We start from the raw sequence: 57,192 nt of genomic DNA, 5'->3' as shown, positions 1-57,192 counted from the left end.
CGGGTGTAGTCGATGACGTCGTCGGCGCCGATCGATCGGACCAGGTCCGCCTTGGTCGTGCCGCACACGCCGGTGACCTCCGCGCCGAACGCCTTGGCCAGCTGCACCGCGAACGTCCCCACGCCTCCCCCCGCACCGATGATCAGGACCTTCTGCCCCGGCTGCACCCTCCCCGCCTCGCGAAGACCCTTCAGGGCGGTGCAGGCCGAGACCGGAACGGCCGCCGCCTGCTCGAAGGTGAGGTTCGCCGGCTTCGGCGCGAAGCTGTCCTGCCGGGCGGAGGCGTACTCGGCGAAGGCTCCGTCGCAGGTGCCGAACACCTCGTCACCCGGTTTGAACCGGGTCACGTTCCCGCCGACCGCCTCGACGCGCCCCGCGACGTCCATCCCCCGGACCCGGACCTTGGGCCTGCGGAACCCGAAGCCCATGACGCGCGCCAGATACGGCAGACCTGTCATGAGATGCCAGACGCCCGGATCGACGGCGGCCGCGTGCACCCGTACGAGCAGGTCGTCGTCCCCCATCACCGGCCTGTCGATCTCCCTGAGTTCCAGGACGTCGGGGGAGCCGTACCTGTCCTGGACGATTGCCTTCACCGTGTCTCTCCTTCACTGTCCGCGTACTGGAAGACATCGTCGAGCGAGACGTCGAACACCCGGGCGATCTGAAAGGCCATCTCCAGCGAAGGCGAGTAGCGGGCCTGCTCGATGGCGATGACGGTCTGGCGGGTCACGCCGATGCAGTCCGCCAGCTCCGCCTGCGTCATCTCTCCGTGCGCGAACCGGAGGGCGCGGATCGTGTTGGTGACCCTGGTCGGCTTCACCACGGCCAGAAGCCCCGGCGGTAGGCGAAGATCTTCGCGATGGATCCGACGACCGCGGACAGGACGAACATCAGATAGACGACGTTGGCGATCCAGAAGTGGTCCAGCTCGGCCAGCGACACGCCGAGCGCCGCCACCCCGCCGATGACGACGAACGACTGGCCGGTGTACTCGCCGAATCTGTAGATCTCCCGGTCACGCTGGTCCTTCTTGCCGGCGTCCTTGGGTGAGGCGATCGCGACCGCGATGCGCAGCACGATCGACACCACGATCGCGGCACCGATGCTCCACAGCATCGTCGACACGTACGGGACCTCGGTGAGCGGGACACCGTCCGCTCGCCCCAGAACGAGGACGAGGTAGGCCGCGTACCCGCACACCGCGACCACGCCCATGATCCAGGCGCTCTTCTCTTCGGATGACATGCCTCGAATGTAAGGCAAAGCCAACATCGTGTCTAGTTTTCTTAACATCACTCCGCGGCGGCCACCCCGAGGACACGAACGCCGTGCCCTCGTCCGGGCGCAGCAGCCCGCCGGCCATGGCCGGCGCGGTCGTCTTCCCCGCTCCGTTCGGGCCGACGCTCGACCGGAGGCGGCGGGAGATCAGCGGTTGCGGCTCGCCAGGAAGCGGCGCCACTGCGGCGAGGTCCGGGCGAGCAGGCGCAGGGAGGCCGGGACCGTGGGCTGCGGGTCGTTGTCGCCGAGACGGAGGGTGGTCAGCGCGGTGAGGTCCGGGAACCATTCGGGGACCTCCGCCAGCCGGTTGCCGCGCAGATCGAGCTCGGTCAGCGCGGTGAGGTTCCGCAGCGGCTCGGGAAGCTCGGTCAGCCGGTTGTCGTGCAGGTCGAGCTTGGTCAGGCCGGTGAGGTCGCCCAGCGACCCGGGGAGCTCGGCCAGTTCGTTGCCCCACAGGTAGAGCCAGGGGATACCAGTGAGGTTACCGATCGACTTCGGCAGGCTCGTCAGCCGGTTGTCCCACAGGCCGATCCTGGTGAGCGCGGTGAGGTCGCCCAGCCACTCGGGAAGCTCGGTCAGCCGGTTGTCCTGCAGTTCGAGCCTGGTAAGCGCGGTGAGGGCGCGCATCGACTCCGGCAGGCTGGTCAGCCGGTTGGTTTGCAGTTCCAGCTCGGTGAGCGCGGTGAGGTTGCCGAGCCAGTCGGGAACCTCCTCCATGTGGTTGTAACCGAGGCGGAGCTCGGTGAGCGCGGTGAGATTGCCCAGTGACTCGGGAAGGCCGACGGGCGGCCGGCAGTGCGTCACGCCGAACGAGGTGAGCGCGGTGAGGTCGCCCACCCAGTCGGGAATGTCGAACGGCTCCCAGCCGCCGCTCAGGGAGAGCCTGGTGAGAGCGGTGAGCTTTCGCAAGGAGTCGGGAAGCCCGGTCAGCCGGAGGCCGAACAGGGAGAGGCCGGTGAGAGAGGTCAACTCGCCGAGCCACTCGGGAATCCGAGCCAGCTTGTTGTGGCCGAGGTCGAGTTCGGTGAGGGCGGTCAGGTTCACCAGCCGTTCGGGGAGCCCGGCGAGGTTGTTGTAGGACAGGCGGAGCCGGGTGAGACCGGTGAGGTCGCCCAGCCACTCGGGAAGCTCGGTCAGCTCGTTGAAGGTCAGGTCGAGCTCGCGCAGCTGCGTCAGGTCCCTCATCCGCTCGGGCAGCTCCGTCAGCTTCAGCCCGCTCAGGCTGAGCACGGACGCCCCTTCCCGCCCGCACCTGTTGATCCGGGTCAGGGCGGCCTTCGAACCGTTCTTGACCGCCATTGAGAGATCCCCTTTCCGAGGCGAACGAAATGATCGGGGTGACCTGGGCGGCTCACCGGCGAGAAGCCTAGGGACGGGCACTTGCGGATGGCTTGTGTCCATCTCTCCGAGCCGCACCGAACCCTTCGTGCTCCGCGCGACCAGGCTCGGGTCGCGTCCGACCGGCGCCTCTTCACACCGCGCCTGCCACTAGCGGGTATGTCTCACCTCGGGGAAACGCCTGGAGGGACCGTCCAGCAGATGACCGCGGTGGCGCAGGTGCAGGTCGAAGAAGGCCCGGGGATAGGCGCGCTGGAAGGCCAACGCTCTCGCGGCCGGAATGGTGCCCACCAGTTCCCGGAGCTCCTGGTTGGACAGTTTCAGCAGTGGCGCGACCAGGGGCAGGATGAGCGCGTCATCGCCGAAGGAGTTGTGCGCGGCTCCGTTCAGGGTCAGGTTGAGCCGCCAGCCGCGCAGGTTCGACCAGAATTTCCGCAACTGGGGGTTGGTGGCCATGCCGCCCTTTCCTGGCGTGTCCACGACGAGGTACGGCCGGTTCAGCCCGCCGTCGACGACCGGCCCCAGCGCGGCTCCGTCCAGGCCCATCCCGGCTTTGATGCGCTGGTCGGCGTACATGGCGGACGAGGTGGCCGCTCCGCCCAGAGAGTGGCCGAACATGCCGATCCGCCGCAGGTCGAGGGCACCGCGCAGCCCCGTGGGGAGCTTCCTGCGGTCCGCGTCGGGATTACCGCCGGCCTGGAGCGCGGCCAGCTGGTTCAGCACGAACCGGGCGTCGTCGGCGCGTACCTTCGCGGCCTTGTCGAAGTCGGTGATCTCCCCGTCGGGGTTCACGGTGACCCGGCCACCGGGGAACTCCACCACGGCCGCGTCATAGGTGTGGTCTATCGTGACCACCGCATACCCGTGGCTGGCCAGGTCCTCCACCACACCGGTGCCGAAGGACCGTGAGGCGTTGGCGCCCGGGGAGTACAGCACGACCGGCAGCCGGCCGAGACGCCGGTCGACGGGTGCCCCCTCGTGGCCGCTGGTCCGGCCGAACGTCACGCTGCCGGGTGCCAGTCCCAGGGAGCCGAGGTAGCGGTCGGTGGCGGCGCGTGGCATCCACGGGGCGAGGGGGCGCTTGCGCACGTCGCGTGCCGGATACCACAGGCTGACCATCAGCTCGCGCTTTTGCAGGGCGCCCACCCACGGCTCCGTCCTCGACTCGTCGACCAGATGCAACGAGACCGTGCCGATCTTGTACGGTCCGGAGGGTTTCGGCAGGGTGAATCTCACCGGTTCGGTGTCGGCCGCCACGGAGGCGCCTGCGGTCGCGGTTACAGAAAGCGTGAGCAGCGCGGCGACGAAGACCGCGACTCTTGTTCTGATCATGCTTCTACGGTTCCGTACGGCTTGGTCCCTGACCTCGGCCCGCGGCATGGACTTCGGGTCAGCCCGAGACAGGACGGCGGTGCTCGGCCATCGGGAGAGATCAGCCCGCAGCACTACGTCCTTGGTCGGAGCAGTGGGGCGAGGTCCGCGCATCCCGCAGTGGTCAGCGGCCGCTCGATGCACTGACCAGCCCGCTCTCGTACGCGGCGATGACGAGGTGGGCACGGTCGTGGGCGTCGAGTTTGGCCATCAGGCGGCGGATGTGCGTTTTGACCGTGGCCAGGCCGACGCCCAGCCGTACGGCGATCTCGGTGTTGGTGAGACCACGGGCGATCAGCAACAGCACCTCGCGCTCGCGATCGGTGATCCGGCCGAGGTCGACGTTCGGCGCCCCGGGGTCGCCGGGCGTATGGCGGGAGAACTCGGCGATCAACCGCCTGGTCACCGTGGGCGCCAGCAGTGCCTCACCGGCGGCGATCACGCGCAGGGCGGCGAGCAGATCGCCCGGACGGGTGTCCTTGAGCAGGAAGCCGCTGGCTCCGGCGCGGAGCGCGGCGTAGACGTACTCGTCGAGGTCGAAGGTGGTGAGGATGAGGACCTTCACGTCGGCGGTGACGGGGTCGGTGCGGATCCTCCTGGTCGCCTCCAGGCCGTCGAGGTCGGGCATGCGCACGTCCATCAGGACGATGTCCGGCCGTAGCCGCCTGGCCAGGTCGACGGCGTCGCGCCCGGTGCCCGCCTCACCGACCACCGCCAGGTCCGGGGCGCTCTCGATGAGCAGCCGGAACCCGGTGCGAAGCAGATGCTGGTCGTCGGCCACGAGCACTCTGGACGCTCCGCCGCCGGATCGTGCGCCTTCGTTCGTGATCGCGCCCATCAGGTGATCTCCTCCTGCTCAAGGTGCCGGGACGGGCAGACGCGCCTCCACGACGAACCCGTACCCTGGTCGCGGACCGGCCGACAGCGTCCCGCCGTACAGGGCGGCCCTTTCCCGCATCCCGGCCAGGCCCTGACCGCCACTCCCACCGGGCGGTGCCAGGGGGCGAGGGCCGGACGGGCCCTCGTCACTGACCACGACCATCACCTCGCCGGGCTCTCCGGGCGCGACCGTGACCTGGCAGCGCGTCGGGGCGGCGTGCTTGATCACATTGGTCAGCGCCTCCTGAACGATCCGGTAAACCGCCGGCCCCACGCCTTCGGAGACGGTCGGCTCCAGGTCGACGCGGAGGTCGACCGCGACTCCGGCCGCCCGCGCTCCGGCGGCCAGGGCCGGGATGCCGGCCAGCCCCGGAGCGGAACCGATCCCGCCGGTTCCCCCGTCGCGATGGGTGGAGGCGGGGGCGGGGCGCAGCGTGCCGAGCACGAGGCGCATGTCGGCGAGGGCGGCGTGGCCGGTCTCCTCGACCAGGGCGAGCGCGCGCCGCGCCTCCTCGGGATGAGTCTCCGCGACGTGGTTGGCGATGGCCGCTCTGACGGTGATCACGCTCAGGCTGTGCGCGACGACGTCGTGCAGCTCGCGGGCGATCCGCAACCGCTCGTCCGTCACGGCCTGGCGTGCCGATTGCCGGATCGCGCGAGCGGCGTGCGCCCGCTGCTCGCGTACGGCCATGCCCACGGTCCAGGACAGGCCGAGCAGCAGCCACGCGAACGCGGTCAGCGACAACGCCTGTGCCCATGACGATTGCCGGGAGCCCACGGCCGCCACTACCAGCAGGGAGACGACGAGCGCGACGACCGCGGGCCGCCGAGGTTCCGAGAGCGCCACCATGTGCAGCGCCACCGCCACGACCAGGTACGACTCGCTCTCACCTGCGAGCCCGGCGAGTGTCGCGGCGGCGAGCACCCAATAGAACACGGGACCGGGCCACCTCCTGCGCACGGCGAGAGGCAGCCAGGAGGCGAGGAGCAACGGCACCGTCACGACCCTGCCCTGTAACAGCGCCGCGGCGGAAAAGCCCGCGCCGAGCAGCACCGCGGCGGCGGCGTCCAGGGCCACCCAGTGGCCGGGACGCAGCCGCCGAGCGATCAGCGGACGCGGCTCGGACACGGAGCAACGCTATAGGCGCAGCTCATCGAAGGGATCGTCCCGAAGTACGTCATCTCCTGGGCGGAGTTCATCCGCCGGGATGAGCCGTGCCGTACGGTCCTGGGCTGACCCGGTGTCAACATCCGCGCTTCCGGCTCCAGGTTCTTACAACCGCCGGCTCCGGGTACGCCGGGCCGGTCACACCGCCGCCGTCGAGTGGGAAGGCGCGCCGCCGACCCATCGGGGTGCGCCGGGCCGGGACCATGCCCGTTGGATGGTCCGGTGGTCGATCACGGCGATGCCCTCTCGCTGAAGGAGTTCGCGGGCCTTTGGCGACGTGTCGCAGTTGACGATGAGCACCCGGGCATCGGGCGGGAAACCCGGCAGCTCACTCGACCGAACCGAGAACATGGCGGGCTCGAAGGCAGGTTTGTCCATTGACGACCCCGGGGCCCAGGATCGATCTCACCGTTAATGGCTGTACCGCCGCTACCTGACCTCGGTAGCATCCCGACCGGCGCTGCCCCGGCGCTTCGCAACGTGAGGGAGCGAGAACGGTCATGGGCTTCGGTGAAATCCGCGAAGCGAGCTTCCAGTCGACGTCGACAGGCACCCGCGTCGACTACCGCGTTCTCACGCCGCCGTCCTGGCGAGACGGCGAGCGGCTGCCACTGATTCTGCACCTGCACGGCGCGATGTCATCCTCCGCGTCGCTCGATATGGCCAAGCCGCTCTACGACGACGGCTGGACACGCGACGAGCTGCCTCGGGCCGTCGTCGCCTGCCCGAGCACGCCGACCCACGGCGGCTTCTACATCGACCATCCCGACGGTCCGTCCTGGGAAACACTCGTCGCCGACGAGTTCCCGCAGCACCTCGCGAAGGAGCACGGTCCTCTCGCCCCGGAGACGGCGGTCATCGGCGCCTCGATGGGCGGGTACGGCGCCCTCAAACTGGGCTTCCGGCACCCTGAACGCTACCGGGCCGTCGCCGCGCTCTCACCGGCGATCTTCCCTGGCGAACGGATGGACAAGGTGCCCGACGAGAACCTTCCCGGCGTGTTGCGCGACCTGCACCTGACCATGGGCGCGGGAGCGAACGACCCGGCCGCCTACGCGCACAACAGTGTCTACGGCCGGCTCCGCGCCAATGTCGACGATCTGCGTCGCCACCGGCCTGCCATCCTGGTCGACTGCGGCGGCGCCGACGAGTTCCGGCTGCAGGACGGATCCGAATACCTGCACCGATTGCTGTGGGACCTCGATGTGGCCCACGACTATCGGGTGATGGCGAACGCGGGCCATGTCGGACCGGCCGCGGTCCTCAGACAGGCGGACGCGCTGCGCTTCATCGGCCGCGCGTTGAGCAGTCCGCCGACGCATTGACCGAATGCCTTCACCGTCTACACCTATGACCGTCGCGGCCGGGGCGAGAGCTCCGACACCATGCCGCACGCGGTCGCCCGCGAGGTCGAGGACCTCCAAGCCCTCATCACGCGGGCCGGTGGCGAGGCATACGTCCATGCTGTCTGCTCCGGTGCGGCTCTCACCCTGGCGACCGCGGCGGCCGGCCCCGGCATCACCAGGCCGGCGTTCTACGAACCGCCGTTCATGGCCGAGGTCGGAGACGGCACTCGGACCAGACCCACGACGTGGCCCCGGACGCGATCGTCCCCGTACTCGTCGAGTTCTTCGGCGCCTGACCGTGCGGTCCCCGGCCCAGGGCTCCCCGGCGGCGATCGGGAATCCGCGCTACAGCGGCACCGTCGCCCCGGCCTACCCCTCGGCGACCGGCCGGTAGGTGCACACGTGCACGCCCTTGTCGCTGATGACCGTGGAGGCCAGTTCGAACGTGCGCGACGCGCCGTCGTCGGGGAAGATCGTCTTTCCGCCACCGAGAAGCACCGGCGTGATCATGAGTCGGAGCTCGTCGACCAGGCCCTCGCTCAGCAGGGTGCGCGCGAGCGTGGGGCTCCCCATCACCACCAGATCGCCGCCGTCGCTCTCGTGCAGCTTCCTGATGTCGGCGACGGCCTCGTCGCCGGGGATGCGGGTGGTGTTGTTCCAGGTCAGCTCGTCGTCGCCCAGCGTCTTGGACACGACGTACTTCGGAATGGAGTTCATCCGGTCGGCGAACGGGTCGCCGGCCCGCTCGGGCCACGCCGCGGCCATCGTCTGCCAGGTGCGGCGCCCGAACAGCAGTGCCCCGGCCTTGGCCACCGCGTCGTCGAAGGCGCCGCCCATCACTTCAGCATCGAAGAACGGGTGCGACCAGCCGCCGTGGGCGAAGCCACCGTCGGTGTCCTCGTCGGGTCCGCCCGGCGCCTGCACGACGCCGTCCAAGCTCATGAACTCAATGATCACGATGCGCATGGGACTGGCTCCTCTGGGGTTGCGTTGCTGGTTTCCGGCGCCGCTGATCTGGTCGCGGCGCGAGGGATGAAGGTGTTACCTGACGGGCTGACCGGGACCGGCCGGTCAGCCGAAGTGCTCGGCCATCCAGGTGTCCCACGCGGACTGCTCGTCACGGCCCGCGAAGTTCTGGTGACCGAGCACGAGGGCGTCGCCGCGGTCGGTACCGGAGTGGATGAACCGGTACAGGCCCTCGTCCGTCCGAACGCCCAGGTTGACGGGCAGGTTCGCGTAGTAGACGACCCCGGCGGAGCCGTCCGGGAGACGGACGTCGTCGCCCTCGGCGACGTCCTGCGTGACGCCCAGTTCCTGGGTGACGGTCTTCCAGACGGCGTCCGGGCCGCCCACTCCGGGCCGGAAGGCCGTGGTGACCGATGGGGTGCGGCCGATGAAGTGCGCGAGGTACTGCTTGAGGGTCTCCTGGTAGATGGGCCAGCCGGCCTGCATCGCCTCGAACTCGGTCTCCCAGTCGTCGCCGAGCATGCCACTCTGCACGATCCGCAGCACGGTCGTGCCGCCGCCACGCCCCTCGATGAGGTATTCGAGCGCCATGAACCGGCCGTCGGGGGCCGGCGCGCCGCGGGTCGCCAGGCGGGCGCCCGGCTCGTAGGCGGTGATCGTGGCCTGCTCGGTGTGGCCCAGCATGGTCAGGTTCGCCGGGCCGCCCTCGGCGGTGCCTATCTCGGTGCGTCCCATGAACCAGGAGTCGACGCCCGGCCCGGTCGCGATCGCGTCCCAGACCTGCTCGGGCGTGGCGCTGAGCTCGATCTCCTGGCTCAGCTCGAACGGGTGCGTCATCGGGTTTCCTTCATGCTCGGGTGGACGGCGACGACGATCCGGTGGTCGCGGCCGTGCTCGGCGGACTGGTCGTGGTACTTGGACACCAGGGTCGTGACGGCCCCGGCAAGCTCCTGGGCGAACGCGGCCCGGTCGGCGGCCGAGGCGAAGCGCACCTCGGTGTCGATCGCGAAGGTCGCGACGCGTTTGCGCGCCTTGGCGGCGCCGGCGATGAGCGCCCCGACGTCGCGGACCAGCCGGGCCGCGACGGCCAGCAGCCAGCCGGCCGACAGCTGGTCGGGAGAGCGGGCCGGGTCGGGCTCGACGGACGCCAGCGCGACCGGGGAGATCACGTAGGAGGCCGCGGTCGCGCGCATGATGCGCTCGTTGACGTTGCCCTTGCGCCGCTCCTCGATCATCTCGACGAGCCCGTGCGCCTCAAGCGTCTTGAGGTGGTAGTTGACCTTCTGCCGGGGCAGGCCGACCTTGGTGGCCAGCATGGTCGCGGAGGCGGGCTCGCTCAGCTCGGCCAGCAGCCGGGCCCGGATGGGGTCCAGCGAGACCTCGGCGGCGGCCGGATCCTCGATCACGGCGATGTCCTGCATGACCACAGGCTATGACCGACAAATTAACTTGTCAAGGAAGTCTTATTTATCGGTACACCGGCCTTGCCGGGCTCGGGTCCCGGCGAGCCCCCTACCGAGGTCAGGGCAGGACCGCGCCGGGCCCTCTCCCGGAACCCGCCGGCTCCGTACGCGCCGAAGGTTGGATCGCACCTACCCGACCCCGCCCGCGAGAGGCGACAGGCGGCCAAAAATGCGCCGGTTCCGGTTCTGGTATTCGCCATGCCGATGTACGTGCCACGGTGAGCCTTCGGGTGCGAGATAGCCTGACGTGGTGGGCGTCACCTCTGGTAGCTACACGTTGGGCCCCGAGTCCGGCCGGCTCATCGTCAATACGACCCGTACCGGGCTGGGCGCGAAGGCCGGCCATGACCTCACCATCGAGGTCACCCGTTGGCACGGCGATGCCACGATCGACGTCGCCGATCCGGCCGGCTCCTCGGTGACCGTCGAAGTCGACGCAGGGTCGTTCGAGGTCCGGGAGGGAACCGGTGGCATCAAGCCGCTCACGGACTCCGATCGTCGGGAGATCAAGAAGAACCTTCAGGAGAAGGTCCTGCACGTTGAGCGTCACCCGGCGATCACGTTCCGATCGACACGGATCAGCGGAACAGCGGAGTCGTTTCGCGTCGAGGGCGATCTCACCATCGTCGGCGTCACCCGGCCCGTCACGCTCCAGGGCCTGCTGACCGAGGACCGCGTACGCGGCTCGGCGACCATCGTGCAGACCCGGTGGGGCATCCGGCCCTATTCAGCGTTCTTCGGCACACTCAAACTCAGCGACGACGTCGAGGTACGGTTCGACGCCGGTCTCTCCCCGGGGCGATGACTCCGAGCATGCGAGCCCGATGGCCCGGTCTTCAGCCCTTGATCGAGATCGTCCACGGGTGCCGGTGAGGCCTCACCCCGACGCCGACTTCCCGGGTTCGGGCCTGGGCGAGCCGGTGGGAATCGCTGCCGGTCTCGATACCGGGCCGGACGGTCAGGACGCGGCGCTCAAGGTGTGCGGAACCAGGAGACAGTGACAGCCGGGGTCAAGATGCCGCGGTAGGTGACGGCGCACCTGTCTTACTTTATGGCGAGAAGATGAATGAAAGCTGAATTGTCAGCGCATCATGGATGCCTCACTTCGCCCTGTCGTCATATCTCACATAATTCAATATAGAACGCTGTTTTATCGCTATATGGGGCAAGCCTTCGAGGGATCACATGAAGCGTTGGATCGGCGTCGGGCTGGCGCTGCTCCTCGGCGCCGCCGTAGTGGCGGCGATCGTGGTGGGCAACCGTGGCGGCGGCGCGGAGACGCGGGAGCTCACCCTGGTCCGCGGGGTGATCGGATCGGAGAAGAAACCGTTCTTCGACGATCGGCGGGTGCGGGCGGTCTTCGCCGGACACGGCCTCCGGGTGGAGGTCGACACCGCCGGATCACGCCAGATCGCCGCCTCGGTGGATCTCAAGAAGTACGATTTCGCGTTCCCGTCCAGCGCTCCGGCGGCCGAGAAGATCAAACGTGACCAGGGCGCCACCCGCACGTTCGCGCCGTTCTCCTCCCCCATGGCGATCGCCACCTTCAAGCCGATCGAGGACGTGCTCGCCAAGGCGGGCGTCGTGCGGAACTCCGGCCTGGGCTACCCGGTGTTCGATATCAAGAAATATCTGGATCTGGTGGCCAAGGGCACCCGGTGGGACAGGCTGCCGGGCAACACCGCCTACCCGGCGCGTAAGCGCGTCCTGCTCACCACCACCGACATCCGCACCTCCAACTCCGCGGCGATGTACCTCTCGATCGCCGGCTACGTGGCCAACGGCGACGACGTGATCACCTCGAACGCGCAGGGCTCCAAGGTCGCCGGAGCCGTCGCCCCCCTCTTCCTCGACCAGGGATACTCCGAGACCTCCACCGAGGCTCCGTTCGAGGACTACCTGGCTCTGGGGATGGGGAAGACACCCATGGTCATGATCTACGAGGCGCAGTACGCCTCGCGCCTCTTCGCGGGGGACGGCTTGATCCGCCCCGACATGCGGCTGCTCTACCCCTCGCCCACGGTCCTCAGCAAGCACACGCTCGTACCGTTCGGCGCGCAGGGCACCGAGGTCGGCCGGCTCCTGCAGGAGGACCCGGAACTCGGGCGCCTCGCGGCCCTGTACGGCTTCCGCACCGCCGACGCCAAGGCGTTCGACGACCTGGTGGCGAAGGCAGGGGCTCCGCTGCCGGCCGGCCTGATCGACGTGGTGGAGCCGCCCGACTACGAACGGCTGGAGGGCATGATCACCGCGATCGACAGGCTCTACCGATCCGGCGTGGTTCCCTCCCCCACCCCCTGACCTCGCCTTCCCACCGTTTCGAGGAGAGACCACCGTGAGCGATCTCGTGCTCAGCCCGCCGGAACCCGTGGCCAAGGTGCCCGTGGAGAAGGCGGCCACCATGCTGCCGGTACCGGAGGAGCGAGGCGCCGAACTGGCGGAGAAGGCAGGTGACTTCGCCGAGGAGCTGAGCGGCCTGGACCCGCGGTCGCCGGAGTTCACCCGCAAGGTGCACGACATCACCTCCATGGGTGACTCGGAGATCCGGGCCTCCTCCCAGGTGGCGAACCGCATGCTGAAGCGTCCGGTGGCCGCACTGACGTCCGCCAGGGGCGAGGGCAGGGACGCGCAGGCGGCGGTGGCCGGGCAGCTGACCGCGCTGCGCCGGACGATCGTCGACCTCGACCCCAAGCAGGCGTCCACCCCGGCCAAGAAGCTGCTGGGACTGATCCCGTTCGGCGATAAACTGCGCGACTATTTCGCGAAGTACCAGTCGGCGCAGCGGCACATCGACGACATCATCCGCGCCCTCAAATCTGGGCAGGACGAGCTGCGCAAGGACAACGCGGCCATCGAGGGCGAGAAGGCCAACCTGTGGGAGTCGATGAAGCGCCTGCAGGAGTACGCCCTGCTCGCCGCCGCCCTCGACTCCGCGGTGGAAGACAAGATCATGCATGTCGAGGCGGCCGACCCGGAGAAGGCCACCGCCCTCCGCTCGGACGCGTTGTTCGGCATCCGGCAGAAGCACCAGGACCTGCTGACCCAGCTCGCGGTGTCCGCCCAGGGTTACCTCGCGCTGGATCTGATCCGCAAGAACAACCTTGAACTGATCAAGGGCGTGGACCGGGCGACCACGACGACGATCGCGGCGCTGCGCACGGCCGTGACCGTGGCGCAGGCTCTCGCCAACCAGAAGCTCGTGCTCGACCAGATCACGGCGCTGAACACCACCACCTCCGACCTGATCGTGGCGACCAGCGAGATGCTGCGTACCCAGGCGGCCGACATCCAGACCCAGGCGGCGTCCACCACGGTCGACATGGACGCGCTACGCAAGGCGTTCGACAACATCTACACCACCATGGACATGATCGACACGTTCAAGGCCAAGGCCGTGGAGAACATGGCGATCACCGTGGACAGCCTGACCGTCGAACTCGACCACGCGCGCACCTACCTGGAACGCTCTCGGCACGGCGACGAACAGGCGCTCCCGCGATGAGAGCACGAACGGGTTCTCGCCCGATCAGGCGGGCGCTCGCCGCGCTGACCCTGCTGGTGGCCTCGGCCGCGTGCGGCGGGGCCGACACGCCGGCCACCCCCGTGGACGGTCCCGACGTGCTCCGCGTCCTCGCGGGAAGCGAGATCGGCGACCTGGAACCGCTGCTCAAGCGGGCCCGGGACGCGATCGGCGTGCGGGTCGCGCTGTCGTACGCCGGAACGCTCGACGGAGCCGACCAGGTGGCGAGCGGTGGCGCGGACGGGCAGTACGACGCGACGTGGTTCTCCTCCAACCGCTACCTGTCACTGATCGACGGGGCGACCGCGCGGCTCTCGACCCAGACCAAGGTCATGGTCTCGCCCGTACTGCTCGGGCTGAAGGCCTCCAAGGCCCGCGAGCTCGGCTGGGACCGCAAACCCGTTACCTGGAACGACATCGCCTCAGCCGCGCGCGCCCGCGAGTTCACCTTCGGCATGACCAGCCCCGCGGCGTCCAACTCCGGGTTCTCCGCGCTGGTCGGTGTGACGGCGGCGCTCTCCGACGCCGGGGAGGCGCTGGACAAGGCCCAGATCGACGCGGCGACGCCCAGGCTGAAGGAGTTCTTCTCGGCGCAGACGCTCACCTCCGGCTCCTCCGGCTGGCTCGCGGACGCGTACGCCAGGCAGGGCGAGGTGGACGGGCTCGTCAACTACGAGTCCGTGCTGCTGGGCCTCAACGCCTCCGGCAGGCTCTCCGAGCCGCTCACGCTGATCTACCCGAGCGACGGGGTGGTGACGGCCGACTACCCGCTCACGCTGCTGAGCTCCGCGACACCGGACAAGAAGGAGCTGTACGGGAAGCTCGCCGCCTGGCTGCGCACCCCGGAGATCCAGCGGGAGGTCATGACCACGACCCACCGCCGGCCGATCGTCCCCGAGGTCGGGCCGGACCGGCGTTTCGGGTCCGCGTCACTGGTGGAGCTGCCCTTCCCCAACCGGCGCGACGCGGCCGACGAGCTGATCGGCGTCTACCTCAACCAGGTGCGCAGGCCGTCGCGGACGCTGTTCGTGCTGGACACCTCCGGTTCGATGGAGGGCGAACGGATCGACGCGCTCAAGCAGGCGCTGACCGCCCTGTCCGGCGCCGACACCTCCGTCAGCGGATCGTTCTCGCGCTTCCGCGACCGCGAGACGGTCACGATGATCCCGTTCAACACGACCCCCGGCATCCCGCAGACCTTCACGCTGCCCGACCGGAACCCCGAACCGGTGCTCCAGCGGATCCGCTCGTACAGCGAGGCGCTGCGGGCGCACGACGGCACGGCGATCTTCGACAGCCTGCGGGCCGCCTACGAGGAGGCCGGGTCGTCGGCATCGGAGGACTTCACCTCGATCGTGCTGATGACGGACGGCGACAACACCGACGGCAGCTCATACCACGACTTCGCCGGCTACTACGCGTCACTGCCCGCGAAGTTCCCGACCTTCGTCGTGCTCTTCGGCGACAGCGACGTCAACGAGATGAGACAGATCGCCCAGCTCACCGGTGGGGCGACCTTCGACGCCCGGAAGGGGTCGCTGGCCGCGGCTTTCAAGGAGATCCGTGGCTACCAGTAGTCCTGGCGGCCGTATCCTCGCCTACGCCGGGTCGACCAGGAACATCGCCGGATGCGCCCTGGCACTCGTCGGGGTGGCCCTGGTCTTCCTCGACCTCGCCGGGACGTTCTGGCCCGTCGTGGTCGCCGGGTTGTACGGCGTCGGGGCGCTGCTGGCCCCGGCGGACCGGGTACGTCTCACGATCTCGCACGCGGAGGTGGAGTCCCGGCGGCTCCACGCCGACCTGGACACCCTGCTGGCCAAGATCGGCGGGAACCGGTTCCCCGACGACGTGGTGGCGAGAGTCGGCGTGCTCGCCGAGGTGGTGCGCGACATCCTCCGGCGGGCGGACGCGCTCACCTCCGCACCCGACCACCTGCACATCGTGTCGCAGACGATCAGGGACTACCTGCCGTCCAGCCTGGAGACGTACGCGAACCTGCCCCGCTCGTACGCGCTCACCCGGCGCGGCGAGCGGGAGCGCAGCGCCCACGAGGAGCTGCTCGCCCAGCTCGACCTGCTGGACACCCAGCTGCGCAAGGTGGCCGAGTCGGTCTACCGAGGCGACGAGCAGGCCCTGCGCGACCAGGGCAGGTTCCTCCAGGACCGGTTCGGCGGCTCCGGCCTGGACCTCTGACCGCCTGACGTCTCCGGCGACAGCTGCGGATCCGGCAGGTGCGGGCGTCGTACGAGGTCCGGTCAGGCCGGGCGCGGATATGTCGTGTCGATGAGGTCGCGCAGGAAGGCGTCGAGGTCGTCAAGCCCGTAGGCCTTGAGCACCTGCGGCGGTTGGGTGAGCAGGTAGGTCAGCGCGGTGCTGACGCACATGGTCACGATGGCGGCGCCGCGTGGGGTCGCCGCCAGCCCGGCGGCCTGCTGAACTCGCAGGTGCAGCGCGAGGTCCGCCTGGTTGAGCTCGGCGAGAGTGGCCTGCACCTGCGGCCTGCGCGCGGCCTCGGCGTGCAGTTCCAGGTAGGCCAGGACCCGTGACCGGTTGACGGTGACCGCACGGTCGAGCAGTTCGCGAAGCAGGCCGACCAGCTGCTCGCGCCCCTGGATGCCCGCCGTACCGGCCTGCTCCAGGTCGGCCCAGTAGCGCTGCACGCAGCGCTCGGCGGCAGCCTGCAGCAGGGCGTCACGGGTGGCGAAGTAGTTCTTGGCCGTGCCCTCGGGCAGGGTGGCCTCGTGATCCACCGCCCGATGGGTCAGGCCCCTGCCGCCTTCGCGGGCCAGTACCTCGATGGCCGCGTCTCGCAGCCGGTCGCGACGCTCGCGGTTCTGCACCATGCCGTTCATTATCCGGGCTTGCCTGAATCACCACACTAGTGGTACCACAATTGTGGTGAATCGGATGGAGGGGAATCAGAGCATGAAAGCGACCGCCGTCATCGTCGGTGCCGGGATCGGCGGACTGGCGACCGCCATCGGGCTGCGCATGGCCGGATGGGAGGTGACCGTGCTCGAACGCTGGCCGCGAATCGTCTCGGCGGGCACCGCCCTGGGTATCCGCCCCGATGCCCAGGCCGCGCTCGACCGGCTCGGCCTGGGCGAGGAGCTGCGCCGCCGTACGGTGCCCTACCGAGACGCCCTCATCCGCGCGCCACACGGACGCCACCTGGCCGACCTGCCGCTGAGGCGCATCGAGCGCCGGGGCGGCTCACCGGTGCTGATGATCTCGCGGGTCTCACTGATGGAGATGCTGCTGCGGGCTGTGGGCGAGACGACGATCAGAACAGGAACGCAGATCACCGATCCGGTGACGCTGCACGAGGAGCACGCCCTGGTGGTCGGGGCGGACGGGCTGCGCAGCGCGGTGCGCGCCGCCTACTTCGACGCCGCCCCCCGGCCCCGCTACAGCGGGATCGTGGCCTGGCGCGGCGTGACCGGCTTCGAGCCGCCCAGCTTCGGGGAGACCTGGGGGCCGGGCCAGGTCTTCGGCATCACGCCCCAGGAGCCCGGCTCCACCAACTGGTACGCCGCGGTGGCCACGCCGCAAGGGCGAAGGGAGAGCCTCGACGAGTTGCGCGCCCGCTTCGCCGGCTGGCACGACCCGATCCCGCGCGTCCTCGCCGAGGCCGGAGAGGAGACGGTACTGCGGCACGAGATCCATGACCTGTCCCCACGCCTGAGATCCTTCGTCACCGGCAACGTCGCCCTGGTCGGCGACGCCGCGCACGCGATGACCCCCTCCCTCGGCCAGGGCGCCTGCCAGGCCCTGCTGGACGCCGCCGCCCTCGCCGACCTCCTGGCCGCCCCAAGGACCCCGGCGGACGTGGCGATCGCGCTGCGCGCCTACGACGCCCGGCGTCGCCGGCCCGCCCAGCGCCTGGTGACCATGTCGCGCTGGATGACCCGCCTGGCCGGCACCGGCCGCCTGTCCGGCGCTCGCAACGCGCTGCTACGGGTTCTGCCCGGCTGAACGCGGGCATCGCCGCGGGGCTCGACCGCGTGCGACCGGCCGCGACGACACTTCGGCAGGAGTCGTGACCGAGTCGATCATCGCAGTCTCACGCCACCACGACATCGGGCACCATCGATCCGCTACCGCACCCGTTCGGCCAGGAAGTCCTCCCAGGTCCGCTTGCCCACAGTGGCCCCCTCAAGAGACAGGTTCTCGCCGGCCCGGTACGCGCGGCCCACCTTCCCCGGCATCCGGACCGGCATCATCAACCGGCGCCTGCCGCACGCCCGCAGGTATCCGCGGCTCAGCTCGGCCATCCCGTACACCTTCGGCCCGGCCAGGTCGGGCACCCGACCGGCCGGGCCGCCGAGCGTCAGCTCCACCAGCCGGGCCGCCACCTCGCGCGGATCGACCGGCTGGAACCGGAGCCCACCCGGAACCGGTATCACCGGCAGCTTCGCCATCGCCTGCACCACTTTCAAGGCCAGGTCATGGAACTGGGCGGCACGCAACGTCGTCCAGGGCAGGCCGGAGTCGGCCACGGCCCGCTCCGCGGCCAACTGGGTCCTGAAGTATCCCAACGGCATCCGGTCCGCCCCGATGACCGAGATGTACACCAGGTGCCGCACCTCGGCCCGGGAGGCGGCCCGCACCAGGTTCCGGGTAGCCTCGTCATCGCCCTTGGGGCCGCCCGCGAGGTGCAGGACGGTCTCGGCCCCGTCCACCGCGGACTCGACCCCCTCGCCCTTGAGCAGGTCGCCGGTCACGTACTCGATGCCGTCCCCGGGCTCGTGGCCGCGCCGGCTGAGCACCCGTACCTCGCAGCCGGCGTCCCGCAGGAGCGGTACGACGAGGCGTCCCAGCGTGCCCGTGCCGCCAGTGAGCAGGATGGGTGACGTCATGGCTTCTCCAAACTCGTTCGGTCCGGGAGTCGATCTCCCGGTCACATCGGCCAGCTTTCGCGGGTCTACCGCTGTGACACCTCATATGGAAGGAATGTGACTCGATGGACGAGCGCGAATGGCTGACGGAGCGTTTCGAGGAACACCGGACTCATCTGCGGGCGGTGGCCTACCGGATGCTCGGCTCGGTGAGCGAGGCCGATGACGCCGTTCAGGACGCCTGGCTGCGGCTCAGTCGCGCCGACACCGGCAGCGTGGAGAACCTCGGTGGATGGCTGACCACGGTGGTGGCGCGCGTGTGCCTGAACACGTTGCGCTCGCGCGAACGGCGCCGCGAGGACCCCCTCGACCTGCGCGTACCCGACCCGATCATCAGCCGTGAGAACGGGGTCGACCCCGAGCACGAGGCGCTGCTGGCCGACTCGGTCGGGCTGGCGCTCCTGGTGGTGCTTGAGACCCTGACACCGGCCGAGCGGCTCGCGTTCGTGTTGCACGACATGTTCGCCGTACCGTTCGAGGAGATCGCCCCGATGATCGAGCGGTCCCCGGCCGCGGCGAGGCAACTCGCGAGCCGCGGGCGCCGCCGGGTGCGGGGGCAGGCCCCGGCACCCGACCCCGACCTCACCCGCCAACGTGAGATCGTCGACGCGTTCTTCGCCGCCGCCCGCGACGGCGACTTCGACGCGCTCGTCGCCGTGCTCCATCCCGACGTCGTGCTGCGCTCCGACGGCGGCGTCGCGCGTGCCCGCCACACCGTGGTGATCTCCGGTGCGCGGACCGTGGCCGAACAGGCGCTCACCTTCGGGCGGCTCTCCCCGTTCGCACGCCCGGCGCTGATCAACGGATCCGCCGGAGTCGTGGTCGCCGCCCAGGGCCGGCCGCTGTCCGTCATGGCCTTCACCGTCACGGACGGAAAGATCGTCTCGATCGAGGTACTGGCCGACCCCGAACGCCTCCACGAGCTCGACCTGACGGTCCTCGACGACTGAACCATCCGGTACGGAGGCGTCATCGCGATCTACTCGGCCCGGGACTCCCGGTTCCCTACAGGCCACCAACCCAAGTTGTCATCCGAGACGTCGGCATCACGCCCCAGGAGCCCGGCTCCACCAACTGGTACGCCGCAAGGGCGAAGGGAGAGCCTCGCTGAACGCGAACGTCGCCGCGGGGCTCGACCGCGTGCGAGCGGCGGACAGGCTGTCACGGGCACCTCATGAGAGATCTTCGTGCGGGTTCAGCGGCCGCGGAGCAGGCTCTCGGTGTAGGCGGCCAGGCGGGCGGCAGCGTCGGGGTCGAGGGTCTTCAGGGACTTCTCGACCGGCTTGCCCCGGTCGATCGCGCAAAGCGGATCCGCCGGCGGTCGATCGATCCACTGGACGATCGGCTGGACCGCGTCGGCCACCGGGCGGGCGAAGAATTTCGCGAGCAGTTTGAGCGATCCCCGGACCACCGGATTCGGGTGGCCGTCGACCCCGCTACGGGTGAATCCAGGGTGATAGAGAACGTAGCGCGCCTTACTCCCGGCCTGGTCGGCGAACATGACACCCAGCAGGTCGTTCGCCCGGCCGGCTTGAAGCTGGGCACGCACCTGACCATAGCGGCGCGTCAATTGGGGATCGTCCCAGTAGATCTGGCCCGCGGTGTTTCCGACACCGGCGACGTTGATGATCACTGGGTCGGGGCTGGCATCGAGCAGCGGGCGCAATCGGTAGCTGAGCAGATAGCGGCTCAGGTAGTACAGGGCGAAGGTGGACTCCAAGCCATCCGCGGTCTCCCTGCGCTTCGGGTTCACCCGGTTGGCGAACAGCGCCAGCGCATCGACGGTGTCGTGTTCCTCGCCGATATGAGCGATCACCCGCTCGGTCTCAGCGATCGAGGACAGGTCCGCCCGCAAAAACCGCAGGTTCGGATGCCCGGCCTGATCGAGCAGAGCACGTCCCTTGGCCTCGTTGCTGCCGATCACGGTGACGTGGTCACCCCTCGAAAGCCGTTCCAGGGCGGTCGCGCGGCCCATACCGTCGGTGCCACCACTGATGATCACGGTCTTCGATGGTTGGCTCGGCACGGGGTCCTCCATAGGCTCGACAGCAACTGGTCCATCGTGAGCCGTCCCGCCGCAGACCGAAAGAAGGCAGTTTCATGTCCGGTACGAACACCGGTGTTCCCTCGGTACTCGCCCACGAGCTGCCTCGCCCGGTGCCGGCCGACGAGCTCGCCGCGTGCCCGGTCGGTGATGTGTTCCGGCGCATGGGCGACAAGTGGAGCATGCTGCTGGTGGTCCTGCTCGGGAGGCGCCCGCACCGGTACAACGAGTTGCACCGTGCCATTGAAGGCATCAGCCAGCGCATGCTGACCCGCACGCTGCGCAGTCTGGAAACCGACGGGCTGGTGCGGCGCGAGGTGCACCCGACCGTGCCGCCCAGCGTCGAGTACAGCCTGACCCCACTGGGGCACACCCTGCTCCAACCGCTGTCGGCACTGGCGGACTGGGCGGTGCTCCACGAGGCGGAGGTCAACGAGGTCCGATCCCGCCACCTCGGCACCTAGGACCTGCTTGAGCTCACGTTCGAGGTCGAACTCCTGAACGGCGGCACAACACCCCGGGCCCCTCGCCAGGGCCCGGGGGTGCTCTGACCGATCCGAACGAGACGGCCCAGGTCACCCGGGAGTCCCGGCACGCGACGACATCGCGCGCCCCGTCAGCTCCGCTTCGGAGGGCGCGTGTGCGTGGGCGCCGCGATGCGGTTCAACAGGTTGATCTGCGCCACCTGGGCGACCAGGTACCCTGCCTCCTCCGGCTTGAACGCGGCGGCCACCGCCTCCCAGACCTCGTCCGACACGCCGTCGGGCCGCTCCGTGGCGGCCTCGGCGTAGGCCAGCGCGGCCCGCTCGGCATCGGTGTACAGCTCCGACTCCCGCCAGGCGGACAGCTGGTAGATCCGATCCTGCTTCTCGCCGAGTCGCAGCGCCTCGTGGACGTGCATGTCGATGCAGAGGAGACAGCCGTTGATCTGCGAGCTACGGATCTTGACGAGCTCGCGGATCGTGGCGTCCAGCGGCCCCTTCAGCATCGCCTGCTCAGCCTGGATGAACGCCTTGTAGATCTCGGGCGCCACCTCGGCGACGTTCAAACGTGACATCGTACTTCCGCCTTTCTCGATCTCTTCTCCGGTTCTCACCAGGGAGACGAGATGGCACCCGCCGATGTGACGACCTTTGCCAGAAAAAGTCAGCGCACCGGAGCGATGTGCATAAGCTTGTCCGGATTGAGCACCCGCCGGATCGCCAGGATCCGGCCGTCGGCCGCGACGTCGAAGGTATCGACCAGGACGATCCGCTTGTCTCGGTACGCCACCAGCGCGAGCTCCCCACCCACCTCGCGGGGAACGAGCGGGAAGAGCCCCCACCGCCCGGCCACCCGGGACAGCACCATGGCGATCCGCTCACCACCGGAAATGACCTTGCGCGCGGCGGAGGCCTTGCCGCCGCCGTCGGTGACGTACACCGCGTCGGGATGCAGGAGCTCGACCAGGGCCTTCAGGTCACTCGCCTCGTACGCGGCGCGGAACGCCGTGAGCACCCGCTCGCGCTCCGGGCGACTCGCGCGTGGCTGCTGCTTCGTCGCGGCCACCCGGCGCCGCGCCCGTGAGGCGAGTTGGCGGCCGGCCGCGGGAGTGACGCCGAGCACCCGGGCGATGCGATCGAAGGGCACCTCGAAGACGTCGTGCAGCACGAACGCGACTCGCTCGGGCGGCGTGAGCCGATCCATCACGACGAGCATCGCCATGCTCACCGACTCGTCGACGAGCACCGGCTCGGCGGCGTCCGGACCGGTCAGCAACGGCTCGGGCAGCCACGGGCCGACGTACGTCTCACGCCGCACCCGTGCCGACCGGAGGATGTCGTAGGACCTGCGGGCGGCGACCGTCACCAGCCAGGCCCGCAGATCCTCGACCCCGGACAGGTCGGCACCGGCCGCGCGCAGCCAGACGTCCTGCGCCACGTCCTCGGCGTCGCCGGCACTACCGAGCAGTCGATAAGCCGCCCCGAACACCGCCGGCCGGTGCTCGGCCCACTCTTCCTCGGTCACACGCAGACGCTACAAGCAGCGCCGCCGCCCTGCGCATCCGTTGCCCAGGCCCCGAGACAGTCGCCCGGAGTGGTTCATCTGCGGCCTCGTCGGGTGAGCGCGTTGCCGGCCGCGCCTATCGCGAAGCCGAGGGCGATCATCAAGGCGTAGCTGTAGATCTCGTAGCCCTCGGGGGCGAGGAACCGGAGGAAGCCCATGAAATGGATCCAGCCGAACCACTCGTGCAGAAGGCCGCTCCCGCCGCCGGCGACGAGGATGAAGCAGAGCAGACCCGCCAGGGACGCCAGCGGGGACTTCGGGTTGGTGGAGGTCATGACCCCACGGTAGGCAGATGACGCCCGGCGCGGAATCGGGCTTAGGACGGTCGTGCGGTAACCAAAGTTGGCCGCCGACGATCGAGGGGGTGTACTTAAGTATCCGGTCGCACGGATTCCTGCTCGCGGGGCATGCGCCGTATCCACCGCACCCCCGGTACTGGGACGGTCGAGCGGCGGGCAGGGGTGACCGGCCCGGCGATGCGGGGATGTGACCGGCTTATCGCGTGACTCGCTAGCCTAAGGCTCGATGAACCGTTTCACGACGTCGAGAGGTGAGTTCGAGCTCACCCGCTTCCCCGAGGATCCCCGCGACCCGTTTCGCGCCTGGGACGCCGCCGACGAATACCTGCTGCGGCACCTCGACGACGAACAGGCGGACCTGTCGGGCACCGTGGTCGTGCTGGGCGACCGGTGGGGCGCCCTGGTCACCGCGCTCGCCGATCACCATCCCGTGCAGATCACCGACTCCTTCCTCGGCAGGCAGGCGACCCTGGCGAACCTGGAGCGCAACAAGGTCGCCGGGAACGTCGCCGGGAACACGGTAGGGCTCCGCACGACCAGGGACGCGCCTCCGGACCGGATCGACGTGCTGCTCATCCGAGTGCCCAAGAGCCTCGCACTCCTTGAGGACCAGCTGCACCGCCTCGCACCGCACCTACACTCCGGCACGGTGGTCGTCGGCGCCGGGATGGTCACCGAGATCCACACCTCGACGCTGCACCTGTTCGAACGGATCCTCGGGCCGACCAGGACGTCGCTGGCGGCGAAGAAGGCACGGCTCATCTTCTGCGCACCGGACCCCGGGCTTCCCCGGAGCGACAACCCGTGGCCGCGAAGCTACCCGCTGCCCACCGGTGTCGGAGCCGTCTCGGGTCTGACCGTCACCAACCACGCGGGCATCTTCTGCGCCGACCGCCTGGACGTCGGCACCCGCTTCTTCCTGAAGAATCTGCCGCAGCGCCGTGGGCGCGAACATGTCGTGGACCTGGGCTGCGGCAACGGGGTGGTCGGGCTCGCCGCCGCACTGGGCAACAGCGAAGCCCAGGTGACGTTCATCGACGAGTCCTATCAGGCGCTGGCCTCGGCGGAGGCCACCTTCCGGGCGAACATGGCGGCGGGCACCACCGCGGAGTTCCTGGCGGCCGACGGCCTGTCAGGCGTACCCGCCGGGACGGTGGACCTGGTGCTGAACAACCCACCGTTCCACACGCACCGCGCGACGACCGACGCGACGGCCTGGCGCATGTTCAACGGCTCCCGCGCCGCGCTGCGCCGCGGCGGCGAGCTGTGGGTGGTCGGCAACCGGCACCTCGGCTACCACGCGAAGCTCCGCCGGCTCTTCGGCAACTGCGAGGTCGCCGCGAGCGACCCCAGGTTCGTCGTGCTGCGAGCCGTCAAGCGCTGACCGCACACCCACCGTCCCCCACGCCGACATGCTCACCGGAAGGCTGCGGCGCTGCGCTCGGCCCAGGCGGCGAAGGTGCCCGGCGTCCGGCCCAGGACACGTTCGACATCGGGGCTCACCCGCTGCTCGCCCTCGGTCGGTTCGCCCAGGATGGCCAGAGTGCCCTCGACCACGGGCAGCGGCATGAACCGCGCCATCAGCCTGTGGGCCTCCTCACGGGTCTGTTCGGTGAAGTGGACCGGTTCGCCCAGCGCGGCCGCGATCGCCGCCGCCCGCTCGCGCGGGGTGGTCGGTGCGGGACCGGTCAGGGTGTAGACGGCGCTCAGGTGAGCGTCCTGGCCCAGGACGGCGGCGGCGACCGCGGCCACATCGTCGGGATCGATGAAGGGCAGGCCGACATCACCGAACGGCGCTGCGACCTCCCGCCGGGTGCGGATCGACTCGGCCCAGGCGAAGGCGTTGGTGGCCATCCCGCCCGACCGCAGGACCGTCCAGCCGAGCCCGGACTCCCGCACGGCCGCCTCGAACAGGCCTGGGTGCCGGTACGCCTCCGGGCGGGTCCCCGCGCCCTGCGAGGACAGCAGCACCACCTTGCGGATCCCCGCGGTCTTCGCCACCTCCAGGATGCCGTGCGGGTTCTCACCCGCCACCAGCAGGAACAGCGCCTCCGCCCCGTCGAACGCGACCCGCAGACCGGCCGGCTCGGCCAGGTCGGCGGCCACCGCCCGCACCCCCGGCGGCACGTCGGCGTCGGTGATGTGCCGGGCTACGGCCGTCACCGGCACCTGAGCCTCGGTGAGCATCCGCACCAGCGCCCGCCCGACGTTCCCGGTCGCACCCGTTACCACGATCATGTCGATCTCCCCGGCTCAGAAATCAGTTAGTTAGCTGACTAACTTTGTCGAGTGAGACGTTAGCACAGCCCGGCCATCGGCTGTCTATAGTTAGTCGGGTGGCTAACTCAATGAATTCTCAGCACCCTCGGGCGAAGGCCGCCGGTAAGCGGCAGCGACTGATGGCGGCCACCGCCCGGGTGCTGCATGAGCAGGGCGTGGAACGCACGACCATCGCCGACATCGCCCGCGCCGCCGATGTCCCGGCGGGCAACGTGTACTACTACTTCAAGACCAAGGACGAACTGGTCGAGGCCGCCCTCTCCGAGCACGCCAGACATCTGGAAGCCCTCACCGGCCGGCTCGACCAGCTCCCCGACCCGCGCGAACGCCTCAAGGGCCTCGTGGACACGTGGGTCGGTCAGCGCGACACCGCGGCCCGCTACGGCTGCCCCACCGGCACCCTTGCCGTCGAACTCGACAAGCGAACCGAGAGTGGCCTCGACGTCGCGGCGGGCCATGTCATCCGCCGGCTGCTGGACTGGGTGGAACAGCAGTACCGCCAGCTGGGCGTGGCCGATCCCGAGGGCCTCGCACTGACGCTCGTCGGTGCCTACCAGGGCATGTCCCTGCTCTCCAATGCGCTGCGCGACCCGGAGATCATGACCCGAGAGGGAGCCCGCCTCGTTCGCGAGCTCGACAGCCTGGCGTGACGCACACCGCCCCAAGGCCGAACTCCACGTCAGTGTCCGCTGGTGTAGCGGCCGGCGAGCTCGGCGCCGATCCGGGCCAGCTCGGCCTGGACGGAGTGCGGTTCGACCACCTCGATCATCGCGCCCCAGCCGGCCAGGTTCCGGGCGATGTCCAGCGGGGTCGGCGCGGCGAGGCGGACCCGGACACGCCCGTGGTCGAGCTCGGCGTCGATGTGGCAGTGCCGGCCGAAGTGCGTTCGCAGTACCGGCACGAACCTGGCCTCGATGAGCACGGTCGCCCAGGTGCGTGAACGCCGCTGCTCGACCTCGCCGACGACCTGCTGCCACGCGGTGGCGAGCGTGAAGTCCTCCGGGCGCTCGGCGGGCTGGTCTGTCGGCTCTGCCCCGGTGATCCGGTCGACCCGGAAGGTTCGCCGTCCTTGTTCGGTCCCGGCGAGCAGGTACCAGATGTCGTCCTTGCCGACCAGGCCCCACGGGTCGACCAGCCGTTCGGTCCGCTCCCGGGCGCTGTTGGTGTAGGTCAGACGGATTTTTCGCCTGCGGATCACGGCGGTCTGCAGCAGGTCGACCAGCTCGGGCCGGTGGCGATCACGCTCACCCCACCGGGTGGGGTCGATCATCGTGGCGTCGGCGGCGGCCTCGGCGTCGGCCCGGAAGGTCTGCGGCAGCGCCCGCACGAGTTTGCGCAGCGCCGCCTTGGCCTCACCCGAGACGGCCGCGGCCGGGCCGACGAGCAGGAACAGTGCCTGCGCCTCGGTTGCCGACAGGCCGCTGAGATCGGTGCGGGCGCCGCCGACGAGCGACCAGCCGCCGCCGCGTCCTGGCTGCGGGTACACCGGGATGCCGGCCGCGGACAGCGCCTCCAGGTCGCGGCGAGCGGTGGCGACGGACACCTCCAGCTCGGCGGCCAGCTCGGCGGCGGTCACCCGGCCACGGGCCTGCATGAGCAGGAGGGTGGCGACGAGACGATCAGCACGCATGCCCCCAGTTTCTCCAACAAAGTGCTCAATTGGTGAGCACTTTGAGGTGGAGCATGGTGACTGTCACCGATCGAAAGAGGGAACCGCCGATGTTGCGAGGACTGGCCACCGTCAGCTTCTGGGCCGACGACCTGGAGGCGGCCAAGAAGTGGTACGTCGAACTGCTGGACGTCGAGCCGTACTTCGAGCGCCCGGGCAACGGGCAACCTGCCGCCTACTACGAGTTCAGGATCGGCGACTACCAGGCCGAACTCGGCCTCATCGACCGGCGTTACGCCCCGCCGGGCGCGCCCGCCGCCCCAGGAGGCGCGATCGTCCACTGGCACGTCGACGACGTGCGAGCCACCCTGGACCGGCTGCTGTCCCTGGGGGCCACGCCGCACACACCACTCACCGAGTACGGCCCCGGTTTCGTCACCGCGTCCGTGGTCGACCCGTTCGGCAACGTGCTGGGCATCATGTACAACCGGCACTACCTGGAGGTCCTGGGCCGATGATGCACTTCGCGGACGCCGGCCGGTGGGAGTCGTGGCTGGCCGAGCATCACGGGTCCGAGGGCGGTGTCTGGCTGAAGATCGCCAAGAAGGGATCGACCGAAGCGTTGATCACGATCGAGCAGGCGCTGGAGGTCGCGCTGTGCTATGGCTGGATCGACAGCCACCGCAGGTCCTATGACAGGCACTGCTTCCTGCAACGGTACTCGCGCCGCCGCAAGGGCAGCCACTGGTCGCGAGTGAACGTCGAGCACGTGGAGGCGTTGGCCGCCGCCGGGCGGATGCGGCCGCCCGGCCTGGCGGAGGTCGCCGCCGCCCAGGCGGACGGCCGGGGGGCGACGGCCTAGGGAGAAATCTGACCTGACGCCGGGTGCCACGCGGCTGAAACCGACTGCAAAGTCGCCTGGTCGCGAGTTATGGAGCTACGAAAGGCGGCCTAGCCCCTGGTGTGCGGCAGCCATATCGGCAAGGCATCCAACAGGGCGTCCCACCCCTCCGCCAGTGTCCACCACGCGCCCGCTGCGAGTGCGGCGCTCAGCAGGAGCACCATCACGACCAGCTTCACCAGAGCGCGCCCGGGGGACCTGGTGGAGTGCTGGAAAGTCATCACGGCGCCAGTAAAGCAGGCTGACGGGTGGCATACCAGTCCCGACGACACCCGCCACAACGAGATGCTGGTGGCGCCTTCCGGCATGAACTGTCGAGGTTGCATACATGATGTCGGACTGCGGGGGATCGCTTCCAGTCCTTGTGGCACCACGAATGTATACGGCACGCGCAGGACGGTGGTTCACCCCTGCGAAACAGCAGCGCCTTAAGCGACTTCGGCTATGCGCGGTAGAACCGACTCGGTCATTGGACGCCAACGGTCACAGACGGCCTTGGCCCGAAGGAGCCGGGGTGTTGGGCTCGCCTGGGAGGTGGCCGGGAAGGTCGGGTTCCTCCCCCAGCCACCACAGGGCTGACTCCTGCGGCCGACGATCATCCTCGGGTTCACGCCCTCGCCGGAGGTCCGAAAGACGGCGAAGCACAGGATAAAGACCACCCATGATTACCGTGGCGGTCACGACAATGAGCAAGCCGACGAGGAGCACCAGGCCGACGAGTATGAGCACTGCGTACACGAATTCGTAGGCGATCCAGAAGAGCACCTCTCCATAGGTGAAGTCGAGGGAAAGCTCATCCGCTCCATCAGGAAGCAAAGCCGCTCCTCATCATGCGCGCCGCAGGTGCACGGTGAGGGTATATCGGCTATGGGGGAAATGTCTTCCGGGTGCGGTAACGCGGCCCCGGTACGGCGAGGGCAGCGAGCGTGCCGACTACAGCCGCCGTTCGGAACCGGTGCGTCCGGACGGCGGGCTGTCGGATGGAGGGTGAAAGTCCCCCGTCAGGGGCGCGGAGGGAGCGGGAAGCGGAGGGCCGCGGCTGTGACGTGGTCTTTCAGTTGGGTGTCGACGGCGACGTGTTCGACGGAGCCGCCTTCGTTGATGACCGTTTCGGTCAGCTCGTCGAGGACGTCGGGGACCTGACGCGTGGCGCCGCCGCAGAGCGGACAGGTCTGGCCGGAGCGGGCCAGCCAGCCGGATTCATCGCAGAGCACGCCGGGGACCTCGGCACCGTCCTGGATGAGCAGGGTGTCGATCGCGGCGATGGTGCCGCCCCACAGGCATTCGTCGATCCCCAACGTGGCGTTGCCACCGACGGCGGCCTTCTCGAAGACCTCCTGCACCAGGCGGCGTTCCTCCTCACGTTCGTAGTCGGCGACGAGACGCTCGGCGCTCTCGCGGATGTCCTCGGACGTCGCCACCTTGCCCGTGTCGACGTTGAAGACGCCCGCGACCTTCGTGCGCAGCTGCTGCGGCAGGAAGTCCAGGAAGACGGTGACCTCGTTCTGCCGGCCGCCAACGACCAGCAGGTCGTAGTTCTCGGCGCGGAAGAGCCTGTCCAGCAGGCTCACGGTCTGGCGATAGTGACGTTTGACGAGGTCATCGGCCTTGTTGCGGACCGTGTACTCGGCGAGACCGGCCCAGCCGGCGTAGTCGGGCTTGCGGAGGACGCTCCCTTGCACCTCGCCGATCTCGCGCATCTCCGTCTGGTACAGCTCCCATGCGCGGGCCGCCCCCTTGTCGACGACCAGGACGCAGCAGCGGTGATACTCATCGAGCACCGCGAGCATGGGACGGACGTACGGAGTCTGATCCACCACGACCTGGTCGCGCACCTTGCGCGGGAGCGACACGACCTCGAACAGGTCACCCTCGCTGCACGCGAACACCGCGACGGCACCGACCGTGCCCCGCCCGAGTTCCGGTATGCCCTCGATGCGTTTGATGTCCTGCCGCAACGAGAGCCGTGCCCGCCGGTCGAGCGACGGGTCCTCGGTGAGCGGGCGGATCTGGGTGATGAGGCTGTTCACCCGGGTACGGACGGCCTCGAACTCGTCAAAGCCCACAGCGACGTACATGGAGAGAACCGGCAGGCCGCCGCTATCGAAGCGGATGAGGCGGTCGACAGTGCCCTTGGTGATCATGCGATGTCCTCGTCATGGCGGTCGGATGCTTGAGCTTCGGGGAGTGGTCGTGGATGGCCGCCGCGGATCAGGTCTGTCTCCGCCGGGTGCGGGCCATGTCGTACGTCCGCGAGGGGGTGACATGCCGCGCTCGACGGCCTCGGCGAGGTCAGGCACGGCGCTGCGGTCAAGCCGCCATCGGCACATGCGGCGGGCGCGGGCGCGTGAAACTCCGCCGCCCACCGCCCCGTACCGGCCAGGCCGACCCTTATCGTCATGGAAGTCAATCTAGGATCCGCTAAGTAACGCGAAAGGCGAAGCCGGACAACGTGCCCGACAAGATGTCAGCGCAGCTCAGTACGGGTGGCGGCCTCGGTCTCCAGCGGGTAGGCGCCCGCCCGGCTCACCGCCGTGCCGGATCGCGCGACATCCGGATCAACACCGCGAGACCCGCCACGAGCAGCAGCGACCAGCGGAGATGAGCCACCGTCCAGTCCTGCGGCCGGAGTGTGAACATCGCGACCGGCCCCGGCAGGGCGAACAGCAGCAGCCATCCGCCCGCCACACCGGGCGCCACCGCGATACCCGGCTCCCACATGCCGCGCCTCCTGGCCAGCGCGGCGGCGCCGGCCAGCCCCGCGACGAGCAGCCCCGCCAGTTCCACCGTTGACCACAGGATCCACACCGTCGGCATGCCCGGTGCCAGGACCAGCAGCGACACCCCCCAGGACGGAACGATCCAGACCAGTGCGAACCCCACGCGCAGCGCGGTCCGCGCCCCCAGCGGCAGCGGCACCGACGCCAGCACGTCGGCCGCCGCGTCGTCCAGCACGAACACCACGGCCAGCGTGACCAGCGCGGCGATCACTCGCAACGACCAGACCGCGCCCTTCCAGGTGAGCGGTTCGTCACGGGGCCAGGCCAGGACCGCACCGGTGAGCAGGAGCGCACCCAGCAGCGGCTGCCATCGGATCACCTTGCCGCTCAGCCGCGCCAGCAGGGCCGCCTGGGCCAGGCGGATCATGGAAGCTGCCCGATGCCGGTGAGCACCACGCAGAGCACCGCGACCGCCCCGGCCCCCAGCCAGAGCCCGCGCCACGAGGTGTCCCTGAGCATCGCCAGCGCCCCCGCCCCGAGGGCGAGCGACAGCAGGTAGAGAGCGTGCGGACCCGTGTGCCCGGGGATGAACCCCGCCGGGGCGAGGTACGGTGCGGGCCCCCAGATCGTGAAGTCCAGGTAGAAGCCGAGCATGTACTGGCCCCCGTGGTCAAACATGATCTTGTTGAAGGCCGTCAGCGCCAGCATGACGAGCACCGACGCCCCCGGCCACGGCAGCCACCGGGCGACGGCCACCCCGAGCAGGCAGGCCCCCAGCACGTTCAGCGGCCCGGTGCCCAGCTCCGCCGGGGACGGGAAACGCTCCAGCTCATTGCCGGTGATCACGTATAGCCCGGCGAGCAGGGCCTGCGCCGTACAGGTCAGTGCGAACGGGCCGAGAGCGGCGAGACAGAGCGCGGCGGTGCGCCGCTCTCGGTCGCAGGGGACGACCGACAGCGCCTCCTCGGCCCGCCGCGCGGCGCCGGCGACCAGGTTCGCGGCGAAGAAGACCGGAACCCCCCAGAAGATGGTCATCTCCGAGGTCAGCGCGGCGAACGCGGGTCGCGGCCCCGCCCAGCCGTCCTGGACGACCCGCAGTGTCCACAGCGCCAGGCCCAGCAGGGTGAGCGGATGCCGCAGGAGCCGCCAGGCCTCGTTCAGGGCGAGCGACGGCACGACCCGCGGTCCGGAAGCGGACACGTCCAGCACCTCGGCGGTCACACCGTCACCTCCGTCGTAGCATCTCCGAACAGCGGCGGGGAGCCATGCACCTCGAACGCCTCACGGTCGCCTTCGGCGGCGACCTTCGAACTCTCGCGGCCGCTCATCCGAGCCGACCTCTCATTGATCTCACATCTGCCTGTCGCACCGCAGCGCCCGAAGGGTTCACGAACACGCCGGTCTGCCTGATCGATCCCTCAGGCCCGTGTTCCGGATTCGGCCATCGGCAGCGGCAGTCGCCTACTGAGACGGCCCCTGGTCGATGCGAAGCCGAAGCGCTCGTGGCCCGCGGACCTGGCCGGTGGACCAGGTCACGGCCGCCGGGTCGTGGAGGCCGAAGTTCGGGATCCGCTCAAGCCAGACCTCCAGGGCGACCCGCGGTTCCATCCACGCGAGATGCGAGCCCACGCAGCGGTGGGTGCCGATTGCCTAGGAGAGGTACGGCAGGTGGGCCGAGCGATAGAGCACGACGATCAAGGCCACGATGGCCGCGAACCAGGCGACCAACACGAAAAGCCCCAGGTCGGCATAGCCGTGCTGGACTAACGCACCGAGCACTCCCAGGCCGACCACGGCCCAGCGCAGTACGTCGAGCAAAGCGGCCGGGGAGATGGCCCCGCGAGGACGGATCTGTCTGATGATGGCGTCGGTGATCAGCCAGACAGTGATCAAAGCGCCTGCCGCGTTGGCGATGCCGACCACCTCCCCCAGGGAGGAACTCGACAAGGTGCGGCTCGAATCCGCGACGGACACGATCGTGGCGACAAGCGAGGTGCAGACCATGGCGACAGCGGCCAGCCTGGCCCGGCCGAAGGGATCGTCGGCGGATCGCTCCAACCGGAACAGCCCGGACACGCACAGGCCCCAGCCGAAAGGGTCGAACAGCAGGTCGAAACCGTTGAAGCGGAAGGCGCCGAAGACGAAGACGAAACCGGTGGCGATCTTGGCGACCGGACGCATCCGCCCTGGCCTTTCAGGCTTGTCGTCCGCGGATGAGCCGGCCCTCAGAACCATTTTGTACTCAACACCTCATTGCAGACCTTGCCTGCGAGACCTCGCTGCCAGGCGACCTGGAGACGCTCCGTGGGTCCTGTCAGTTGCCATGAGTCCCACGTCACCTCCGCCGCCCCTGAACCCATCCAGGTTCTGTACGTGAACCTGACCGGCTGGGGCTCGTGTGGCACCGCCGCGCAGTCGGTGATGACAATGCGCCTCGTCAGGGTTTCGAAGCCACCACCCTTCACGGTGACCACGGAGCGTTCCTTTTTCGTCTCGTCAGCGGGTAGCAGGCGGAGGCCCGGCATTTCTGCCGAGATACCGGTGAGGGTGAAGGCCACCCCTTCGTTTTCAAGCTCGATATTCAGGCTGGCGTACAGGACGCCGTTCTTGTCCACCTCGGGGGAGAGGAAGAAATCGTCGATGCTCCACCGGATATGCGGAGTCGGCACCCCCGACCACCATATGCCCGTCACAATGAGCACAAGTGACAGGAAGCCGAATACCGTTGCCGAGACCAACGACCGCACACGCTGAGAGCGCCATGTAGCAACGCCAAATTGCTGCCATATGTCACCTGAATCCACGATTCAAAACCATATATGGTGGCATCTCGTGACGATACCCCCAATGATCTCCTGGGTAGCCGCCGTAATCGTCGTGCTGGTGGCGGCCATGCCAGTCACACAGGAGCGACTCACCAGGTTTACCGCGCTCCTTGACCTTTCCGTCACAGCGGCCAACGCCCGTCAGGTCATCGACCACTTCGCCGGCCTGCGCCGGTGGCGTCTGATCGCACTCGTCTTCGCCGCTCCCCTGGCGTGTTTCACCGACGATCCGTTCTACCTGGTCCTGGGCTGGTGTGCCGTCTCCATCTTCCTTCACGTACGACCACCGACCCCAACGCTCCGCGATCACAGTGACGCGGAGGGCCACGACGTGAAGATCTACCGAAGGGCGTGGCTGCTCGGTGTCGGCGGTGCCGTGGTGGCAGGCGGTTATCTGCTGACGAACCACGGCGCCACTCCGGCACGTCTGACCCACGCCGCCATCATGATCATCGTGACGGCGGCCGTACCGTTTGCCGCCCGGAATCTGCGAACCGGGCCGACAACCGAAGCCCCCGACGACACGACCCAGGCCGGTCTGGCCATTCGCCGATGGTCAACGCGGAACCTCTACCTCGCGGGAACCGCAGTCGTACTGGCAGGCGCGATGCTCACTCCCGGGCAGCCGGCACAGCGCGAGCTGCCCGAACACTCGATGCCCAGGTCGTTCCCGAAGGACACGGCCATGTTCACGAAGGTGGACGAATATGCGGCGCCCACCTGTCCATGGATCGATCAGATGGACGATCCCTGCCGGTATTGGCTGGTGAACGGACAACCGTTCCCGCAGGCCGCGCCTTACACCGTCAGAAAAGGCAAGGCACCCCGGCAGGCGCCGTTCATCCGCAGTCCCGATAAAAAGGCCGTCGTTTACTTGGGCAGAGACGACCGCCGCATGGCGTACCAGGATGCCAAGGGCATTCACCACCTCACCGGCAACCTGGCCGACGCCGAAGTGCCCACACCCGCATTCCTCGGTCAGAGCAGGTATGTCGCCCTGACCAAGGGTGGCACCCGGATCACCGACACCAAGACCTGGACCACGGTGTCGATCCCCGGTGCTCAACGCGTCCACGCCCTCAACAGGAGCGGGATCGTGGTCACGACGGCCTCTCGAGTACTCGTGCTCGACCACCGGGGAAAGACGCGAATGAGCCTTCCCCTCATAAAGACCAGGAAGAACACCCGCGAGGACACGTACCACCTCCGGCCGGACGGAAAACGCCTTGTGGTCATCCGGCACTTCGGGAGTCGCGTCGAAACCTTCGACCCGAAAACCGGCAGGCGTTTGTCCAGCGTCACTCCCACGTTCCCCGGCGACGATTTCCTTGACGTTGGCCTCGGCTGGTCCGAACAAGGCCTTTTCCTGGTCCGCAGCGCCCTGAGCGAACGCGTCTACTACCTCAATCTGGCGACAGGAAAGCTCCGGAGACGCGACTGAACCGCTCTAATCCCGATAACGCACGAACGATTCACGCCGGAGACCGGGCCTGGTCGACGCGGAGCCGAAGTGTCCGAGGTCCGCGGACCTGGCCGGTGGACCAGGTCACGGCCGCCGGGTCGTGGAGGCTGAAGTTCGGGATCCGCTCAAGCCAGACCTCCAGGGCGACCCGCAGTTCCATCCGCGCGAGGTGCGAGCCCACGCAGCGGTGGATACCGAGGCCGAACGCGACGTGCCGGTTGACCTCGCGATCGATGACGACCTCGCCCGCCCGTTCGAACTGCGCCGGGTCCCGGTTGGCCGCCGGGAACGACAGCAGGATCCAGTCGTCCGCCTTCATGTCGACGCCGTTCCAGTGCGTGTCCTCCTTGACCAGCCGGGCCATCGTGACCGGCGCGTAGACCCGGAGGAACTCCTCCATCGCGGTCGGCAGCAGCGCGGGCTCGTCGACCAGGCGCTCACGGTCGGCCGGGGTCTTCGCGAGATGCCACAGCGACGCGCCGATCGCGCTCCAGGTCGTGTCGATGCCCGCGATGAGCAGCAGGGCCATCGTGCCGGCCACGTGCGACGGGTCGAGTTTGCGGCCGTACAGCTCGGCGTTGACGAGGTAGGTCGTCAGGTCGTCACGCGGGTTGTCGACGTGATCACGGACCTGCGCGAGCAGGTAGTCGAACAGACTCCCCATCCGCGCCATACGCTCCTCCGGCGGCAGGTTGATGCCTTCGAGCGTGTTCTCCACGAATTCGCGGAACCGCGGCCCGTCCTCGGGTGGGAAGCCGAGCATGTCGGCGATGACCCGCATCGGGATGTACTGGGCGTAGTCACGGGCGGCGTCGACGGTGGGCTGCCCCTCGAACGCGTCGATGAGCGAGTGGCATAACGCTCTCGTCGCCTGCTCCCGCTTGGCGACCGCGCTCTTGGTGAACGCCGGGAGCAGCAGCCTGCGCGCGTCGTGGTGGAACGGCGGATCGGAGGAGATCGGCGGCGTGCCACCCACCGGCGCCGCCTCCCGGGGCGGCCGGAAGTTGCTCATGATGATCGACCGCGAGGAGAAGTGCTCGGTGTCGTACGCGATCGCGGCGACGTCCTCGTAGCGGGTGGGCAGCCAGCCGCCGCCGAACCGGTCGGTGCGCGCGATCGGGCAGCGCTGCCGCAGGTCGTCCTGGATGGGGTACGGGTCGGCGGCCCACTCGGGCTCCAGGTGGGAGAAGTCGGTCGCCCAATCCGAGACCGGACCGGTGATGATCTCGTTGCGGGTGCCGAGGGGCTGGTCTGCCCGCGATTCCCGGAAGTCTCGGGTGAAGCGGTCGTCTCCGGTCATGTCACGCCTCCTGCACGATGTCGATCGCTCGTTCGGGGCAGTTGGACACGGCCAGGTGGGCCACCTGCTCGTCTCCCGGCGGCACGACGCCGTCCGCGATTACCTGCCCGTAGCCCTCCTCGTCCTCGGTGAACAGGGTGGGGGCGAGGTCGTAGCAGCGGCCATGTCCCTGGCATTTTTCAGAATTTATCTGGACTCTCACTACGGTGCTCCGCTCTGTGCGGTGGTGTCGTCAGCAGGGGCGAGGGCCGCCACGACCCGGGTGAGCAGTGCGGTCCACTCCGCGTCGTCGACCCCGTGCAGGCCGGGTGGGACGAGCGCGCTGCCCATCGCGAGCAGCAGGCAGAAGTGGGCGAGCGCGTTCGGCGACAGCATGGGGTCGAACTCGCCGTCGTTCTGGGCGACGCGCACCAGCTCCGCGAGCCAGTCGGAACGTTCACCGACGTAGTCACGCATCGGCCGGGCGACGTCCTCGTCACGACGGGCGGCGACCAGCGCCTCGACGATGAGGGCGCCGCGGACATCTCGCCGGCGGGGTAGCCAGCGGCCAATGACGAGCAGCAGATCCGTGATCGACCGGTCGGGGTCGGCGGCGAACAGGTCGGCGAGCAGCTGTGGCCCGTGCGCGCGCAGCGCGGTCACGAGCAACTCGGCCTTCGAGCCGAAGTGCGTGTACAGCGCGCCGTTGCTCACCCCCGCGGCCGCGGCGATGTCGGCCACCCTCGTGCCGTCGTACCCACGCCTGGCGAAGACCTCCGCTGCCGCGTCCAGCAACCGCTCCCGGGTCTCGGCGGCGGTGACACCCGCGATGCGCCCCACACAGAAAGTAAAAGAGCATTCATTTAATTCGTCAAGAGCCTTGTTCCACAGCCCCGGCTGTCTGAGACACGTGCACGTGTCAGTACGGCACGCGAGGTTTCACCCTGGGCGAGGACTTTCTCACCATCTACGACGGCGAGTACGTCTTCGAGAACCTGCGCGACGCCACCGGCCTGCGTGCCCGCGCCATGATGGCCATGGCGCTGATGGGCCAGGGCGGCCAGTTCATCATCCGCAGCTGGACCGGCAACACCAGCACCCGGCCCTGGCCATGGCGCCTCGACACTGCAGCCGTCTGCCCGCGTTGCCTGGCCGGGCCCGATCCGATCTGGCGCATCTCCTGGCACCTGCTTGCCCTGCGTGGTCTGCCCCATTCACCGCGTCTATCTGACCGGCTGGTGCCCGAGCTGCCACACCCGGATCAGCGTCGGCGACACCCCACGCTACCGGCGCGAATGCAACGGACCGTTCGGCCCGCAAGGGCGCATCATCGGCGCCCGCAACTGCCGCCAGGTGCTGGCCGACCTCCCCTGCCACCCCCTCACAGGCGAACGGCTGCTGCGCATCCAGCACGATCTTTGGCTCTGTCGCTGATCTCGGGACGTGGAACGGCGTGGTAGTCGATCGTGTTCGGAGTGTATTCCGGGATGCGTTGAGGAGTTGATCCCGCATTGGGCGGGGATCGTGGTCGAGGCCGTGGAACACCTCGCGGGGATGGTGACGTTGCGGGCCCGATGCCGGGCGGATACGGGAGTGTGTCCGCACTGCGGCGTTGTCTCGGGCCGGGTGCATGACCGCTACGTCCGGCGACTGGCCGACGCTGCGGTCGGCGGTGTGAAGACGGTGCTGGCGGTGACGGTACGGCGTTTCAAGTGCGCGAACGTCGTGTGTGCGGCGGCGACGTTCGTCGAGCAGGTGGACGGGTTGACCCGTCCGCACGCCCGCTACACGCCGCTGCTGCGGAGAATGCTGACCTCGGTCGCGGTAGGGATGGCGGCTCGGGCAGGCGCTCGCCTGGCGGCTCGGCTCGGGATGCCGGTCGCCAAGGACACCCTGTTGCGGCTGGTGCGGTCAGTCCCTGAACCGCCGGTCGGCGCGGTGCGGGTGGTCGCGGTGGACGACTTCGCCCTGCGCAAGCGCGACACCTACGCCACGATCGTGGTGGACCTGGAGGCTCGGCGCCCGGTGGAGGTGCTGGCGGGCAGGCAAGCCGGCCCGCTGGCCAAGTGGCTGGCCGCGCACCCCGAGGTGGAGATCGTCTCTCGGGATCGCGCTCGCGCCTACGCTGAGGCTGCCCGCATCGGTGCACCTCAGGCCCGGCAGGTAGTTGACCGATGGCACCTGTGGAACAACCTGACCGAGGCCGTGGAGAAGGTCGTCGGCGCACACCACGGCTGTGTCAAGTCGGCGTTCGCCGATCTACCCGGCAACCGCGGCGAACTGGCTACACCGCCCGAACCGCCGGATGGCCACCTGGACGTCAACGGCCGCGAACGTGCCCTGGTGGCCCGGATGACCACGCGGTACGCCGAAGTACAGGAGTTGGTCGCCGGGGGCCGCTCGCTGAAGGGCATCAGCCGCGACCTGAACCTGGACTACTACACCGTCCGCCGCTACGCCCGCGCCGCAGGTCTGGAGGAACTACTGGTCGCCGCTACCCATCGCACCACGATGCTGGATGCCTACAAGCCGTATCTCCACGACCGTTACAGCAGCGGGTGTCACAACGCCTGCCTGCTGTTCCGCGAGATCCAGGCCCTGGGATACCAAGGCAGCTCCAGCCCGGTCGATCGCTACATCCGCCTGCTGCGCAAGGGCAGCGTCGCGCCGCCACCGCCCAGGCCCGTCCCCAAGCCCCGAACGATCACCGCGTGGATCGTGAGCCATCCTGATCATCTACGACCCGACGACGCTCTCGAACTCAAGCAGGTCCGCGAAGCCTGCCCCGAACTGGATGCCGCTTTGCGCCATGTCCGCGCCTTCGCGGTCATGATGCGTGACCTACGCGGTGATCGACTGCCCGGCTGGATCGACGGGGTTCACCACGACGACCTGCCCCACCTGCACCGCTTCGCTGACGGCCTGCGCTACGACATGGACGCCATCGTCGCCGGCATGTCGCTTCCCTGGAACTCCGGCCAGGCCGAGGGACAGAACACGCGAGTGAAGTTGGTCAAGCGGCAGGGCTATGGGCGAGCTAACTTCGATCTGCTCCGAAAGCGGATCCTGCTCCGGACCTAAAAGTCGACCATCCCGAGATCAGCGACAGAGCCAAGTAGTACTCCGACAGCATGGCCACACCACGGCGGCGCCCGATCTCGGATCGGTCGGGAATGTCAGTACGTGATCATAGTCTTGCCGACCATGACCACTACTCGCACCGTTTCGTTCGGCCTCTGGGTCCACTACGGGCAGGCATATCTTGTCGATGACACCGACGACAACAACGGCTACGCATCTTTCGCCGATGACCATCCCGATCACCCCGTCGGAATCATTCGCGTGGAGGACGGCGCCGCTCTCCTGCTCACGGGAACACACACGGGCACGCTCGGCTTCTCGGCGACCGTGGCCGACCACGACCCGGGAGCGGACACCGACGGATATGAGGACATTGTGGAGATCAGCTTCCGGTCCGAGGCCGGACGGGTCTCGTTATGCGAATGGGGAGGCGAAGGCGTTCACGAGCTGCCCGGGTTACCCTCGGGACCAGGGTGGTATCGGCTGCGCTATCACGCCGTGAACATGGACGAGGATTCGGGAGCGGAAGACCGATATCTGCTGCAGATCTGGCCGCAGCCTGAGTCCATCCCACGGGTGGTCAAAAGCACAAGCGCGCAACTTGCCTACTGGTGCAGCGCGGGCTGACGTCCCGGCTTCGGTAGTTTCTGATCATGTCCGATGCCGACTTCACTCCCCTCCGCGTCACCTACCGGGCGCACGGGCGTGACACCTCCCGCCGCATCCGCACATGGGCGAAGGCGAAGGGCTACCCTGTCAGCGAGCGTGGCCGGGTTGCTCCGGAAATTATCGATGCCTTCTTCGCCGCCCATCCCGAGGTTCACGAGCAGGCAGAGAAGTTCGAGATGGTCCACGCCACCGCGAGAACCCCCGGCGCGTCGCCGGAGGATTACGAGTGGCAGGGGGACAGCCAACTCGGTGACATCTACACAATCGTTTTCGTTCGTGGGCTCGACGAGCACGAGGTGCTGCGCCGGCTTGGCGCCGCGGACGAGGACATTCGGCTGATCGGAGATGGGGACCACTCCTATCCGGAAGGACCTGAAGTCATCACCGTGAGGCGAATCGGGGACTGGACTGTCGCGATCGAGGACTGCGGCTGGCGCGGCGCGCAACGGGAGGCTTTGGGCGCCCTATCGCGCAACGGCGGAGAGGCCGTGGCGGTGCAGCGGCATGACTACGCCCAGCACCACGTCACCTATGCCGTCGACGGCCGGCTCATCACCGACATCAACCCGGGGTTTCCCATTGACAGGCAGGGCGCGGATCCCGACCGGCTCAATCGTCACCTCCGTGAGCTGGGCATCGATCCGGCCTCCAGCGACCACATCGACAACCCCATCCCGGCGGCCCTGGCACTCGCCAGCCGCATCACCGACGTCATGATCAGCCCACAACACCTTCGCCGCCCCATTCTCGGCGCCGCCATACCTGGTGCCTATTTCTGACCCACCACAGCGTCGAAACGGGCCAGAAGCGGTGGCGATGCCCTCACCTCGCCACAGAGTCCCTCCGAATCATGCTCGGATCGCACTGTCACTTTGAATGTCGTTCGGACGTCCTGATTAGATGCTGATCAAAATGACAGTGCCCAGGTCGGCCTCAAGCCTCGCTGTCATGTTCGGCGACGCCAGACATCGGGGATGGCAGCAGGCGCGTGTACGGCAGGAGGTTCAAGGTGATATCTGGCCGTATCCCCTCGGCGCCTGGCGTTGGTGGTCGAGCCGCAGCCGGACGAGTCGTTCGTCTCTTGGGTCGATCGGTTGGCGGTGCGGAACGGATGCCCGCCGTGGACGATCGTCGAGTCGCTGGGTCTGGACGAGCGTGCGGAGGCTGGCGACATCCGCTCGCTGGTGTACGGCATCGTCGCGACCCTGGAGATGTGTCAGGCGATCAGGGCTGCTACAGGGGTGGGCGCCGAGATCGTGCGCGATATATTCAACGGCTCCGCTGTGGACCTGGCGGGCGTCCGTGTGGGCGACAAGGAGTCGGTCCGCCGGGTCGAGGCTCGTGAGTGGGTGCAGTTTTTCGGCAGTCGGGCGTGCCCGCAGTGTCTGGCAGCCTCGGGGGGAGCATGGCAGGTGTGGTGGAAGCTGGGCTGGGCCGGGGTCTGCCTACGACCTGGCGTTGCATCCCCGGCGCGGCGATCGGGTCCGGGCTAAGGCCGCCGAACTCGGCGTGAGCGGGCGAACGATATGGCGAAAGCTGCGGCGTTACCGCGAGGAGGAACGCCCCGCGCTGATCGACGGGCGTGGCGCCGAGGCACGCCATCCGTTGGCCCGTGCTGATAAGCGGCTTAGATGATCGACGCACCGAAGAACCTCTGACCTCCTCACGACGCAAGGCCCGTGATCGCCTTGGCCGCTATACATCTGTGGCTTTCGCGGCCTTGCCCGGTGATAGACACGTGCAGAGGCGGGGTGGATATTGGCGGGATACGGGCGGACCCTGCTGTCCTTGAAGGGTCCTTGAGCTCTGAGGGTGGGGGGCCGATGATTCGCGCGTACCTCATGGAGAACCGGTATTCGCACCTGGAGGACCTGAGGAGGGTCCGTGCTCCCGCCTACGAGGTGGCCAGCGCGACCAGCGCGTTCGAGCAGCAGGTGCAGGCCGAGCTGGCGGACGCCCGTACGGCTCATCTGCGCGAGGAGCTGACGCGGGCGCTGGTCGGATACCAGCGGCTCCAGGCCCTGATCCTCAAGACGGTGAACCCCTCGCTGCCCGTCACACAGGGCCGGACGCCGCAGTTCAAGGCTCCTTACACGGCGGGCCTGCTGGACGCGGTGATGTCCAGTTCGGCGTCCATGCTACGGCGGACGCCGACGCCGATCCCGTCGCTGCCACCGGACATCGTGGGCCCGGTACGGCTCGACGACACGGTCGCCAAGGAGCTGGACGTCGCGCTCATCGGCGGGTTGCGCAGGTCGGCCGAGGTGGACCTGGTCTCCTTGCACATGGAGAACGCGGCGTCGGCGGTGGAACAGGAAGACTGGAGGGCGGCGCGGAACGCGTACGCGCAGGCGCTCGAGGCGGCACCGAAGGAAGCGGGCGGCATGCGCGGCTTCCTGCTGCGTGACCTGGCCATCCTGGACGAGCGCAACGGCGACAAGGCCGGCGCCAAGAAACTGATGGATGAGGCTCTGCGCACGTTCCAGCAGGCCGAGAACGCCGAGGGCCAAGTGCTCACCTTCACCGCCTCAGCCGCGCTACTGCGCAGGAACGGTGAACAGGACGCCGCCGCAAGGCTGGAGGCCCAGGCGGACAAGCTGGCCAGAGAACGTGGCATCCACCCCGTCGCCATCGAGTTACCCGGCCGCCGGGCCGGCGACGGCCTGCGGGCAGGGCCCTTCGACACCGGTCATGAAGCGGGCCCGACGACCGAGGCGAACATGACCGACACTGCCCTCGCCCGCGCCACGACGCTGCTCGCCCTGCGCTACGCGACCACGGGCAAGGTCCCGGACAGCCATGTCGTGCTGAACGCCGACACCGGGTTGCACACGATCAACCTGGACGCCGCCGGCACCGGCATCCGCCAGCATCTGCAGAAGATGGCCGCCACCAAGGACCTGTCGCTCCTGCACGTACAGACGCTCGCCCCGACCGTGCTCACCGCCTACCTGCCGCACGTCTACTTCTTCGTCCTCCCGATGTCGATCGCCGACACGCTCGCCGCCATGGGCGACTTCGCCGAGGCCGAGCGCCACTACCTGACGGCGGCGGCGTACCCGTTCCTCAACGCGCATGCCGAGATGCCACGGGTCTGGACCCGTCTGGCCGAGCTCTACCTCGCCTGGGGCGACTCCCTCTATCGGGCCGCGGGCAACGACCCGGCGGCGCTCCCGCCCGCGCAGGCGATCTACGATCGGATCGTCAGAACCGACGGCACGATCCCCGCGACCGGCCTCTACACCGGCAGGCTGAGCCCGATGGCCGACCGCGCCAAGACGGTGATCACCGCCGCCGACCCGCAGGCGCTCGACGAGAACCCCGTCGTCATCGGCGTGCTGCTGCGGGCCCGCGGCCGGCTCACGCAGATCGCCGCCGGCCTCAACTTCTTCGGCATACCTCCGGACTACCTGCCGCCCTTCGGGTTCACCCATCTCCAGAACACCGCGCGCTACTTCGCACAGCACGCGGCGGTGGTCGAGCAGAGCTACATCCAGTTCAAGGCGCAGGCGGAGAACGAGGAGTTCCGCCGCGAGCAGATGGACCAGCAGGTCGATCTGGCCCGTGCCTCGGTGGAGCTCGAAAGGCGCGGTGCGGACGAGGCACGCGCCGGGGAGAGGGTGGCCCGAGCCGGACTGAACTACGCCGAGACGCAACGCGCCAACGCCGTGCAGACGGCCACCGACTTCGCGAACGTCCGCTGGGACCTCTACCAGCTCACCCAGCTCGAAGCGTGGGCGGCGGCGCAGTCGGTCAGTGCCGACGACGAGGTCCGGCTGCGCATCCCGGACTCCTGGTCGGCCTACAGCACGGAGTCGAAACGCCGCAGCCACGTCATTCAAGAGCTGTCGGCCAAGCGCACGCTCATCACCCACAACCTGGAGGCCGGCCGACTGAACCGGGAGATCGCGGCCGCGACCGCCTACAAGGCCGTCGCACAGCAGCAGGTGGCCCAGGCGCAGAGCCGGGTGGCGGTGGCGGAGCAGCGGGTGGCGGTGGCCCGCCTCCAGGAACGGCATGCGGCGGAGAACCGGGAGTTCCTGGACCTGAAGGAGTTCGGTGCGCGCCTGTGGTACGAGCTGGCGCGTACGATGCGTGAACTGTCGCAGCGCTACCTGGACATGGCCATCGAGACAGCGGTGCTGATGGAGCGCGCCTACGACGGCGAGACGGGCCGTGACCTGCGCAAGATCCGCTTCGACTACGGTTCGGCGGCCACCAACGGGTTGCTCGGCGCGGACACGCTGCTGCGGGACATCGACTACTTCACCCTCGACTTCCTCACCACGACCCGCACCAAGAAGGCCCCGGTCAAGGTGACATTGTCGCTCGCCGACCTGTACCCGATGGCGTTTGACGCGCTGCGGAGCACGGGGCAGGCGCTCTTCGAGACCACGATGGAGCAGATCGACCGCTTCTACCCGGGGCTGTACCTGCAGAAGCTGCACAACGTCGAGCTCGCCCTGGTCGGCGTGACCGGCGTCGGCGAAGTCCACGGCACGCTGCGCAACATCGGCGTCTCCCAGTTCCGCGACCGGTCGGGGGCGATCCGGACCCAGGTCTACCCGTCGGACGTGATGCCATTGTCGCGCTACGACATCCGCCAGGACGCCCTGGTCTTCCGTGCCGATCCGAACGAGCTGCGGCTGTTCGAGAACAACGGCGTCGCGACCATGTGGCAGCTCGACCTCCCGCAGGGCGCGAACGACTTCGACCTCGACGACATCCTGGACGTGCACCTGGTCCTGTGCTTCGACGCCTTCCACGACACTGACATCGAGGCCGCCCTACGAGGATCGCTGCCCACCTCAGGGTCGGCGGCGCGCTCTACGTCGCTGCGGCTGGTCGCTCCTGACGAGCTGTTCTATCTGCGCAACGCCGGGGAAGCCGAGCTCGCGTTCACCGCCGGCGACTTCCCTCGCTTCCAGCAGGCCCTGGTACGGCGGATCGTCACGCTCCGGCTGACCGGCCCGCCGGCGCTGGCAGCCGGGCTGGTGATGCGGATCACTCCAGGCAGTACCGGTGCCGAGCTGGTGGTCACCACGGACGCCGATGGCATCGTGGCGGGATCCGATCCCGGCGATCCGCTCGGGTCGCTGATCGGCGGTCCGATGATCGACGTCTGGGGGCTCCGGGTCACCGCCGACGACAATCCCGGGCGCGTCGGTCCCGATGGCCGGGTGGACCTGGCCGCGCTGACCGACGTGCAGGTGTTCCAGGAGTACGACTTCGACTACCGATAGGGGCGCCGCGATGGCCAATGGCGCGGAGACCGCGGCCGTCTCTCCACCGGCGGGCACCGGCAACGCCCCCGGGCTCGGTGAGGCCTTCACGGTCGACCTCAACACGGGGCAGGGCGGCTACACAGTGGCGCTTCCCCTGCCGGAAGGGGTTGCGGGGCTCAAGCCCGACCTGCGCTTGCGCTACGCCCACGGCAGCGGGGTCTCGCCGTTCGGCCTGGGCTGGTCGATGCCGCTGCGCAGGATCGAGCGGCGGCTGGACCTGGGGGTGCCGGGCGGCCCGGGTGCGGAGCGGTTCCACGACAGTGGCGCCGAGCTGGCCGAGGTCGCGCCGGGCGAGCATCGCGCGCTGGTGGAGAGCGCCTACGTCCGCTACCGCCGTCAGGACGACGGCTGGATCGTGGAAGAGCGTACGGGGCTGCGTTCGGAATTGGGGCTGACGGCCGGGGCGAGGATCGCCGAGCCCGGCCACCCCGACCGGGTGGTGTGCTGGCTGCTGGAGCGCACACGCGACACCTCCGGCAACGAGATCCGCTATGAGTGGGAGGTCTCTGAGGGCACGCCGTACCTGACGGCCGTCCGGTGGTCGATCTACACGGTGCGCCTGCGCCATGAGAGCCGGCCGGACGCGCACCGGAACGGCCGCGCCGGCTTCCTGCGCGTGTTGCGCCGCCGGGCCGTGGCCATCGAGCTGCACGTCGAGGAGGCGGGCGGCACTCGACGCGTCAAGACCTGGGACCTGGAGTACGAGCAGGCCCAGGGCAGCGGCGTGTCCTTGCTCGCCTCGGTGCGGCTGACCTCGCACGGCTCTGCGGCGACGAGTCCCGACGTGGTACGGCGGCCGCAGCGCTTCACCTACACGCAACTCGACCTGGGCTCGGCACGCGCCAGGTTCGTCCCCTCGCGAGGCGCGCCGCCGCCCTCACTGACCGACCCGCAGACCACGCTGGTCACGCTGGACGACGTACCGGCGCCAGGGGTACTCAGCGCCGCGAGCGGCCGGCACGTCTACTGGCCCAGCAGCGGCGACGGAGCCTGGGACCCGCCGCGCCCGGTCCGCACTCCACACGCCTCCGCCCTGGCGGGCAGCGGCGTCGCGCTTCTCGACGTGGACGGCAACACCACCGTGGACATGCTGGTCGCGACCGGTCCGCGCACATTGCAGGGCTACTACGAGAACGGCGGGCCCGAGGGCTTCACCCGGTTCGTCGCCTACCCCCGGGACGCCCGTGCCCTGCCCGCGCTGGACGATCCCCGGTCACGGCTGGCGGACCTCGACGGTGACGGCCGGATCGACGTGATCTACCAGGGCAGCCGGGCGTACGCCGCCTTCCACAACGGGGGCGCGGCGGGCTGGACCGAGCCGGCGGCCGCCCCGCGCGGGAACGGCGTGGACGGCCCGGACGCCGACCTCGCCGACCCGCTGGTACGACTGGCGGACATGACCGGCGACGGGCTGCCCGACCTGGTACGCCTGCGTTCCGGGCGGATCGAATACTGGCCCAACCTCGGGCACGGCCGGTTCGGCGCCGTCGTGGTCATGGAGGACGCACCCAGGCTCCGGTCCGCCCCCTCGTCGCTGCTGCTGGTGGACCTGGACGGCGACGGATGCGCCGACCTGGCCCGCGTGGACGCCGACGGAGTCACCGTCTGGCTGAACAGATCGGGCCAAGGCTGGTCACCACCGCATGCCGACCCGCTGGTTCCACCGCCGATCCCCGGCACGCTCCGGGCGGCCGACACCGTGGGGAACGGTACGGCCGCGCTCGTGTGGAACTCACCGCGCTCCGGTGGCGAGGCGTACGTCGCCTACGAGACGGTGCTGGAGACGCCGCCGTACCTGCTGACCACCGTGGACAACGGGGCGGGACTCGAGTCGCAAATCACGTACCGCTCCTCGGTTCAGGACGCACTGCGCGACCGCCGGGCGGGACGACCATGGCGGACCTATCTGCCCTTCCCCGTCACCGTGGTCGCCGGGACCCGCGAACACGACACGGTGACCGGCCGGACCGCCGAGAGCCGGTACGCCTACAGCGACGGCCACTACGATCCGGTGACCCGGCAGTTCCAGGGGTTCGGGCGGGTCGAGAAGCGGGAAGCCGGGGACGCCAGCCGTCCCGACTCGCGAACCGTGCTGCACTTTCACATCGGCGAGGACCGCAAGCCGGGCAACACCCGGCGGCACGCCGCGCTCAACCGGCTGCAGTACCGCAGCGAGGTCTACCAGCTCGACGGCACCGCCGGCGAACCGCTGCCCACGCTGGTCGAGGAGTCCCAGCACGCGCTCGACGTACTCGACGTGCTGCCCGACGGCCGCGAGAGGATACGGATCTCGGTACAGAGGAATCGCCGGCGATGGCGGGAACGCACGTCCGACGAGCGGGCCGAGGAACGCACCTACGCCTACGACGCGGCGGGAAACGTGACCGAGGAGGTATGGCGGGCCACCGGCGTGCACGACGGCGCGGCGGTTCCCGAGCTCCAGGTGCGCACCACCGTCGAGTACGCCACCGACCCGGTACGCAACCTCATCGACAAACCGAGCCGCGTGGTGAAGCGCGACGCGTCGGGCGCGCTCCTCGCCGAGCTGCGGCGGCACTACGACGGTCCCGCGTTCGAAGGGCTCGCGCTCGGCTCGGTGGAACGCGGGCTGCTCTCCCGCGAGCTGGAGTGGGTGGGCACCCGCGCCGGCATGAACGCCCACTACGCCGGGATGGACCTGGCAGCCCTCGGCTACGTCATCACCACCGACGCGGACGGCCGCGAGTCCGTGTTCGCCCCGCGCGGCCGATGCGCGTACGACGCCGCGGGCCGGGAGGTGGCGTCCAAGAACCCGGCCGGGGTCGAGACCCGCTTCGGCTACGACGCCACCGGGCTCTTCCGCATACGCGAGACCGGTCCCTTGGGCGTCACCGAGCGGGAGGTCGACCCCGCGACCGCGCAGATCCTGCGCACGCGTGGGCCCGACGGCCTGGAAACGGTCATGCGCTACGACGCGCAGGGGCGGCTGACGACGCTGGTCCTGCCCGGCGACACGTCCACGCTACCGACCCGGACCTACGCCTACCGTGACGACGAGGTGCCGCACGCGGTCGACGTCTCCTACCGGCTGGAGCCGGGCGCGAGTCCGGTACTGCGGATGTCGGTGTACTTCGACGGGTTGTCCAAAGAGATCCAGCGCCGGGTACGCATGCGGCCCGGCACCGTCGTGGTCAGCGGCGCCGTACGGCAGAACCCGTGGGCCGATCCCGCCGCCGAGCACGAGCCGAGCTTCGCGACCACGCTGGACTATGCTCCGGCGCCCGCGAACGGGCCGGCCCGGACGTTCTTCTACGACGCGCACGGCCGCCCGGTGCGGACGATCGACTATGGCGGCGGCGTGTCCACCGTCACCTACCGCCCCTTCGAGGTGGAGACCCGCGACGGCCTGGGCCTTGCCCGGATCGACCGGGTGGACGCGGCCAACCGGCGCGTCAGCACCGTAGAGGCGGGCGTCATGACCACCCACTACACGGTGGGCGTGACCGGCCAACTGCTCACCGTGACCGACCAGTACGGCGTCGCGGCGGAATACACCTACGACGCGGCCGGGAACCGCCTGACCGTGAACTCCCGCGAGGCCGGGCCCAGGAACCTGTACTACGACGCGGGCAAGCGGGTCGTCCGCGCGGTGGACGCCCGCGGCGTGGACGTCCGCGCGAGCTTCGACGACTCCGACCGCATGACCGAGGTCCACGCCGACGGCGCCGTCCTGGAGAGCTACACCTACGACGACCTGCCGACCGGTGGGCTCGGCCGGCTACGGGAAGTGCACTATCCCGGCGGCGGGCAGCGCTTCGCCTACAACGCGCGCGGCGACGTGATCACCCGTGACTGGCTCGTGGACGGCCATGTCGCGCCGTACCGCATGACCTTCGCCTACAACGGCCTCGGACGGTGCACCGGGGTCACCTACCCCGACGGGTCCGTGCTGCGTTACACGTACGCCGACAACGGCATGGTCGTGGCCGTGCCCGGGATCGTCGATGAGGTGGAGTACGACGCGCGCATGATGCCGGTCCGCGTCCGCTACACCAACGGCGTGGTGACCACGATGACGTACACACCCGGTCCCGGCCGGATCGCGCATCAGCACACGGTCGGCCCCGGCGGAAACCCGCTCGAGGACTCCCGCTACACCTACGACGCGTTGTCCCAGCTCATCAGGACCGACGACGACACGGGCAGCACGGAGTACGCCTACGACCCGCTCGCCCAGCTCGTGGGCGTCACCGAGCTCCCGCAGACCGGCCCCGCGCAGCAGACGGACTACGCCTACGCCGGACGAGACCTCAGCCAGTTCGGCGAACGCCAGACGGTGTTGACGTACGGCGACGCGACACGTCCGCGCCGGCCCACCTCCGTGACGGTGGGTGGGGGCGCGCCGGCCTCCCTCACCTACGACGCGAACGGCAACCTCACCGGACTGCCCGGCAGGCAGTTGTCGTACGACGCCAAGAGCCAGCTCTCACAGGCGGTACGCGGGCCGATCACCAGCAGCTACGGTTACGACCACACCGGCCTGCGGGTCCACAAGCGGGTCGTGGACATGTCGAGCGGCAACGCGGTCGTCACGAACACCGTCTTCCTCGGCCGCTGGGCCGAGATCCGCAACGGCGTCCTCGCCCGTTACGCGGTCCTGGGCATGGTCCGCGTGGCGCTGCTGCGCGGGTCCACCACGACCTGGATCCACAGCGACCATCTCGGCAGCTCGAGCTTCTACACCGACGGCGCGGGCACCGAACTGGCCCGCCTGCGGTACACGCCGTTCGGCAACCGCAAAGCCGTGACGGGCACACCACCGCACGCCGTGTTCGCCCTGCACGAGTGGGACGACGAGGCCGGGCTGTACTTCATGCGGCGGCGCTACTACGCCCCCGACCTCGGGCGCTTCGTCACCCCTGACGGCCTCTACCTGATCCGCCCCGAACACGGCGTGGACGACCCGCGCTCATTGTCCCTCTACACCTATGTCGGCAACGACCCGCTCAACAACGTCGACCCCACGGGAACGTCCTTCTGGAGCGTGGTCGGCGCGATCGTCGGGGTCATCGTCGCCGTGGTGGCCGTGGTCGTCATCGCGGCCGCCTTCGCCACCGGCATCGGCTGGGGGCTCCTCGCCATCGCGGGACTGATCGGGGTGATCACCGCGGGGTACGCCCTCGCCTCGGCCAACCGCACGAACAACTTCGGCGAGTTCATGCGCGGCTTCCTCATCGGCCTGAACGCCGGGCTCAACGCCGCGATGCTCACCGCCATGGGCGCGGGCGGCCTCGGCATCGCCATCGGCGTACTGATCTTCCTCGGTTCGTTCGACAGCATCGCGTCCAGCGACGTCTACCAGGGCTTCCTCGGCTGGGGCAACTGGCTCATGCCGATGTCCTGGCTCATCGTGGGCCTCGGCCTGGTGTTCTTCGTGCTCAACGTGCTCGGCTGGGTCTTCACGCTCGGCCAGGTGGACGCGCTGCGCATCGAGAAGGTCAGAGTGGACTGGAAGACCGGCACGATCTTCATGAAGGGCGGCTGGATCAGCAACCTCAACCAGTACAAGACCGCCTTCAACATGGGCAACTTCGCCTTCATCCACAAGGACTCCAGCGACGACCACGTGGAGCACGAGGCCGGTCACAGCCTCAACCTCGCCGCCTTCGGCAGCGTGTTCCACCTGGTTGGATTCGTGGACGAGGTGGTGCTCGGCAACGGGTCGCGGGCCTATTCCGAAGGGCTCGCGGACAGCAACGAGCCCGCCGGATCCCGGCCAGCGACCGCCATCCCCATGTGGAGTTAGCTCGCGCGCCTGATCGGGAGGCGAAACGTACGGCTTGCGTCCGTGATCGGCGCAAACCGTAGCCCGTATGGTCGCGGTGGCAGGGGAGTGCCGCCCTACCCCGCGAGGCTTCCGCAGGTGAAGTCCTTCTCGCGGTCCAGGGAGAACATCTGGACCTCGCTCAGGATCGTGCTCTCGGAGAAACTTGCGGAACGTCTGCGCCTTGTCGCAGTCATAGTCGCACATCTCGCCCGGCCAGAGCGACAACATCAACTTCCTCGGTGCCATCAACGTGGACGTCGAGGCGGAGCCGGCCAAGCTCGGCACTAGTCGCGGCACACCGTTCGGAACGCGACCTCGTCGAGGTGTTGTCCCCACTCGGCCGGGGTGAGGTCGCGTGCGGAAATCGCGCAGGCCGCTACGTACGGATCGGCGGGAAGTCCCGTCTCCCACAGGCGCACGGCTTCGGTATCGGCGATGGCCAGCAGGCGCCCGTCGGGGCTGAACGCCACCGCTCGCACGTAGTCACCGGGGCCGGCTACCGGGTTGCCGATCGGCCGCATGGTGGCCACGTCCCACAGTTGCACCGTCCCATCGCTCGTGCTGTTGGCGGTGGCCAGGGTGCGCCCGTCCGGGCTGAAGACGACCGTGTGCACATATCCGTCCTGCCCGGTGAGCGGGGTGCCCCGCTGCTTGCCGCTCCGCACGTCCCACACGCGAACGGTTCCGTCCAGGGCGCTACTGGCCAGGAGGTCGCCCTTCGAGGTGAAAGCGAGCGACACGACGTATTGGGAGTGTCCCGATAGGGGAACGTCCCGTGGCCTGCGGGCAGCCGTGTCCCACAAGCGCAGGGAACCGTCCGCGGCGCCGCTGGCCAGGGTGGTCGCGTCCGGGCTGAAGGCCATCGCGGTCACCCGGGTATCGTGCCCGCTGAGCGCGCGGCCCGGCGACCTGCCCGTCGCATCCCAGAGTCGTATCCCGCCCTCGTCGTCTCCGGCGCTCGCGATCACCCTGCCATCGGGCCGGAAGGCCATCGCATCGGCGGACTCGCCGGCGTTCGGCGGTGCGGGGATCGCTTTTCGTGTCGCCACATCCCACGACGTTCGAGTGCCTGCGGCCAGCCGCCGCCCGTTCGGGCTGAAGGCGAGCCCGGCGGTGAGGTTGCCCTTGCGCGAGAGCGTGGTTCCCATCCGCTCGCGGCCGTTCACATCCCAGAGACGAACGGTGTTGTCCACGGCTCCGGTGGCCAGCAGCCGACTGTCCGGGCTGAACGCCAGGGCGATGACGTTGGGGTTGCGTCCGCGAAGCGCTCCCCCGGAGGGTCTGCTGGCGGTTACGTCCCACAGCCTGATCGGACCACTGGAGCTGCCCGTGGCCACGGTGTGGCCGTCCTGGCTGGCGGCCACGGCGGTGACGGTGCTCGTGTGGCCCGTGAGTGCGGCACCGATGGGCTTGCGGGAGGTCACGTCCCACAGGCGGACGTCTTCGCCCACGCTGATCAGTGTGTGGCCATCGGGGCTGAAGGCCACCGAGGTGATGCCAGAGGGGTTACCGCTGAGCCGGCCGATCATGCGCTGGGTGGCAGTGTCGAAGAGCCGGACGACGCCTTCGATACCGCTGACGATAGCCAAGGTGCGGCCAGTGGGGCTGAAGGTGACCGCGGTGCGAACCAGCTGATGCGGATCGGTCGTGATTTGATCGCCGGTCTCCAAAATTGCCAGTCCGATCTGCCGATGCGTCCGGGCGTCCCACAGCCGCACGGTGTTGCGCTCTGTCACGCTGGCCACGACTTTCCCTGTCGGGCTGAATGCCACCGCCGCGGGAATGTCGCCAAGGCTTCGTGTCTTCGCGACGCTGGTCGATTCGCGTGTGGCCACGTTCCAGAGCCGCAATTCACCGCTGGCGGCGCTGGCCAGGAGATGGCCGTCGGGGCTGAAGGCGATGGCGCTTCCGCCATCGACCCGGGTGAACGGGGGCTGGATCGGTGTGCGAGTGGCCACGTCCCAGAAGGTGATCGCCCCGCTGCCGGCGCCTGCCAGGGTACGCCCATCGGGGCTGAACGCCACGGACGTGACGTCTCCGTCGTGGGCCAGTGGCTCACCGACCTGGCGCCGTGCGGCCACATCCCAGAGGCGCACCGAGTGGTCCGCAGTGCCGCCGCTGGCCATGAGGCGGCCGTCGGGGCTGAAGGCGATCGAGCCCACCTCGCTGGTATGGCCGTCGAGAACGGCGCGCCCGGGGCGCAGCACCGCGTCGATCATGCTGGCCCGCGCTTCCGGCGTCGGGCTGATTCGCCATGCGGCCGTCGCAAGCAGCGCCGACAGCGCGGGCTGCCCGGCAAGCGACTCGCTCTGCGTCGCTGCCCGCCGGGACACGGCGAGATCGCGTTGCCCAGCGATCTCCTCCTGCACGCGGACCGCTTGCCGCTGAGCGGCCACGGCGGCGACCGCCGCGGTGACGGCCACGATCAGTAGGCCGGTGAGAGCGATGAGCAGGGCACGGCGAATCCGCTTGGCGCGGGATTCCGCCCGGCCGGCGGCGGTGAGGAAGTCCCGCGCGCTGGCCGGCAGCGGCAAGGGAAGCGTGGGGTTGTTTTCCCAGCGGGGTATGAGCCGGCGCAGGTTGGCCAGTCGCTCGCCCCGGTAGAGGTAGGCGGCGTCCCGGCCGCTCCGCTCCCAATCCTGAGCGTCTTCGAACAGGTCACGGTAGACGGCATGGTCGGCCAGGTCTTCCTCCAGCCAGCCGCGGAGCCGTGGCCACACCTGTAGCAGGCATTCATGGGCTATGTCAGCGGCATGGTGGCCGAGCACGATGAGGCGCCGCGTGGCGAAGGCGTTCAGGACGGCGTCCACGTCGTCTTTCTGGCCGAGGGCGTACAATTCCTCGCGGTTCGCCGACCGCAGCGCGGGACGCCCGTCGTGAGCGACGACCGTCATCCGTCGGAAGATGTGCGGGGTGAGGGCGAGCCTATGGGGTGCGAGCAGCCCCTCGTAGGCGTCTTCCGCGCTGGTCTGTACGGCTCTGGCCACGCCGCCGCCGAGGCCGTAGCCTCGGATGGTGAGGCGGTTTTCCTCCCGGTTCTCCCAGGTCGACAGCATCGCTTGGGACAGCAGCGGAAGGACTCCGGCGTTGAAGTGTCCCTGGGAGTCCAGATCGCCCAGGACGGCTTCGAGCAGCCCCGGCTCCACCTCGAGACCGGCTTCGGCGGCCGGCCCGGTCACGGCCCGTATCAGTTCCGTCCTGCTCATGGGGCCGACCAGGAACGACCCGCCGCGTAGCGCCTCGAGCAGCGGCGGGTGAGCGGCGCATCGCTCCAGGAAGTCGCCGCGTACGCTCAGGACGACCAGCGCGGGTGGTTGTTCCAGCGCCCCGGCCCGCGCGCTGGCCGCCTGCGCCAGGCAGGTGATGAAGGCCTCGCGCCGCCGCTCGTCCACCAGGGTGAAGACCTCTTCGAACTGGTCGATCACCAAGATTAGGCGAGCGTCTCCGGGAGATCGAGCGGCAAGCAAGGCCTGCCGCACGGTGAAATGCGCGTTCTCCGGATGATCCTGCAGGGCGCGCTGAAGGCTGTCCCTGGCCACTCCGCTCCAGTTGGACAGGCGAGCGCTCAGTTCTTCGAAGGGGTTGCGCGTGGGCGTGAGCAGAAGGTGTGGCCACGCGCGACTGGCGGACAAACCCGGCAGCAGCCCCCGGGCCAGGGAGACCAACAGGCCCGCGCGCAGCAGCGACGATTTCCCCACGCCCGACGCTCCCGTGACCACCAGCGGCCCCGGACTGGTCAGACGCTCGGCCACCGCGGTCAACAGCTCGGCCGTGGTCTGTTCCCGCCCGTAGAAGATCCGGCTGTGCTCCTCCTCGAACGGCCATAACCCCCGGTACGGGGACGCGTCGGCGGCCAGGAGAGCCCGGCCGCTTCGCTGGATGCCGCGTCGCTCCTGGCCGCCGAACTGGGCGAGTTCCTCGCGGATGAGCGTCAGCTGCACCGACTGACTGTGCAGCTGTGCCCGGTCGCGGCGGTGCTCGTCATCCTGCCGCTGGATGCTCGCCTGAATCGCGGCTACTCCGTCGTTGACCTCGGTAAGGAGGTCGCCGAACGCAGCGAAGTCTTCGCCCAACCGCGTGAAGCAGGCGACCAGGTACTGCCGCAGTCGCTGGTCGCCGCTCTGAACGGCCGCCTCGATGGCCGCGCCCAACGCGTCACTCTCGCGCAGCACCAGCGCGATCTCCTCGCGCAGGCCGTGCGCGGTGTCCGGGCGCTCGCTGAGGTCGGTGATACGGATGGTCAGCTCGCGTACCAGGTCCTCGGCGGATCCGGAGTCGTCTCCGATACGGCGCCGGAGGGCCTGGATCGCCTGGCTGATGGCTTCGCTGAGCAGGTTGGTGCCGATGCCCGCCGCGGCAGTGACTCCCGCGGCTGCGACGCCGGTCAGCCCCACGGTTCCCAGCGGGATCAGGGCGCTGGCGCACAGGAGCGCGAGCAGGCCGTTGGGCGAGAGTTTCAGCACGCTGGTCCCCGCTGCCGCCATCCGCGTCCGGATGCGCTCACGCCACGAGCGACTCCGGCCACCGCCGAGTTCCATCTCCGCCATGCCGCCACCCGAGCGCTCGGTCGCACGTCCCGCTCACTTGACTATCGGACCAGAGCACAGCCTCATACAACCCCGTCGGTGGCCCCGATGCGCCGCCCTTTCCGGCTTTGACCTCAGGGGTGCCGTCGGAGCCCAGGAGTGCCGTCAGTCACAGGGTCGGGCGCTGCCAGCGCTGGTGCCTGCGTGGCCGCCACCAGCCTCGCCCTCACCTCGCCGCCGTCGCCGCCTACCACTGATACGCGACGTCGGATGGGCGAGCTCGGCTCGTCCACGGCACAGCGCCAACGGTGCGCGTCGCGGACGAGCCGCCGCTGCTTCCGAAGCAGCGCATGTGAAGGAGCAGCGACAGGGGTGCCGAACCAAGGCTTGAATCCTCTGACGCGGCTGAGCCATCGTCCGAGATATGGAGCCGGTTCGGCTGCCCTCCGAACGAGGTTCGGACCGTACTGTCAGATTGAATGCCGTTCGGTCGCGTTAGTTAGATAGTGGCCTAAATGACAGCATCCAGGTCCGGCGCACGCTCCACTGTCAACTGCAGCGACGTCAGACACCGGCGGAGAGCCCGGTGCGGAGTCGTCCCCACGCCGGTTCCCGGGATCCGCGCCAGACCCACACAGGGGGAACCTCGATCTGACCGCCCAGTGAGCGAGCCACGAACGACCAGGCCTCCGGCGGCATGGGACGCCAAGGAAAGACCATGACATCGATCTGGGGCCTTGTCGCGACTCGGGGAAGGGCCGCGTGGAGATCACCCGCGAGAGGCGGACGACCAATCCTTCCACGACGGCCGGCGAGCCGGGTCCGCCGCTCCGTAGCGGTCGCCCTGCGGCGCGGGCAGGGCGTCGAACTCGGCCAGATCCGCCGGGCTCAGCTCGACATCCACCGCTCCGGCGTTCTCCGCGAGGTACTTCGAGGTCTTGGTCCCCGGGATGGGAACGACGTACCGCCCCTGGGCCATCACCCAGGCGAGCGCCACCTGGGCCGGGGTGGCGCCGATGCGCTCGGCGATCTGACGCACCCGGCCCGCGATGGCCAGGTTGGCGCGCAGCGCCTCCTGCTGGAAGCGCGGTAGCCGCCGCCGGAAATCCTCCTCGGGCAGGTCGTCGAACGAGGAGAACCGCCCGGTGAGGAAGCCCTTCCCCAGGGGCGAGTACGGCAGGAAGGCGATGTCCTGCCCCTGGCAGTAGGGCAGTACCTCGGTCATCCAGTCCCGGGTCCACAGCGACAGCTCGGACTGCACCGAGGTCACCGGGTGCACCGACTGCGCCCGCTTGATCTGCTCCACCGTCACCTCGGACAGGCCGATGTAGCGCGCCTTGCCCGCCGCCACGGTCTCCGCCAGCGCTCCCCAGGTCTCCTCGATCGGCACCTCGGGATCCACCCGGTGCAGCTGATAGAGGTCCACGTAATCGGTGCCGAGCCGACTCAGGCTCTCGTCGATCGACCTCCGGACGTGCTCCGGGCGGCCGTCCAGGCCCTGAACGGGGTTGCCCTCGGAGTCCCGGGTGAGGGTGCCGACCTTGGTGGCCAGCACCGCACGCTCCCGATGACCGCCCGCCAGCGCCCGACCGATCAACTCCTCGTTGGTGAACGGCCCGTACACGTCCGCGGTGTCGAGCAGCGTCATGCCCTCATCGAGCGCCTGGTGGATCACCGAGACCAGCGTGGCTTCGTCCCGCGGGGTCGCCAGGTCGTAGCTGAAGCTCATGCCCATGCAGCCCAGCCCCAGGACGCCGACCACGGGACCCTCGGGCCCGAGCGTCGTGGTACGCATTGCCCGCCCTCCTCATAGACGATGCCTCAACGATACGAGGGGAATCCCGAACGGGGCCCGAGCGGTCGCGTCGGGGTCGCCGCGGCGCGCTGCCACGCGGGCGTCGAGCGCGCTGAAGTAGGCGCCGGCCGCGGGCACCCTGCCCTACGCTGGCGGCCTTGCCATCCGCGGCGGCTCGGCCAGACCCACCTACCACTCCTTGGAGGCCTCATGACCTTGACCCCGCAGGTGCCTACCGTCCGCGGCACGGTGGCCGTGGATGATCTGGGCACTGTACTGATGCACGAGCACGTCTTCGTCCTGAGCGAGGAACTACGGCAGAGCATGCCGGAAAG

At 69.1% G+C, this 57,192-nt stretch carries 53 protein-coding genes (1 of these 53 only partly in view); 21 read left to right on the top strand and 32 right to left on the bottom strand.

Annotated features, from left to right (window positions below; all coding sequences use genetic code 11):
• The 7 genes from ABT130_RS23855 to ABT130_RS23825 form a co-directional block, all read right to left on the bottom strand.
• Positions 1-596, bottom strand: partial view of an NAD(P)-dependent alcohol dehydrogenase gene (locus tag ABT130_RS23855; RefSeq protein WP_350958650.1) — the 5' portion only. 376 nt of this gene lie to the left of the window's left edge; only the first 596 of its 972 coding nucleotides appear in the window; it begins with the start codon at positions 594-596; the stop codon falls past the left edge of the window.
• Positions 593-823 (bottom strand): helix-turn-helix transcriptional regulator, encoded by a 231-nt coding sequence (locus ABT130_RS23850; RefSeq protein ID WP_451935880.1) that lies wholly within the window; start codon positions 821-823, stop codon positions 593-595. Before ABT130_RS23850 ends, ABT130_RS23855 begins: the two co-directional genes overlap by 4 nt.
• Complete coding sequence (locus tag ABT130_RS23845; RefSeq protein ID WP_350958644.1) at positions 820-1,248, bottom strand: hypothetical protein; 429 nt, start codon at positions 1,246-1,248, stop codon at positions 820-822. Before ABT130_RS23845 ends, ABT130_RS23850 begins: the two co-directional genes overlap by 4 nt.
• Before the next feature lie 180 nt (positions 1,249-1,428).
• Positions 1,429-2,580 (bottom strand): leucine-rich repeat domain-containing protein, encoded by a 1,152-nt coding sequence (locus ABT130_RS23840; protein ID WP_350958642.1) that lies wholly within the window; start codon positions 2,578-2,580, stop codon positions 1,429-1,431.
• A 189-nt stretch (positions 2,581-2,769) separates the two neighbouring features.
• The gene (locus ABT130_RS23835) at positions 2,770-3,951 is read right to left on the bottom strand and encodes an alpha/beta hydrolase family protein (protein WP_350958639.1); all 1,182 of its coding nucleotides are present in this window, start codon (positions 3,949-3,951) and stop codon (positions 2,770-2,772) included.
• Positions 3,952-4,114: 163 nt separating this feature from the next.
• Positions 4,115-4,828 carry a response regulator gene (locus ABT130_RS23830; protein WP_350958637.1) on the bottom strand — a complete coding sequence of 238 codons (714 nt, stop codon included), beginning with the start codon at positions 4,826-4,828 and terminating at the stop codon, positions 4,115-4,117.
• A gap of 18 nt (positions 4,829-4,846) precedes the next feature.
• Positions 4,847-5,998, bottom strand: coding sequence for a sensor histidine kinase (locus ABT130_RS23825; protein ID WP_350958635.1), 1,152 nt, complete (start codon positions 5,996-5,998; stop codon positions 4,847-4,849).
• A 539-nt stretch (positions 5,999-6,537) separates the two neighbouring features.
• Between ABT130_RS23825 and ABT130_RS23820 the strand changes: the two genes are divergently transcribed.
• The gene (locus ABT130_RS23820) at positions 6,538-7,362 is read left to right on the top strand and encodes an alpha/beta hydrolase (protein ID WP_350958632.1); all 825 of its coding nucleotides are present in this window, start codon (positions 6,538-6,540) and stop codon (positions 7,360-7,362) included.
• A 390-nt stretch (positions 7,363-7,752) separates the two neighbouring features.
• Here the strand turns inward: ABT130_RS23820 and ABT130_RS23815 are convergent, their stop codons facing one another.
• The 3 genes from ABT130_RS23815 to ABT130_RS23805 form a co-directional block, all read right to left on the bottom strand.
• Entirely contained in the window at positions 7,753-8,349 is a 597-nt protein-coding gene (locus tag ABT130_RS23815; protein ID WP_350958629.1) for a dihydrofolate reductase family protein, read from the bottom strand.
• 105 nt (positions 8,350-8,454) lie between these two features.
• A complete protein-coding gene (locus tag ABT130_RS23810; protein WP_350923231.1) occupies positions 8,455-9,186 on the bottom strand; it encodes an SRPBCC family protein in 732 nt (243 codons plus the stop codon).
• Positions 9,183-9,770, bottom strand: a complete 588-nt coding sequence (locus ABT130_RS23805; protein ID WP_350958626.1) for an ArsR/SmtB family transcription factor — start codon at positions 9,768-9,770, stop codon at positions 9,183-9,185. Before ABT130_RS23805 ends, ABT130_RS23810 begins: the two co-directional genes overlap by 4 nt.
• Positions 9,771-10,062: 292 nt before the next feature.
• Here ABT130_RS23805 and ABT130_RS23800 point away from each other — a divergent pair, with 292 nt between their 5' ends.
• From ABT130_RS23800 to ABT130_RS23780, 5 genes are all read left to right on the top strand, one after another.
• A complete protein-coding gene (locus ABT130_RS23800; RefSeq protein ID WP_350923236.1) occupies positions 10,063-10,617 on the top strand; it encodes a YceI family protein in 555 nt (184 codons plus the stop codon).
• Between the two features lie 380 nt (positions 10,618-10,997).
• The gene (locus tag ABT130_RS23795) at positions 10,998-12,113 is read left to right on the top strand and encodes a hypothetical protein (RefSeq protein WP_350958623.1); all 1,116 of its coding nucleotides are present in this window, start codon (positions 10,998-11,000) and stop codon (positions 12,111-12,113) included.
• 34 nt (positions 12,114-12,147) lie between these two features.
• Positions 12,148-13,314, top strand: coding sequence for a toxic anion resistance protein (locus tag ABT130_RS23790; protein WP_350958621.1), 1,167 nt, complete (start codon positions 12,148-12,150; stop codon positions 13,312-13,314).
• Positions 13,311-14,909, top strand: coding sequence for an extracellular solute-binding protein (locus ABT130_RS23785; RefSeq protein WP_350958618.1), 1,599 nt, complete (start codon positions 13,311-13,313; stop codon positions 14,907-14,909). Before ABT130_RS23790 ends, ABT130_RS23785 begins: the two co-directional genes overlap by 4 nt.
• Positions 14,896-15,525 carry a hypothetical protein gene (locus ABT130_RS23780; protein ID WP_350958615.1) on the top strand — a complete coding sequence of 210 codons (630 nt, stop codon included), beginning with the start codon at positions 14,896-14,898 and terminating at the stop codon, positions 15,523-15,525. Before ABT130_RS23785 ends, ABT130_RS23780 begins: the two co-directional genes overlap by 14 nt.
• A gap of 62 nt (positions 15,526-15,587) precedes the next feature.
• On the opposite strand, the gene ABT130_RS23775 is transcribed toward ABT130_RS23780, so the two are convergent.
• Complete coding sequence (locus ABT130_RS23775; protein WP_350958613.1) at positions 15,588-16,175, bottom strand: TetR/AcrR family transcriptional regulator; 588 nt, start codon at positions 16,173-16,175, stop codon at positions 15,588-15,590.
• Between the two features lie 82 nt (positions 16,176-16,257).
• On the opposite strand from ABT130_RS23775, the gene ABT130_RS23770 reads away from it, so the two are divergent.
• Positions 16,258-17,307 carry an FAD-dependent monooxygenase gene (locus ABT130_RS23770; RefSeq protein ID WP_350958610.1) on the top strand — a complete coding sequence of 350 codons (1,050 nt, stop codon included), beginning with the start codon at positions 16,258-16,260 and terminating at the stop codon, positions 17,305-17,307.
• A gap of 122 nt (positions 17,308-17,429) precedes the next feature.
• On the opposite strand, the gene ABT130_RS23765 is transcribed toward ABT130_RS23770, so the two are convergent.
• Complete coding sequence (locus ABT130_RS23765) at positions 17,430-18,191, bottom strand: SDR family oxidoreductase (protein ID WP_350958607.1); 762 nt, start codon at positions 18,189-18,191, stop codon at positions 17,430-17,432.
• A 104-nt stretch (positions 18,192-18,295) separates the two neighbouring features.
• On the opposite strand from ABT130_RS23765, the gene sigJ (ABT130_RS23760) reads away from it, so the two are divergent.
• Entirely contained in the window at positions 18,296-19,180 is an 885-nt protein-coding gene (sigJ, locus tag ABT130_RS23760; protein ID WP_350958605.1) for an RNA polymerase sigma factor SigJ, read from the top strand.
• A 245-nt stretch (positions 19,181-19,425) separates the two neighbouring features.
• On the opposite strand, the gene ABT130_RS23755 is transcribed toward sigJ (ABT130_RS23760), so the two are convergent.
• A complete protein-coding gene (locus ABT130_RS23755; protein ID WP_350958602.1) occupies positions 19,426-20,268 on the bottom strand; it encodes an SDR family NAD(P)-dependent oxidoreductase in 843 nt (280 codons plus the stop codon).
• Positions 20,269-20,330: 62 nt separating this feature from the next.
• Here ABT130_RS23755 and ABT130_RS23750 point away from each other — a divergent pair, with 62 nt between their 5' ends.
• The gene (locus tag ABT130_RS23750) at positions 20,331-20,738 is read left to right on the top strand and encodes a winged helix-turn-helix transcriptional regulator (RefSeq protein ID WP_350958600.1); all 408 of its coding nucleotides are present in this window, start codon (positions 20,331-20,333) and stop codon (positions 20,736-20,738) included.
• 152 nt (positions 20,739-20,890) lie between these two features.
• On the opposite strand, the gene ABT130_RS23745 is transcribed toward ABT130_RS23750, so the two are convergent.
• The 3 genes from ABT130_RS23745 to ABT130_RS23735 all read right to left on the bottom strand — a co-directional run bounded on the left by ABT130_RS23745 (position 20,891) and on the right by ABT130_RS23735 (position 22,595).
• Complete coding sequence (locus ABT130_RS23745) at positions 20,891-21,331, bottom strand: carboxymuconolactone decarboxylase family protein (RefSeq protein ID WP_350958597.1); 441 nt, start codon at positions 21,329-21,331, stop codon at positions 20,891-20,893.
• 89 nt (positions 21,332-21,420) lie between these two features.
• Positions 21,421-22,281, bottom strand: coding sequence for an RNA polymerase sigma factor SigJ (sigJ, locus tag ABT130_RS23740; RefSeq protein WP_350958594.1), 861 nt, complete (start codon positions 22,279-22,281; stop codon positions 21,421-21,423).
• 74 nt (positions 22,282-22,355) lie between these two features.
• Complete coding sequence (locus ABT130_RS23735; protein WP_350958591.1) at positions 22,356-22,595, bottom strand: hypothetical protein; 240 nt, start codon at positions 22,593-22,595, stop codon at positions 22,356-22,358.
• 250 nt (positions 22,596-22,845) lie between these two features.
• Between ABT130_RS23735 and ABT130_RS23730 the strand changes: the two genes are divergently transcribed.
• A complete protein-coding gene (locus tag ABT130_RS23730; protein WP_350958588.1) occupies positions 22,846-24,003 on the top strand; it encodes a methyltransferase in 1,158 nt (385 codons plus the stop codon).
• Between the two features lie 32 nt (positions 24,004-24,035).
• Here ABT130_RS23730 and ABT130_RS23725 read toward each other — a convergent pair whose 3' ends face one another.
• On the bottom strand, positions 24,036-24,857 hold the full coding sequence (locus ABT130_RS23725) for an SDR family oxidoreductase (RefSeq protein WP_350958585.1): 822 nt from the start codon (positions 24,855-24,857) through the stop codon (positions 24,036-24,038).
• Positions 24,858-24,967: 110 nt separating this feature from the next.
• On the opposite strand from ABT130_RS23725, the gene ABT130_RS23720 reads away from it, so the two are divergent.
• Entirely contained in the window at positions 24,968-25,549 is a 582-nt protein-coding gene (locus ABT130_RS23720) for a TetR/AcrR family transcriptional regulator (RefSeq protein WP_350923267.1), read from the top strand.
• Positions 25,550-25,578: 29 nt separating this feature from the next.
• Here the strand turns inward: ABT130_RS23720 and ABT130_RS23715 are convergent, their stop codons facing one another.
• A complete protein-coding gene (locus tag ABT130_RS23715; RefSeq protein ID WP_350958582.1) occupies positions 25,579-26,529 on the bottom strand; it encodes a helix-turn-helix transcriptional regulator in 951 nt (316 codons plus the stop codon).
• An 89-nt stretch (positions 26,530-26,618) separates the two neighbouring features.
• Here ABT130_RS23715 and ABT130_RS23710 point away from each other — a divergent pair, with 89 nt between their 5' ends.
• Together ABT130_RS23710 and ABT130_RS23705 are read left to right on the top strand one after the other, a co-directional pair.
• Positions 26,619-27,026 (top strand): VOC family protein, encoded by a 408-nt coding sequence (locus tag ABT130_RS23710; protein WP_350958579.1) that lies wholly within the window; start codon positions 26,619-26,621, stop codon positions 27,024-27,026.
• Entirely contained in the window at positions 27,023-27,370 is a 348-nt protein-coding gene (locus ABT130_RS23705; protein ID WP_350958577.1) for a YdeI/OmpD-associated family protein, read from the top strand. Before ABT130_RS23710 ends, ABT130_RS23705 begins: the two co-directional genes overlap by 4 nt.
• An 89-nt stretch (positions 27,371-27,459) precedes the next feature.
• On the opposite strand, the gene ABT130_RS23700 is transcribed toward ABT130_RS23705, so the two are convergent.
• The 8 genes from ABT130_RS23700 to ABT130_RS23665 all read right to left on the bottom strand — a co-directional run bounded on the left by ABT130_RS23700 (position 27,460) and on the right by ABT130_RS23665 (position 32,831).
• Complete coding sequence (locus ABT130_RS23700; protein ID WP_350958575.1) at positions 27,460-27,633, bottom strand: hypothetical protein; 174 nt, start codon at positions 27,631-27,633, stop codon at positions 27,460-27,462.
• Between the two features lie 259 nt (positions 27,634-27,892).
• Positions 27,893-28,225 (bottom strand): hypothetical protein, encoded by a 333-nt coding sequence (locus ABT130_RS23695; protein WP_350958573.1) that lies wholly within the window; start codon positions 28,223-28,225, stop codon positions 27,893-27,895.
• Positions 28,226-28,410: 185 nt separating this feature from the next.
• Positions 28,411-29,553, bottom strand: a complete 1,143-nt coding sequence (locus tag ABT130_RS23690; protein WP_350958572.1) for a baeRF10 domain-containing protein — start codon at positions 29,551-29,553, stop codon at positions 28,411-28,413.
• Positions 29,554-29,935: 382 nt separating this feature from the next.
• Positions 29,936-30,556 carry a hypothetical protein gene (locus ABT130_RS23685; protein WP_350958569.1) on the bottom strand — a complete coding sequence of 207 codons (621 nt, stop codon included), beginning with the start codon at positions 30,554-30,556 and terminating at the stop codon, positions 29,936-29,938.
• On the bottom strand, positions 30,553-31,350 hold the full coding sequence (locus ABT130_RS23680) for a hypothetical protein (protein ID WP_350958567.1): 798 nt from the start codon (positions 31,348-31,350) through the stop codon (positions 30,553-30,555). The genes ABT130_RS23685 and ABT130_RS23680 overlap by 4 nt, the downstream gene beginning before the upstream one ends.
• A 240-nt stretch (positions 31,351-31,590) precedes the next feature.
• On the bottom strand, positions 31,591-31,737 hold the full coding sequence (locus ABT130_RS23675) for a hypothetical protein (protein ID WP_350958564.1): 147 nt from the start codon (positions 31,735-31,737) through the stop codon (positions 31,591-31,593).
• A gap of 42 nt (positions 31,738-31,779) precedes the next feature.
• On the bottom strand, positions 31,780-32,310 hold the full coding sequence (locus ABT130_RS23670) for a hypothetical protein (protein WP_350958561.1): 531 nt from the start codon (positions 32,308-32,310) through the stop codon (positions 31,780-31,782).
• 44 nt (positions 32,311-32,354) lie between these two features.
• Positions 32,355-32,831, bottom strand: coding sequence for a hypothetical protein (locus ABT130_RS23665; protein ID WP_350958558.1), 477 nt, complete (start codon positions 32,829-32,831; stop codon positions 32,355-32,357).
• A gap of 85 nt (positions 32,832-32,916) precedes the next feature.
• On the opposite strand from ABT130_RS23665, the gene ABT130_RS23660 reads away from it, so the two are divergent.
• Entirely contained in the window at positions 32,917-34,395 is a 1,479-nt protein-coding gene (locus tag ABT130_RS23660) for a hypothetical protein (protein ID WP_350958555.1), read from the top strand.
• Positions 34,396-34,426: 31 nt separating this feature from the next.
• On the opposite strand, the gene ABT130_RS23655 is transcribed toward ABT130_RS23660, so the two are convergent.
• The 4 genes from ABT130_RS23655 to ABT130_RS23640 form a co-directional block, all read right to left on the bottom strand.
• A complete protein-coding gene (locus ABT130_RS23655) occupies positions 34,427-35,716 on the bottom strand; it encodes a cytochrome P450 (protein ID WP_350958552.1) in 1,290 nt (429 codons plus the stop codon).
• Position 35,717: 1 nt separating this feature from the next.
• Complete coding sequence (locus tag ABT130_RS23650; RefSeq protein ID WP_350958549.1) at positions 35,718-35,918, bottom strand: ferredoxin; 201 nt, start codon at positions 35,916-35,918, stop codon at positions 35,718-35,720.
• The gene (locus ABT130_RS23645; protein ID WP_350958546.1) at positions 35,918-36,535 is read right to left on the bottom strand and encodes a TetR family transcriptional regulator; all 618 of its coding nucleotides are present in this window, start codon (positions 36,533-36,535) and stop codon (positions 35,918-35,920) included. Before ABT130_RS23645 ends, ABT130_RS23650 begins: the two co-directional genes overlap by 1 nt.
• 127 nt (positions 36,536-36,662) lie before the next feature.
• Positions 36,663-36,872, bottom strand: coding sequence for a hypothetical protein (locus ABT130_RS23640; protein WP_350958544.1), 210 nt, complete (start codon positions 36,870-36,872; stop codon positions 36,663-36,665).
• 23 nt (positions 36,873-36,895) lie between these two features.
• Between ABT130_RS23640 and ABT130_RS23635 the strand changes: the two genes are divergently transcribed.
• The 7 genes from ABT130_RS23635 (at position 36,896) to ABT130_RS23605 (ending at position 50,515) form a co-directional block, all read left to right on the top strand.
• Complete coding sequence (locus ABT130_RS23635; RefSeq protein WP_350958541.1) at positions 36,896-37,129, top strand: hypothetical protein; 234 nt, start codon at positions 36,896-36,898, stop codon at positions 37,127-37,129.
• A gap of 66 nt (positions 37,130-37,195) precedes the next feature.
• Positions 37,196-38,776 (top strand): ISL3 family transposase, encoded by a 1,581-nt coding sequence (locus ABT130_RS23630; protein WP_350958538.1) that lies wholly within the window; start codon positions 37,196-37,198, stop codon positions 38,774-38,776.
• Positions 38,777-38,899: 123 nt separating this feature from the next.
• Positions 38,900-39,403 carry a hypothetical protein gene (locus ABT130_RS23625; protein WP_350958535.1) on the top strand — a complete coding sequence of 168 codons (504 nt, stop codon included), beginning with the start codon at positions 38,900-38,902 and terminating at the stop codon, positions 39,401-39,403.
• A gap of 26 nt (positions 39,404-39,429) precedes the next feature.
• Entirely contained in the window at positions 39,430-40,224 is a 795-nt protein-coding gene (locus tag ABT130_RS23620; protein WP_350958532.1) for a DUF6461 domain-containing protein, read from the top strand.
• 267 nt (positions 40,225-40,491) lie between these two features.
• Positions 40,492-40,938 (top strand): TniQ family protein, encoded by a 447-nt coding sequence (locus ABT130_RS23615; protein ID WP_350958529.1) that lies wholly within the window; start codon positions 40,492-40,494, stop codon positions 40,936-40,938.
• A 330-nt stretch (positions 40,939-41,268) separates the two neighbouring features.
• Entirely contained in the window at positions 41,269-44,688 is a 3,420-nt protein-coding gene (locus ABT130_RS23610) for a Tc toxin subunit A-related protein (protein ID WP_350958526.1), read from the top strand.
• A gap of 10 nt (positions 44,689-44,698) precedes the next feature.
• Positions 44,699-50,515 carry a toxin TcdB middle/N-terminal domain-containing protein gene (locus ABT130_RS23605; RefSeq protein ID WP_350958523.1) on the top strand — a complete coding sequence of 1,939 codons (5,817 nt, stop codon included), beginning with the start codon at positions 44,699-44,701 and terminating at the stop codon, positions 50,513-50,515.
• Positions 50,516-50,820: 305 nt separating this feature from the next.
• Here the strand turns inward: ABT130_RS23605 and ABT130_RS23600 are convergent, their stop codons facing one another.
• Together ABT130_RS23600 and ABT130_RS23595 are read right to left on the bottom strand one after the other, a co-directional pair.
• Positions 50,821-55,083, bottom strand: a complete 4,263-nt coding sequence (locus ABT130_RS23600) for an nSTAND1 domain-containing NTPase (protein WP_350958520.1) — start codon at positions 55,081-55,083, stop codon at positions 50,821-50,823.
• Between the two features lie 748 nt (positions 55,084-55,831).
• A complete protein-coding gene (locus ABT130_RS23595; RefSeq protein WP_350958517.1) occupies positions 55,832-56,857 on the bottom strand; it encodes an aldo/keto reductase in 1,026 nt (341 codons plus the stop codon).
• Between the last annotated feature and the right edge of the window lie 335 nt (positions 56,858-57,192).

The organism is Streptosporangium sp. NPDC001681 (genome assembly GCF_040298085.1).
Lineage (GTDB): Bacteria > Actinomycetota > Actinomycetes > Streptosporangiales > Streptosporangiaceae > Streptosporangium.
Note: the sequence above shows the minus strand (reverse complement) of the source record. Positions and strands in the feature narration are given on the sequence as shown.

Coding starts and splice junctions, on each gene's coding strand:
- ABT130_RS23745 (WP_350958597.1), bottom strand. CDS start 21,331: ATGTCACGTTTGAACGTCGCCGAGGTGGCGCCCGAGATCTACAAGGCG.
- ABT130_RS23775 (WP_350958613.1), bottom strand. CDS start 16,175: ATGGTGCAGAACCGCGAGCGTCGCGACCGGCTGCGAGACGCGGCCATC.
- ABT130_RS23765 (WP_350958607.1), bottom strand. CDS start 18,191: ATGACGTCACCCATCCTGCTCACTGGCGGCACGGGCACGCTGGGACGC.
- ABT130_RS23610 (WP_350958526.1), top strand. CDS start 41,269: ATGATTCGCGCGTACCTCATGGAGAACCGGTATTCGCACCTGGAGGAC.
- ABT130_RS23735 (WP_350958591.1), bottom strand. CDS start 22,595: ATGACCTCCACCAACCCGAAGTCCCCGCTGGCGTCCCTGGCGGGTCTG.
- ABT130_RS23840 (WP_350958642.1), bottom strand. CDS start 2,580: ATGGCGGTCAAGAACGGTTCGAAGGCCGCCCTGACCCGGATCAACAGG.
- ABT130_RS23730 (WP_350958588.1), top strand. CDS start 22,846: ATGAACCGTTTCACGACGTCGAGAGGTGAGTTCGAGCTCACCCGCTTC.
- ABT130_RS23810 (WP_350923231.1), bottom strand. CDS start 9,186: ATGACGCACCCGTTCGAGCTGAGCCAGGAGATCGAGCTCAGCGCCACG.
- ABT130_RS23720 (WP_350923267.1), top strand. CDS start 24,968: ATGAATTCTCAGCACCCTCGGGCGAAGGCCGCCGGTAAGCGGCAGCGA.
- ABT130_RS23725 (WP_350958585.1), bottom strand. CDS start 24,857: ATGATCGTGGTAACGGGTGCGACCGGGAACGTCGGGCGGGCGCTGGTG.
- ABT130_RS23715 (WP_350958582.1), bottom strand. CDS start 26,529: ATGCGTGCTGATCGTCTCGTCGCCACCCTCCTGCTCATGCAGGCCCGT.
- ABT130_RS23685 (WP_350958569.1), bottom strand. CDS start 30,556: ATGATCCGCCTGGCCCAGGCGGCCCTGCTGGCGCGGCTGAGCGGCAAG.
- ABT130_RS23770 (WP_350958610.1), top strand. CDS start 16,258: ATGAAAGCGACCGCCGTCATCGTCGGTGCCGGGATCGGCGGACTGGCG.
- ABT130_RS23805 (WP_350958626.1), bottom strand. CDS start 9,770: ATGCAGGACATCGCCGTGATCGAGGATCCGGCCGCCGCCGAGGTCTCG.
- ABT130_RS23625 (WP_350958535.1), top strand. CDS start 38,900: ATGACCACTACTCGCACCGTTTCGTTCGGCCTCTGGGTCCACTACGGG.
- ABT130_RS23705 (WP_350958577.1), top strand. CDS start 27,023: ATGATGCACTTCGCGGACGCCGGCCGGTGGGAGTCGTGGCTGGCCGAG.
- ABT130_RS23820 (WP_350958632.1), top strand. CDS start 6,538: ATGGGCTTCGGTGAAATCCGCGAAGCGAGCTTCCAGTCGACGTCGACA.
- ABT130_RS23845 (WP_350958644.1), bottom strand. CDS start 1,248: ATGTCATCCGAAGAGAAGAGCGCCTGGATCATGGGCGTGGTCGCGGTG.
- ABT130_RS23815 (WP_350958629.1), bottom strand. CDS start 8,349: ATGCGCATCGTGATCATTGAGTTCATGAGCTTGGACGGCGTCGTGCAG.
- ABT130_RS23670 (WP_350958561.1), bottom strand. CDS start 32,310: ATGCGTCCGGTCGCCAAGATCGCCACCGGTTTCGTCTTCGTCTTCGGC.
- ABT130_RS23690 (WP_350958572.1), bottom strand. CDS start 29,553: ATGATCACCAAGGGCACTGTCGACCGCCTCATCCGCTTCGATAGCGGC.
- ABT130_RS23620 (WP_350958532.1), top strand. CDS start 39,430: ATGTCCGATGCCGACTTCACTCCCCTCCGCGTCACCTACCGGGCGCAC.
- ABT130_RS23675 (WP_350958564.1), bottom strand. CDS start 31,737: ATGGAACCGCGGGTCGCCCTGGAGGTCTGGCTTGAGCGGATCCCGAAC.
- ABT130_RS23785 (WP_350958618.1), top strand. CDS start 13,311: ATGAGAGCACGAACGGGTTCTCGCCCGATCAGGCGGGCGCTCGCCGCG.
- ABT130_RS23795 (WP_350958623.1), top strand. CDS start 10,998: ATGAAGCGTTGGATCGGCGTCGGGCTGGCGCTGCTCCTCGGCGCCGCC.
- ABT130_RS23605 (WP_350958523.1), top strand. CDS start 44,699: ATGGCCAATGGCGCGGAGACCGCGGCCGTCTCTCCACCGGCGGGCACC.
- ABT130_RS23600 (WP_350958520.1), bottom strand. CDS start 55,083: ATGGCGGAGATGGAACTCGGCGGTGGCCGGAGTCGCTCGTGGCGTGAG.
- ABT130_RS23755 (WP_350958602.1), bottom strand. CDS start 20,268: ATGGAGGACCCCGTGCCGAGCCAACCATCGAAGACCGTGATCATCAGT.
- ABT130_RS23750 (WP_350958600.1), top strand. CDS start 20,331: ATGTCCGGTACGAACACCGGTGTTCCCTCGGTACTCGCCCACGAGCTG.
- ABT130_RS23710 (WP_350958579.1), top strand. CDS start 26,619: ATGTTGCGAGGACTGGCCACCGTCAGCTTCTGGGCCGACGACCTGGAG.
- sigJ (WP_350958605.1), top strand. CDS start 18,296: ATGGACGAGCGCGAATGGCTGACGGAGCGTTTCGAGGAACACCGGACT.
- ABT130_RS23835 (WP_350958639.1), bottom strand. CDS start 3,951: ATGATCAGAACAAGAGTCGCGGTCTTCGTCGCCGCGCTGCTCACGCTT.
- ABT130_RS23595 (WP_350958517.1), bottom strand. CDS start 56,857: ATGCGTACCACGACGCTCGGGCCCGAGGGTCCCGTGGTCGGCGTCCTG.
- ABT130_RS23660 (WP_350958555.1), top strand. CDS start 32,917: ATGTCACCTGAATCCACGATTCAAAACCATATATGGTGGCATCTCGTG.
- ABT130_RS23830 (WP_350958637.1), bottom strand. CDS start 4,828: ATGGGCGCGATCACGAACGAAGGCGCACGATCCGGCGGCGGAGCGTCC.
- ABT130_RS23655 (WP_350958552.1), bottom strand. CDS start 35,716: ATGACCGGAGACGACCGCTTCACCCGAGACTTCCGGGAATCGCGGGCA.
- ABT130_RS23640 (WP_350958544.1), bottom strand. CDS start 36,872: ATGCGCCAGATCGGATCGGGCCCGGCCAGGCAACGCGGGCAGACGGCT.